Raw genomic sequence first — 55,619 nt, 5'->3', positions numbered from 1 at the left:
TCGGCGACCGCTGGACCATGCTGATCCTGCGCAACGCGTTCCTCGGCTGCCGCCGCTTCGATGCGTTCCAGGCGCAGCTCGGGCTGACCCGCCACGTGCTGGCCGAACGTCTCGCCCGCCTCGTCGACGAAGGTGTCTTCGTCAAGCGCGCATATCAGGAGCGCCCGCCGCGCTTCGAATACCGGCTGACCGAGAAAGGCCGCGACCTCTACCCCGCGCTGCTCGCGCTGATGGCGTGGGGCGACCGCTGGAAGGACGATGGTCAGGGAGCACCGCTGCAGCTGCGCCATCGCACCTGCGGTCACCTGATGCACGCGGTCGCGGTGTGCTCGGCGTGCGGCGAACCGCTCGATCCGCGCGACGTGCAGCCCGAGGCAGGCCCGGGATGGGTCGGGTCGGTCGCATCGGAGGCGTCGGGCGCGCCGCGCGAGTAACGTGTTCGCTTGAAAAACCGATCGGCATCGTGTGTCGCACGACGACACGACCGCCAGCAGCCCCTGCACACGATCGATGATCGCCGACTGTCGAACGGCGATCAAGCTGGCCGGACGGCCAACGATTCCCGGCCCTCACGCGCGCGGCGCGGTGACGACGTGCGGCGCCGATTCGCTCAATGAAGCCCGCCCGCTTGTCCGGCGGCGGCGTTGGTCCGCGACACCAGCAACGCGCAGTCGCGCTGGCTCTGCTGCGCGCCGCTCGCCGGATGCCCGCCCGGACCGGCTGCATCGATCATTGCGACGCTGCGAACGCAGGTCGCGTCGGCTGCGAGGAAAGTCTGAACCATCGGATAGAGGATGTAGAGCGCCAGAGCGAGATACCCGGCGTACAGAAATCGAACCATGTGGCGTTGTCGTGGACAGATCAATTCGCCCTGTTTACGGCACCGCGACGCGCGACTTGAGGCCACGCTCAAAGCACGCGCACGAGTGCGATGCACGCGCCCGAGCCTGCATGCGCCGCCCGCGTGCGCGCCGCCGGCCTCCCGCAGCCGCATGATGCCGCGGCGCGGAATGCGCGATATGTTCGCGCGCGATCCACGCCGCTCTTGCAAGACCGCTCAGCCGCCGCACCCCGGCGCGCTCGCCATCGCTTCGGCAATCTGTTCCGGCGTCAGGTCGCGCTGGTGCGTCGCGAGCGACCAGCGATGCCCGAACGGATCCTCGACCTGACCATAGCGATCGCCCCAGAACATGTCCGCCGCCGGCATCTTGAGCGTCGCGCCGGCCGCGACTGCCTGCGCGATCGCCGCGTCGACGTCCGGCACGAACAGATGAAGCACGACCGGCGTGCCTTTCAGCACCTTCGGCCCGAGCGCGCCATGCTCGGGCATCTCGTCGACGAGCATCAGCGCCGAATCGCCGATGGTCAGGCAAGCGTGCGCGAGCATCCCGTTCGGAACCTGCAGCCGGAACAGCTCGACGGCGTTGAACGCGCGCTTGTAGAACTCGATCGCATCGGCGGCGCCGGCGCAGATCAGATGAGGGGTCAGTGTACGCATCCCTTCGGGGATCGGTTTGACGGACGTGGACATGAGCATCGCTCCTTCGGTCGGTTGTCGGTTTGTAAGGCGAGGCGTGGCGCACGACGCGTACGCCTCCGACGATACGACGGACGAGCGGATGCGGAATCGACATGTCGGGCCAAAGATTTTTTGACCGACGCGACGGAAAGCGAATCGACGTCATGCACCATCACGCGAGGCGGCGTTGCGCCGCGTCCCTTCTTGCGCTCTGTCGGAATGTTGTTCTGATTCTCGTTTCGACGATGCGTCGCGCACCGTTCAGATCTGCGGAAGATCCCTGAGCGTGCGAGCCTCTCTCGTTGCATCCACATCGAGCTCGATGCCTTCAGTGGCGTCGCGATAGACGACGCGCTTCAATTTCGGTCCCACCGCATGATTTCCCGACGCGTCGAAGATCACATTGACATCGTCGCCTCCGACGACGGCACGCACCACCTCCGCGACCGGCGCTTCACGAGGCGCTGCGACCCACGCATGGCCCGCGGCATTCACCTGCCCCCATCGCACGTGGGTCACGCGTCCAGTGCGTGGATCGATTCTGACGCCATTCACTGCGAACACCGACATCGGGACCTCCCTGAACTCGTTTGCGGGCGATACGCGTGGATCGATCATCTCCGAATCCCGGCGCGCTTGTCCAGCGCGAATCCGCACGGGTGCGCGCAGCAGTGACTCGCTCGGCCACGCACCCGGCGCTATCGAGCTGCCGTGCTGGCTCGGCGGGAGTGCCGGCCGTCTGCAAAAAAAATCCCGACAGCACGAGATGCGCTGTCGGGACCAAGGCATTGCCGACACGACATCGACAATGGGCCTAAGTACAAGCCTAGGCACGAGGATCGTTACGCACACATGTTATGCGAATGAAAGAATGTTTCGGAATGGCACAATCCGCCAAACACCTGTTCGAATCGGTCAAGACGGCCGGTGAGACGGCCATGCGCCCGTTCGCGATTCGCGAGTCAGACACGATGCGATCGGCAGGCGGCGCGCATCATCGTGCGGCACGCTGTCGAACGAGAATGCCGATTCGTGTACGAATGGGTGAACGACGACCACCACGCTTGCCGTGGCACCCGATATGGCCGTATCCGACAGCATCTTGGTACTGGCGCTCGCCCATCGCATACCTTAGTCTATGGATTCCTTCGGCAAGCGTCAGCAAGCACAATGAGCATCTCGGGTCCGAGTCTCACCACAGCGATCGTATGCCGGGATTCATGCATATGGTTCTCCGCTTACCAATTCGGATGGGGCTATGGGGCCTACGCCTTACCAAGCACGATCATTTGCAGCGTGCTTGGCGCCGCCGACACCACCCCACCGCAATTGCTATTGGCGTTTGAACTGGGCAAGCAAAAAATCCTGCGCGCCGTCACGCGTCGCGGACCGGCCGCACGCGGCGAGCGCGTGTATCTCGACGTCTGCGATTTTCGCTTCGAGCGAACCGGCTCACCTGGCTCGATAGCCGAGGTTGCAATCTCGTCTGCCGGATAGCGCGCGAGCATCGCGCAGGCCGCGTCGACGTCGTTCGTGTCATGAACCGACCAATCACCTTGCAGGCCGCATCTTCGGCCGACATGCCGTTTCTCCTGAACCTTCGCAAGCTCACGATGACCGTGCATTTGCTGCGTGTCGGCCTGCCTGTCGACGACGAAGCACACGACCAGCGCATCCGGTCGCACTTCGAAGACGCGAGGATCATCTGCGAAGGAACTGAACGTATCGGGCTTCTTAAACTGAGTCGCGCCATTGACGAATGGCACTTGCACCAGATTCAGATACTGCCCGATCATCAAGGAAAAGGCGTTGGGAGACTCGTGCTATGCACCGTCCTCGAGGAGGCAAGACTCGAACGCGTGCCTGTCTCCCTGAGCGTCGTTCGTGGAAATCCGGCGCGGCGCCTCTATGAGCAACTTGGCTTCCGCCCCGTCGCCGAGACATCGATCGATGCGAAGCTGATGTGGCATCCGTGAAGGTGCCTGACGTGCAAGCTTGCCTGGGCGTTGATCGGGAAATTCAACCAACCCGTTTCAGGGCGCTGTTGTCAGCGTCTGATTGCGACAGACGGATGGGGCTTGCTATACGCCCTCCAACATGCCCGGCCAGACCTCGGCGGTCTCGTCGAACGTGCCGTATTCGTGATTGCCGCTGACGCCAAACCAACCGTTTTTGATGGCGTGGCTGATTGCCCTTCGGCAGATTTCCTCGAGTCCGTCACTTTTCGCGCGGGTCCAGAGTTTCCCAGGCAACGGAATGCTGAACCAGGTATCACTGAAATCGTCGAATGCGCTGAATTGAATATTGGTCGGAAAGCAATCGTCTCTACATACGACACCGACATGGAATCCACGCGCATAGCCGTTGACGTCCACTTCGAAGAGATAACCTGGTGCGAAGAGTTCGATCATCATTCTGGTCACCTGTATTCACGTCGTGGTGATCGTAGCAGCAGGGATCAGCATACTTTTATCAAAAGCTAGTCCGCAGACGCCAACCTCTATGTCATCAAGCAGCAGCCAGGTGGCCGCCCCCACTCGTTTACGCGCGCCTCAGCACACCAGGCCAACACTCGGCGATCTCGTTGAACACGACGTCGTACTCACGATGGCCGCTGACGTCGAACCAACCATTGCGGAGGGCTTGGCTGATTGCCTTGCGGGAGACAACCTCCAGGCCGCCCTCTTTCGCGGGACGCCAGAGTTCGGCGGGCAAATGGATACCGAACGAGGTTCGACGAATGCCGCTGCTATCGGCAAACTCGTTGAAGTGAATGCTGGTGGGATATGAATCGTGCCGACACACGACGTCGACATGAAACTTTCGCGGGTCGCCGTCGATGTCAATTTCGCAAACGTAACCCGCAGCAACGAGTTTGGTCGTCACCCTGCTCCCCTTCATTCCAGTCGAGGCGATCGTAGCATTGGAGAACGAGTAATATGTCTCAAAAGCTAGTCGGGTTAAGCCATCGTTGGTGGCGGCCGACACTACCTCGTTGCCCGGATAGCACCCTTCCTTGAACGCAGTCACGCTGGCGAAGATCTATCTGGCTGCCATGTATTTCGGAATGCATATAAACTGCAATGCTCGTCGATGTCGTGACATTCAATGCAATTGGGTTACTTGATAGGGGAACCCAGTTCGTACACGAATTGACAAGCAGCGTGTGGACGGCTTGTATGGCGCCCGCATTTTTTGATTTGAGGATACGATCGGCGATCGATCAAAAAAACCCGGCAGCCGGAGCCGCCGGGACAATCACCCGCTGTCTGTCGCCGTCCTAGCGGGAGGGTCATAGCACGAAATCCGCGCCAGAGGACGCTGAGAGGTTGAGATCGATGCTATCGCCGAAGAAATGGTGCGATCCGCCAAGCTTGTGGTCATTTCAGCCATCGTGGCCTTTTGACAGACAACCTGGATCATGACTGACCAGAACGAAAAAAGCCCGCTCTCAGGGGGTGAGAGCGGGCAAGTGTTTGGCACACCTCTGGCACGAGCTGTGTCAAAAGAAGATAACGGCATCCCCGCGGACAACCTTAGCCTCGGGAAAACCCGCACTCCCGAACAGGATGGTCGGGTCGCAGCAGACAGAAGCACCGCCCGCTGGTACTCGGGCGGTTTCGAATTCCGCTGCAACGACGGTGCCCCCTTGCACGCCGTCTTCGCGACGAACTGCTACGACCGGGAGGCCATTGGCTAAGCCGTGACCGCCGGTGGTTACAGCGGCGACATGGTGCGCAGCGTGATGCTTCAGACGGTCGAAACCCCTTACACCGCGCGTGGCGAACTGACGGCGAAATCGAGCGGCTGAGCGACAATGGTTCCTGCTGCATTGCCGACCAGACGCTAACGTTCTCGCAGCAAACTTTTCCGAAGCCGGTCACGAAATCCGCCAGGAATCGAAATGAACAGGATTGCTAAGCGCCTCGTCAAAACGATGAAGCCTGACTTCGCTTCCCGGACGCCTGTCAAGACAGCGCGCGTACAGCGCTTACGAACATCAAGCATTGGCACGGGACGCTCCGGCATGCTCCCGTCGGACGGTCGACCATGCGAAACGTCCTCCCGAAGCCTTTGACCGCATGCGTGCATACTGTTCCTGCCGTACTGCAGCGAAGCTACCGTGGCTGAATGAGCCGTCACCGATGATGATGCAGAGACAAATATGCCTAACTCACTCGTTCCTGAACTAGCCGTTTCCGATTGGCGCGTATCTCGGCGCTTCTATTGCGACATCGTCGGCTTCACTGTCGACTATGAACGAGCCGACGAAGGATTCTCTTATCTTCGTCTGGGTGAAGCCGAACTGATGATCGATCAAATTGGCCAAGGAAGGGACTTTGATGGTGGGCATCTGCCCGAAGCCTACCCCTTTGGCCGCGGCATGAACTTGCAAATCAGGGTCGCGGACGTGAGGGCCATAGAGGCATCGCTGAAAGCGAACGGTGCCCGATTCCTTCTTCCGATGGAAGAACGCTGGTATCGAGTGAACGATAGTGAATCTGGCAACAGGCAGTTTGTTGTCGCGGATCCAGATGGCTACCTCCTGCGCTTCTTCGAGAGCCTCGGAGTCCGTCGCCTTTGACCCGATCGATAGCGTTCGACCGCATCGTCGACATGCGTGGCCCATCACCTTTGATAAGCCTCGCACGGCGCCCCGCTACTCGGGCGCTGTGACAGCGCGCACCCAACGCAGACAACGTCGGGACACCAAAACAGCCAGATCAACTCCGGGTATGGAAACGAAAAAGCCCGCTTGCTTTCGCAGAGCGGGCTTCGATGTTGGTTGCGGGGATAGGATTTGAACCTATGACCTTCGGGTTATGAGCCCGACGAGCTGCCAGACTGCTCCACCCCGCGAACGAGAGTATATGGGTTTGGGCTCGTCAACGCAAGTATAAATACCGGCTTGCTTTCGCTTGAGGCTTGGCTTTCTGCCGACGCTCGCCTCCTCACGGAAAGATGTCTCATATTTGAGCGGCATCGATAATCCGGCAAGAACTGCACATCACCAGGTCACGGCTTGCACACACTCAAGCAACAGTCACGTTCTATCGCAAGGAATCGGAGACGATCACCCCTCGCTCGTGGCAATCGTCTGTGGGTGCGCGAGACGACTCTCGATGGCGAACATGTTCCTCGATATCTCCGGCGTGCACGTCGAGCGCCTGCAGGACATCAGCGAGGCGGACGCGCACGCCGAAGGCATGCGCGCATGGCGCACAACTGGCAGAGACGGCTACGACCATGACGGGGAGACCGCCCTCGAGCAATTTGCCGATCGGTGGAGCGACCTCAACTCTGTGCGCGGCTACGGATGGAACACGAATTCGTGGGTCTGGGTCATTGAGTTCGCAACGGTATACCCATGCTAAAGGTCACCCTCATCGATCTGGATCACGAACGCGTCGGCGACCTCAACAGGCCCGAGCGAGTTGTAGTGTCCGATACGATTCGCGACGATTTCTCGGACCCGCCCCTCGATCCGAGTCTGCTCGCTCGCATTGCTGTTTTCGTAACGATCGATTGCATCGGCATCAATCACGATTATCACGGGCGCGTTACGTCGCGGCGCGTCGTCGGGGCCAACAACCTCCCACTCGACGATAACGTGGTTGCTCCTGCTTCCCTCCTGAAATTCCACATCGGGCGGAAAGTCGTCATGCAGCACAAACTCCAACCATTCGGACTCGCGAGACATGTCAGCCTCCAGGAGGGCTTTTCGGGAATCCTAGCATGAGCGACTACCTCACCGCCCACGAACTGACCGACCTCATCGGCTGCAAACCGAACTGATGCTAACCAAGCACCCCGACTTTTTCTCGTTGCAGGACATTCGTCCCGCCTCGATGACGACGAAGCTCACGAAACGCGATGTCCACGCATACGATTTCGCGGCCCACGCGAATCCAGGCACAACGCATCGGCACTACGATCGACGGAAGGTGAAAGCCGCGGACGCGACAGAGTGAATTCCGAAATTGCGATTTCCGTTCCGAAATTCAGATCATGAAAAGCAAAACAGGCGCCGATGCGCCTGTTTTGTTTGAGAATTTTGGGGTGGCTGATGGGACTCGAACCCACGACGACAGGAATCACAATCCTGGACTCTACCAACTGAGCTACAGCCACCACTGTTACTGCGTCTTCTTCGCTGCGTTGCTTGCTCATCAGCAGCGGAGAAATGAGATTATATGGGGTCTCTTTATTCTTGCCAAGCGTTTTTTTCAAAAATTTCTTCGGCAGCGAAAAGATGCGCGCGCGCCTCGTCGAACACGGCCAGATCGGCGCGTGCGAGCTTCTTGTTGTCGGACAGCACACGCCGCCAGCCGCGCGCACCCGGCGCACCACGATACAACCCGAGCGCATGACGCACGATCGCACCGAGGTAGGTGCCACGCTTGAGTTCCGCCGCACAGTACTCGATCAACCGCGCTTCCGCTTCCTCGCGCGTCGGCGCCACGTCGCACGCGCCATAGAACCGCGCGTCGACGCCCGCGAGCAGATAGGGATTGTGATACGCCTCGCGGCCGAGCATCACGCCGTCGACATGTTCGAGATGCTGCGCGACCTCGTCGAGCGTCTTGATGCCACCGTTGATGACGATCTCCAGCGACGGAAAATCGCGCTTCAGCTGATACGCATAGTCGTACTTGAGCGGCGGGATCTCGCGATTCTCCTTCGGCGACAGCCCCTTCAGGATCGCGTTGCGCGCGTGCACAACGAACACCTCGCAGCCCGCTTCGGCCACCGTACCGACAAAGTCCCGCACGAATGCGTAGTCCTCGACCGAGTCGACGCCGATTCGATGCTTGACGGTCACCGGCACCGACACCACGTCGCGCATCGCCTTCACGCAATCGGCGACGAGTTGCGGCTCGTTCATCAGGCACGCGCCGAACGCGCCCCGCTGCACCCGCTCCGACGGACAGCCGCAGTTCAGGTTGATTTCGTCATAGCCCCATTGCTCGCCGAGCTTCGCCGCACGCGCGAGATCGTCCGGCTCGCTGCCGCCGAGCTGCAGCGCAACCGGCGATTCGCTCGGTGTGAATGCGAGATGCCGCTGCGCGTCGCCGAACAGCAGCGCGCCGGTCGTAATCATCTCCGTGTAAAGCCATGTATTGCGCGTGAGCGTGCGATGGAACGACCGGCAATGACGGTCGGTCCAGTCGAGCATGGGCGCCACGGACACGCGGCGAGGCGGAAGCGAAGACGAAACGGGCATGGAATTCGGGCAGCGAACGACGCAGAAACAACCCGGCATTCTACCGCAACGAGCGCCCTGCCTGCCCGACGCTACGCGTCGGCACCGCCAGCCAGCTCCTCGTCGACCGCGCGCCGCGCCGCGTCGAGCACGCGTTCGACGACCCGCCGCTCGGTCAGCACCAGCCCGTCGACCTTCACGAGCCGCCAGTCGATCCTCACCGCGTCGCCTTGCAGCACGCGGTAATGGACGTGCTCGCCGTCCCAGACCTGTTCGGTCTTCACTTCGATTTCGAAGCCGCGGTACGGCTCGCTGTAGTCGCCGAGGTCGCTACCCTTCAATTCCATCGCGCGCTCCGCCGAAATGCGACGCCCGGCGCACACCGCCACGCCTGCGCCGGGCACTCAGTCGTATTCATCCGACAAAATGGTCTTGCCTTCGGCGGTGAGATCGACCCGGTCTTCGGCCGTCTGATAGATCAGCCCTTCGTTCAGCAACACATAGACGATGTCGCCGAACGCCGCCGGCACCGGCCGGCTGTCGCCGAACTGGTCGATCCACTTCAGTGCTTCGATGGCTTCGGGAGAAAGGATGGGGGTCATGCGCTACCTCCGGCATCGGTGTCGTTCCATCCTAGCACTTCGTCCGTGTGGCGAATACCGTTGCCTGCCCGCAGCCCGCGGACGCCGGCGGCCATCCCCGGGCAACTGCCCACCGGCGACACTCCGGCCGGATCGACTCCGCTCAGAGCCGCGCGATCGACACCTCGGTCGACTTCACGAGCGCGACGACTTCGGCGCCGACCTTCAGTTCGAGTTCATCGACCGAGCGGGTCGTGATGACCGACGTGACGATGCCGAACGGCGTTTCCACGTCCACCTCGGACACCACCGGCCCGCGGATGATTTCCTTAACCTTGCCCTTGAACTGGTTTCGCACGTTGATTGCAGTAATGCTCATCGGGTTGATCGCTCCGAAGAAAAAGTCTCAAAGCGGGCGGCCTGCGCCGCCCGAAGGTCAAACGGCCCCGCGAATCCGCCCGGCCGGCCACACGCCTTGCGCCGCGACGGCGCCATGCGCGTCATGCGTAGCCGCGCCAGGGCCGCCCGCGAGCACGCGCTGCAGCACCCGATCCTCGAGCGCCGCGAATGCGGCCGACGCGCGAGCACGCGGCCGGTCAAGCGGCACCGGCTGGTCGAGCGCCACGCGCCCCTGCTCGATCAGCAGGATCCGGTCGCCGAGCGCGACGGCCTCCTGCACGTCGTGCGTGACGAGCAGCGCAGTGAACCGGTGCTCGCGCCACAGCCGCTCGATCAGCGCGTGCATTTCGATCCGGGTCAGCGCGTCGAGCGCGCCGAGCGGTTCGTCGAGCAGCAGCAGTTGCGGCCGGTGCACGAGCGCCCGCGCGAGCGCGACCCGCTGGCGCTGGCCGCCCGACAGTTGCGCAGGCCAGTCGTCTGCCCGTTCGAGCAGCCCCACTTCGTCGAGCACCGCACGTGCGTCGTCGCGCGCGCCGCGCCCGAGACCGAGCAGCACGTTCTGCAGCACGGTCTTCCACGGCAGCAGGCGCGCATCCTGGTACATGATCCGGGTGTCGAGCGCGCCGCCGCCCTCGCCGCGCGTGACGAGCGCGCCGGTGCTCGGCTGCTCGAGGCCCGCGACGAGCCGCAGCAGCGTCGACTTGCCGCAGCCGCTGCGGCCGACGATCGCGACGAAGCTGCCGCGCGCGATCTCGAGATTGACGTCGTCGAGCACGGTGCGCGCGCCGAAGCGCTTGGTGACGTGGCTCAGCGTGACCGCGTCGTCCGGCGCGGGGCTGTCTGCGCCAGCCCGATGGTGGTGCGCGAGCGGCACGATCGCCGCGCCGCCGTCGCGATCGACGATCGCGGCGTCGCGGGCATTGCCGTCCACGACGCGCGCCTGCGTGAATTCCGCCTCGAGGTCCGCAGCGGCGAGCGGCCCGAATCCGGCCGCCGAAGTCGTCGCATTCATGCCTGTGCTCCTGGTTGATAGGCGGGGTGCCAGCGCAGCGTCACGCGCTCGAGCCATTTCGCGAGCACGTCAGCCAGCTTGCCGAGCACCGCGTACAGCAGGATGCCGACCACCACCACGTCGGTCTGCAGGAATTCGCGCGCGTTCATCGTCATGTAGCCGATGCCCGACTGCGCGGAGATCGTTTCCGCGACGATCAGCATCACCCACATCAGCCCGAGCGCGAACCGCACGCCGACGAGGATCGACGGCAGCGCGCCAGGCAGGATCACGTCGCGATAAAGCGCGAAGCCGCGCACGCCGTAGCTCTTCGCCATCTCGATCAGGTTCGCGTCGACCGAGCGGATCCCGTGATAGGTGTTGATGTAGACGGGAAAGAACACGCCCAGCGCGACAAGGAACAGCTTCGCCTTCTCGTCGATACCGAACCACAGGATCACGAGCGGGATCATCGCGAGCGCGGGAATGTTGCGGACCATCTGGATCGTCGAGTCGAGCGCGACCTCGGCGGCTTTCGACAGGCCGGTCGCCAGCCCGAGCGCGAGCCCGACTCCGCCACCGAGCACAAAGCCGAACAGCGCGCGCCATGTGCTGACCTTCACGTTCGCCCACATCTCGCCGGACGCCACGAGCGACCACGCGGCTCGCACGACGGCGACCGGCTCCGGCAGCACGCGGGTCGACAGCCAGCCGATGCGCGCACCGGCTTCCCAGACGAGCAACAGCGCGAGCGGCAGGAGCCACGGCGCCGCGGCGCGCCACGCACGGGCGGCCGCGCCGCCCGATGCAGACGGTTTCGTCGTCATCGCAAGCCTCCCGTCGCTTAACTCTGGCTCGCCTTCGGCAGATAGCTGTTGCCAACGATCTCGCCGAACGGCCCGGACAGCGGACCGGCCGCCTTCGCCGCGCCGCGCCCCTTGATCAGCGGGAACACGAGCTCGGCGAAGCGGTACGACTCCTCGAGGTGCGGATAGCCGGACAGGATGAACGTTTCGATGCCGAGTTCGGCGTATTCGCGCATCCGCGCCGCGACCTGCTCAGGATTGCCGACGAGCGCGGTGCCGGCGCCGCCGCGCACGAGACCGACGCCTGCCCACAGGTTCGGATACACCTCGAGCGTCTCGCGGCCGCCGCGCTTGCCGCCGTGCAGCGCGGCCATCCGGCGCTGCCCCTCCGAATCCATGTTCGCGAATGCCTGCTGCGCGCGTGCGATCGTCGCGTCGTCGAGCCGGCTGATCAGGCGCTCGGCATCGCGCCACGCTTCGTCCTCGGTCTCGCGCACGATCACGTGCAGACGGATGCCGAAGCGGATCTCGCGGCCGCGCGCCGCCGCATGCGCGCGCACGTCGGCGATCTTCTTCGCGACGGCCTCGGGCGGCTCGCCCCAGGTCAGGTAGGTGTCGATGTGATCGGCAGCGATCGCATGCGCGGCCGGCGACGAGCCGCCGAACCACAGCGGCGGATGCGGACGCTGCACCGGCGGATAAAGCGCCTTGCCGCCCTTCGACTGCAGATGCTTGCCGATATAGTCGAAGCCGCCGTTGTCGTGCGACGCGGACAGCAGCCCGCGCCAGATATGGAGAAAGTCGTCGGTAATCTCGTAGCGCGTATCGTGATCGGCAAACAGGCCGTCGCCTTCGAGTTCGGCGGCGTCGCCGCCCGTCACGACGTTGATCAGCAAGCGCCCGCCGGACAGCCGGTCGAACGTTGCGGCCATGCGCGCCGCGAGCCCCGGCGACGCGATGCCGGGACGCACCGCGACGAGGAACTTCAGGCGCTGCGTCGCCGGAATCAGGCTCGACGCGACGACCCACGCGTCCTCGCAGGAACGGCCGGTCGGCAACAGCACGCCCTCATAGCCGAGCGTGTCGGCCGCGACCGCGATCTGCTTGAAATAGTCGTAATCCGCGGCGCGCGCGCCTTCTGCGGTGCCGAGATAGCGGCTGTCGCCGTGCGTGGGAATAAACCAGAACACATTCATCTGCTGCTCCTGCGTGACTGTCCTTGCCAGAATTGGGATAAAACGCGCCCCTGCTCGCGCCGCGGGCGCGCGGCGCATGCATGGTGCGGGTTCGAATCGGGATGTGCTGCCGGTCGGCCGCGCGGCGGGCAAATACGCGAAAAACGCGGCTGTTTCTGGGAAATCAGTCTAGGGACAGGGGGTGGGCTTTGGAACGATTTTTTTGAGCTTAGGTTTTCCGCTTTCGTGCTTAGCACGACGCTGGAGCGAATGTCGGGTCGAGCGCGCCCTATAATGACGCACCATTCCGAACAATTCCGCGCGGACGGCCCCGGCCACGCGCGTTTGCGGTGCACTCATCGATGCAGAAAGTCATCCTGCCGTTCCTGTCCGGCTTCCTGGCCGCCCTTTTCTTTCGCGAAGCGACGCTCGCGCTGTTGCATACCGCCGACCTGATCGCCGCGGCCGGCTTCTCGACCACACCGTTCGCGCCGCTCGGCATTCCTGAATTTGTCGCGAACGCGCTGATCAGCGCATGCTGCGCGATTCCGATGGCGTGGCTGCTGCGCGTGTCGCCGGAACGCGAAGCGCCGTGGATCGGCGCGCTGGTGTTTGGCGGGATGGTCCTGACCGCCGCGCGCGTGTTCGCAATCGATCCGCTGCGCGGCACTTGGCCGTCGGGCAACATGCTGCCCGTGCTCGCGGTCGGCTTCGCGGCGAACGCGATGTGGGGCTGGGGCGCGCTCGTGTTCATGCGCGCGTTCATGTCCGACGACGCGGGCGGTGATTGACTGGCGTCCGTCAGTCCTTCAGTCAGTCCTTCAGATTCCGCAGCGGATGCGTATCGGGCGTCCACGGGCTGTCGAACATCGCCAGCACGTCCGCACGATCGACCTCGTCGATCGACTTGAAGCGCCAGACCGGCCGCTGGTCCTTGTCGACGATCAGCGCACGCACGCCTTCGATCACGTCGCCGCGCGCGAACGTCGAACGCGTCAGGTCGAGATCGCGCCGCAGACAGTCGGCCATCGTTGCGCCGCGCGCGCGCTCGACGAGTTCGAGCGACACGGCCATCGACAGCGGCGACAACTGGCTGCGCATCGCATGTGTCGCCTTCTCGACCCACGCGTCGACGGCCGCGCAATCCTGTTCCGCGTCGAGCGACGCGAGAATCGCGACGAGATCGGGCTGCGCGAAATGCCGGTCGATGCCGACGCGCGCGGTGGCGAGCGCCGACGTATCGACGGTCGGCACGACCTTGTGCGCGGCGGCAGCCGCCGCGACACACTCGACCGCTTGCGCACCGCTGTCGAAGCGCTCGTGACGCAGCGCGTCGAGCAGCGCCGGCAGCGCGGCGTCGGGCACGTAGACGTCGGCGAGCTGCGCGTACAGCGCCCCCGCGGCGTCTAGCGTCGCGCCGGTCACCGCGAGGTAGCGGCCGATCGCACCGGGCGTGCGCGCAAGGAACCAGCTCATCCCGACGTCGGGGAACAGGCCGATGCGCGTCTCCGGCATCGCCATCTTCGTCGAATCGGTGACGACCCGCAGCCCGCCCGTATGCCGCGCCGCCTGCGAGATGCCCATGCCCCCACCCATCACGACACCCTGCATCAGCGCGATGTAAGGCTTCGGATAGGAGAAGATCGCATGGTTCAGCGTGTATTCCTCGATGAAGAACGTATCGACCGCATCGCGGTCGCCTCGCTGCCACGCTTCGTGAAAGTAGCGCACGTCGCCGCCCGCGCAGAACGCACGCGTGTGCGGGCTGTATACGACGACCGCGACGACTTCCGGATCGTCGCGCCAGGCGTCGAGTGCCGCATGCATCGTGCGGATCATCGCGACCGACAGCGCGTTGAGCGCCTTCGGCCGGTTCAGCTCGAGAAAGCCGATGCGGTTCGCGACGAACGCGCGCACATCGGGCTGGGTGGAATCGACGAGGGTGGATTCGGTCATGGGAGCCATCCGGCGGGTTGCGGACGCACGGTCAGTGCGCCTGCATCTTCGAGAACAGGTTCAGGACGACGACGCCCGCGACGATCAGCGACAGGCCGATCACCGCCGGCAGATCCGGCACCTGACGATACAGCAGCATCGCGACGAGCGTGATCAGCACGATGCCGGCGCCCGACCAGACCGCATAGATGATGCCGACCGGCATCGTCTTCAGGGTCAGCGACAGGCAATAGAACGCGGTGGCGTAGCCCGCCACGACGAGCAGCGACGGCCACAGGCGCGTGAAGCCGTCCGCCGCGCGCAGCGCGGACGTGCCGATCACCTCCGCGACGATCGCGATCGCGAGCCATGCATAACCTGGAATCTGCATCGCTCAGCTCCTTGCGAGCGCCAGCGCCGCATAGTCGAGGCCGAGTTCCGCGCACAGCACCTCGACGACGAATTCGTGATCCGCGCGTTGCGGCAGCCCGGAAACCGTCACCGTGCCGATCACGCCAGCGCCCGCGACGGTCAACGGAAACGCGCCGCCGTGCGGCGAATATTCGGCCAGCGGCAGCCCGTGCTTGTCTGCGAGCGTCGCGCCTGCCTGCTGCATCCGCAGTCCGATCGCATACGAGCTGCGACGAAAATGCGCGACGACATTGCGCTTGCGGCGCACCCAGTCCGCGTTGTCCGGCGTCGCGCCGTTCAGCGCCGCGAAGAACAGCGTCTGCCCGAAGGTGCCGACGTCGATCGCCACCGCGTGGCCGCGCGAAGCAGCGAGTGCGTACAGCCGGTTGCCGAGCGTCCAGGCGCGGCCGGCATCGAATTGGGGAAAGACGAGCGCCTGTTCCTGCGCGCCGATCGATTGCAGATCGAGAGCGATATCCATGAATCCGTCAGAGCGAAAAGTGGACGCAGCCGCTATCGCTGCGATCGCGCGCAGCCGTGCTGCATGAATGACGACACAAACCGCTCGATTCTAGCGCACGCCCTGCCGTACCGGCCCCACAAGCCTGTTGTCAGAAAGTGCTTGCACGCGTTCGGGTATGTCCTTATAATTCATCTCTTCGACGGACGCGGGGTGGAGCAGTCTGGCAGCTCGTCGGGCTCATAACCCGAAGGTCGTAGGTTCAAATCCTACCCCCGCAACCAAGCGTCCCGATTCATGCAGAAAGCCCGGCCCAAGCGCCGGGCTTTTTGTTTTTCACGCGCGCTTCGCCGCTTTTATCGCGCCTTTCGTCTCCGCCTCCTCCGCTCCGCCGCGCACGCATGCACCGTCGCATCACGCGACGCCGCCGTTCGAGAATGCTCGTCGCGGGTGATACACTCGCAACACCTCGTCCCTTCCATTCGACATGAAATTCTGCTCCGTCTGCGGTCACGAAGTCATTGCGCGCATCCCGCCGGGCGACAACCGCGAGCGCTTCGTCTGCGATCACTGCGGCACGATCCATTACCAGAACCCGCGCAATGTCGTCGGCACGGTCCCCGTGTGGGGCGAGCAGGTGCTGCTGTGCCGCCGTGCGATCGAGCCGCGCTATGGCTTCTGGACCCTGCCGGCGGGCTTCATGGAGATGGGCGAGACGACGGCCGAGGCCGCCGCGCGCGAGACGCTCGAGGAGGCCGGTGCGCGCGTCGAGGTGCAGAGCCTGTTTACGCTGCTCAACGTGCCGCACGTGCACCAGGTGCATCTGTTCTACCTGGCACGGCTCACCGACCCCGCGTTCGAGGCCGGCGAGGAAAGCCTCGAGGTCAAGCTCTTCGACGAGTCCGACATCCCGTGGGACGAGATCGCGTTCCCGACCGTCAGCCAGACCCTGCGATTCTTCTTTGCCGATCGTGCCGCCGGCGACTATGGCGTGCACACCGGCGACATCTTCCGCTCGCTGCGCAACGGCTGAACCGCGGCCCATGGTCCCCTGGCTCGGTCCGGACGATCCGTTTCCGCCCGTCGAGCGCGCGCTCGGCCCCGCGACCGGCGCGCCCGGCCTCCTGGCCGCCAGCGCGGACCTGCTGCCGTCGCGCCTCATCGACGCGTACCAGCGCGGCATCTTCCCGTGGTATTCAGACGGCCAACCCGTGCTGTGGTGGAGCCCCGACCCGCGGATGATCCTCGTGCCGGCCGAATTCAAGGTATCGCCGTCGCTGAAGAAGACGCTGCGGCGCGTGCTGCGCGAGCCCGCGTGGGAAGTGCGCGTCGATCACGACTTCGCGGGCGTGATGCGCGCGTGCGCACAGGCGCCGCGCCGCGGGCAGCGCGGCACGTGGATCACCGCGGAGATCATCGACGCGTACACGTCGCTCCACCGCTCGGGCAACGCGCACAGTATCGAGACCTGGCGCGACGGACGGCGCATCGGCGGGCTTTACGGCGTCGCATTCGGAAGGATGTTCTTCGGCGAATCGATGTATGCGGACGAGACCGACGCGTCGAAGATCGCGCTGGCCGCGCTCGTCGCCCACCTTCGCGACTGCGGACTGGAGATGATCGATTGCCAGCAGAACACGTCGCATCTGGCGTCGCTCGGCGGCCGCGAGATTTCACGCAAGGCCTTCGTCGCTCACGTGCGTCGCGCGATCGCCGAACCGCCGATTTCGTGGCAGTTCGACAAGCGCGTGCTCGCCGCGCTGGCGGGCCGCAGCGAACCGGCGGCTCCGGCCGGCGACGGGCGCTAGCGCGGCAACTCATCAGCCTCCCGCGGTGCCTGCGGACACGCTCTTGTGGATGACTTCGACACGGCACTCGCCTGGCCATGCGACGCACACCTTGAAGTCGATGAATCCGAACGTGTGCAGCAGCATCAGCAGGACTGCAATGCCGCCGATCAGCGAAACCGTGGTGCTCGCGGTTTTCACGCCTGCCCGCCACTTGCGAGGATTGCCTCCTTGCACTGAAACGCCAGGTCGCCTTCCAGCCACGTGCGGCGGTCGAACGACATGCACATCTCCAGAACCGCACGCATCACGCCGCGCCAATCCGCGAACTCGCGTTCCGTCTTTCGGCTGGCAATATGAACGCGCGTGCCGTCATCGTCGACGAACGCCAAAATGTATTCCCACGTCGGCATGGCTGCATGCGAAACACTGTATGAATGTACAGCATATCACGACCGCCGCCTGATCGATCCCCTTTGGACCGGCAGTCGCGTGTGTCGAATGCAAAAATCGTTGCCAAGGCGCCGAAATCGATCGCCGAATCCGGACGGCAATCCGCTCAATCCCGATCCGTCGCCGCTCGGCAGAAACGTGTCCCCCTTATTCTTGGCTGGTCGCGCCCGTTCGATGAGCCTATTGTTGAGGCTAGACATGATGCATTTAGCCCCGTTTTCATGTTAATTTTCCTGTAGCCGGGTGCGTTGCCACCCGGCGTAAAATGTGCCGGAAGTCGAAACGCACGATATTGATTTATAACGGTTTTTGCGGGAAGTCGATGCTGAGCTGCCTGCAGAACACGTCGCATCTAGCGCCGCTCGGCGTCCGCGAGATCGCACGCAAGGCCTTCGTCGCTCACGTGCGCCGCGCGGTTGCCGAACCGCCGATTCTCGCAGTTCGACATGCGCGCGCTCGCCGCGCTGGCGGGCCGCAGCGAACCGGCGGCCCCAACCGGGTGCAGGCGCTAGCGCGGCACTCCATTCCTGCATCGAGAGCTGCCCATGACTCACCCGACTGAGCTGCCGCTTTCACCGCTTTCGGCGCTGCAATTCTATGCAACGGCGCCCTACCCGTGCAGCTATCTGGACGGCCGCATCGCGCGCTCGCAGGTCGCGACGCCGAGCCACCTGATCAACTCCGACATCTACACAGAACTCGTCAAGGCAGGCTTCCGCCGCTCCGGCGTGTTCACCTACCGGCCGTATTGCGACGGCTGCCGTGCGTGCGTGCCGGTGCGTGTGCCGGTCGCGGCATTCGAGCCGAACCGCACGCAGCGGCGCATGTGGAAACGGCACCGCGCGCTCGTCGCGACGGTGTCTCCGCTGCATTACGACGAAGAGCACTACGCGCTCTACATGCGCTACCAGTCCGCCCGCCACGCGGGCGGCGGGATGGACCGCGACAGCCGCGACCAGTACGAACAGTTCCTGCTGCAGAGCCGGATCAATTCGCGCCTCGTCGAATTCCGCGACCTCGATACGCCGGGCGGTGAGCCAGGCAAGCTGCGCATGATCAGCATGATCGACATCCTCGGTGACGGGCTGTCGTCCGTCTACACGTTCTTCGAGCCGGACGATCCGCACACGAGCTACGGTACCTACAACATCCTCTGGCAGATCGAGCAGGCGAGAAGCCTCGGCCTGCCGTACGTGTATCTCGGCTACTGGATCCGCGAAAGCCCGAAGATGGCGTACAAGGCGAACTTCCATCCGCTCGAAGGCCTGATCGACGGCCGCTGGAAGGTGCTCGATCCGGAACGCGTCGACCTGCCTCCCGTCGATGCGGCGCTCGCACGCGCGCCGCTGCCTGGCGGTCATTCCGGCACGTCCTGACGCGCGCGCGCCACGCGGCATCACGCGCATACGCGCCGGCCGCACCCCCGGCCTGCCCGCGCTCAAAGCGAAGCGAGCCTCTGCCGCGCAACTCCCGGTAAAATAGCGGGTTGTCATCATTCTGGCTTTCCGCCCACTCGCCGTGTTCAGTTCCCTCTATCCGCTCGCCCGCGCATCCCTGTTCAAGATGGATGCGGAAGACGCTCACCACCTCACGCTGCGCGCACTCGGCGCGGCCGGCCGCACGGGCCTCGCCTGCGCGCTGTCGGCCCGCGTGCCCGACGCGCCGCGCACCGTGATGGGGCTCACGTTTCGCAACCCGGTCGGCCTCGCGGCCGGTCTCGACAAGGACGGCGCAGCGATCGACGGCCTCGCGGCGCTCGGCTTCGGCTTCATCGAGGTCGGCACCGTCACGCCGCGCCCGCAGCCCGGCAACCCGCGCCCGCGCATGTTCCGGCTGCCGCAGGCCGACGCGCTGATCAACCGGATGGGCTTCAACAACAGCGGCGTCGACCAGTTCGTGAAGAACGTCCAGGCCGCCCGCTACCGCGGCATCCTCGGCCTGAACATCGGCAAGAACGCCGACACGCCGATCGAGCGCGCCGCCGACGATTACCTGTACTGCCTCGAGCGCGTCTATCCGTTCGCGAGCTACGTGACGATCAACATCTCGTCGCCGAACACGAAGAACCTGCGCCAGCTGCAGGGCGCAGGCGAGCTCGACGCCCTGCTCGCGGCGCTGAAGGACAAGCAGCAGCGTCTCGCCGACCTGCACGGCAAGCTCGTGCCGCTCGCGCTGAAGATCGCGCCGGATCTCGACGACGAGCAGGTCAAGGAAATCGCCAACACGCTGCTGCGCCACAAGATCGAAGCGGTGATCGCGACCAACACGACGCTGTCGCGCGCCGCGGTGCAGGGCCTGCCGCACGCGGACGAGGCCGGCGGCCTGTCCGGACGGCCGGTGTTCGAGGCGTCGAACGAGGTGATCCGCAAGCTGCATGCCGAAGTCGGCAGCGCGGTGCCGATCATAGGCGTCGGCGGCATCTTCTCCGGCGAGGATGCTCAGGCGAAGCTCGCGGCCGGCGCGTCGCTCGTCCAGCTGTACACGGGATTCATCTACCGCGGCCCGGCCCTCGTCGCCGAATGCGTGAAGGCCGTCGCCCGCCAGTGCGCATCGTAATATAGGAATAAACAAACGATATTTAGAGGTCGATTGCATTTTTGCTATTATCGACCCGAATTCGGAATCGTTCGCCCGAACCGGGCAAGGAAATACACAATGAAAACTACGCTGCTGAAGAAACTGCTGGTCGCCGGGGTGATCGGCGCATCGTTTGCCGCGGCAACCGCGCACGCGGCCGACCTCCTCGACCAGGTGAAGCAACGCGGCACGCTGCGAATCGGCCTCGAGGGCACGTTCCCGCCGTTCAATTCGAAGAACCCGCAGGGTGACCTGGTCGGCTTCGACGTCGATATCGCGAAAGCCATCGCGGCCAAGCTTGGCGTGAAACCCGAATTCGTCACGACCGAATGGAGCGGCATCATCGCCGGCCTGCAGGCAAGCAAGTTCGACGTGATCGTGAACCAGGTCGGCATTACCGACAAGCGCAAGGAAACGCTCGACTTCTCGCCGGCGTACACGTACTCGTCCGCGCAACTGATCCAGCGCAAGGACGACACGCGCGAGTTCAAGTCGCTCGAGGATCTGAAGGGCAAGAAGCTCGGCGTCGCGCTCGGCACGAACTACATGGACATGGCGAAGTCGGTGCCGGGCATCGACGTGAAGACCTATCCGGGCGCGCCCGAATACCTGCGCGATCTCGCGGCCGGCCGTCTCGACGCGGCGCTCAACGATCGCCTGATGCTCGCGTACCTGACGAAGAATTCGCAGCTGCCGCTGCGCCCGGGCGCGAACGTCGGCTCGGCGAACCCGTCGGGCATTCCGTTCAAGAAGGGCAATCCGAAGTTCCAGAAGGCGATCGACGACGCGATGACGCAACTCGAGGCCGACGGCACCTTCACGAAGATCTCGGACAGGTGGTTCGGCATCGACGTGACGAAACCGCTCAAGTAAGCACGCCAGCATCGCCCGCCGAGCGCGGGCCGGAAAGGGCGGCATCCGTAACGATGCCGCCCTTTGTTTTATTCGTCCGGTTTATGATTGCGCTTTCGCGCACGCATCCGATTCGCACTTCATGTCGACCACTTCCCTGCTCGTCCAATCATTGCCGGTGCTCGCCCAGGGCGCCGTGCTGACCGTCAAGTTCGCTGTCCTGTCGATGGTGTTCGGCCTCGTCGGCGCCGTCATGCTGGCCATGATGGGGATCCGGCAGAACGACGGGCTCGAAGGCTTCGAGCGCTTCGTCGTGAACGCATTCGCGGCGCTCGCGCGCGCCTACGTCAGCATCATGCGCGGCACGCCGCTGCTCGTCCAGATCTTCGTCATCTATTACGGCCTGCCTAGCCTCGGCATTTCGCTCGACCCGACGCCTGCGGGCGTCATCGCGCTGTCCGCGAACGTCGCGGCTTACATGTCCGAAAGCATGCGCGGCGCAATCAACGGCATCCACCGCGGCCAGTGGCTTGCGTCGTACAGCCTCGGGTTGTCGTGGGGGCAAACGCTGCGCTACGTGATCGGCCCGCAGGCGCTGCGCATCGCGGTGCCGAGCCTGTCGAACAGCCTGATCAGCCTGATCAAGGACACGTCGCTCGTGTCGGTGATCACCGTGACCGAGCTGTTGCGCAGCGCGCAGGAAATGATCGCGTCGACCTACCAGCCGCTGCCGTTGTATCTCGCCGCGGCGGCCGTGTACTGGGTGCTGTGCCAGGTTCTCGAATGGGTACAGCGCTGGTACGAGAAACGGCTGTCGCTGCCGGCGCGGCACTGACGTTTCAGGTGCCGGGTTGCGGCGCGCAGCCCGGTACTCGGCCGGCCCGCTTCATTCCCCCGGATACCGCACGCCGAGCGCTGCACGCGCCGCATCCGTCATCGCGATCATCCGCCGCGAATGATCGTGCGTCATCACCGGGCTTTCGACCTCTCCCGCGCGCAGCAGCTCGCAGAAATGCGCGGTCTCGTAGTTGAGGCCGCCGCCGTCGAACGGCTCGTCGAGTTCGACCACGCGCCCGTCCGCATAGCAGATCGTCGCGCGCGCGGGGTTCCACCACTTCTCGTGTATCGTCACGTGCCCGCCCGCCGCGGCGAGCAGCGCGTCGCCCCGCCCCATCACGTCGAGCCCGCAGAAAAGCTGCGCGATGCCGCCGTCCGCGTGGCGGCTGTTCAGGCTCGAAAACACGTCGACGCCCGTCGCGCCGACGCGGCCGAGCGTCTGCACGTCGAGCGGCGCGCCGAGCCAGTCGACTGCGAGAAACGTCTCGTAGATGCCGATGTCGAGCAGCGCGCCGCCCGCCTGTTCGAGGCGGTACACCGGATGGTCGGCGGGCACGCCCGACGACGCGCAGCCGGCACGCACGAGCCGGATCTCGCCAATCGGATCGTCGCGCAGGTGTGCGCGCAACTTCCGGTACAGCGGATAGAACGGCGGCTTCATGGCCTCCATGAACAGCCGGCCGGCGTCGCGCGCGGCACGCAGCACGGTCTCGAGCTGCGCGGCATTGAGCGTCGCGGGCTTTTCGCACAGCACGGCCTTGCCGGCCGCAAGCGCCGCCAGCGTGAATGTCGCGTGACTGTCATGAAGCGTCGCGATGTAGATCGCGTCGATGTCGCTCGCGAGCAGCGCGTCGAGCGCGGCGAACGGCGTGCCGCCGTGGTCGGCGCAGAACGCCGCCGCAGCGTCCGCGCGGCGCGCCCAGACGCCCGCGAGCGCGGCGCCGGGCACATGCGCGAGACTCTGCGCGAAGCGGCGCGCAATGCTGCCCGCGCCGACGATGCCGAAGCGCACCGGCCGTGTTTCGAGGTCGTTCATCCGGATCATCCGTGTCGGTGTGGTGACGATGGCCGGCACCTTGCCGGCCGGCCGTCATGATAAACGGCAAGCCGGCGACCGGACGAGCGGACGAGCGGACCGCGCGCGATCAGGCGCGATCAGGCACGCATCGGCACGTCGACGGAGAAATCCCGGGAGATCTCGTCGGAGCTGTAGTTGATCAGCGCGAGCGAGGCGGCCTCGGCCTCGCGCGGATCGCGGCGTTCGATCGCCTCGACGACGCGCGCATGCGCCTTGACCGCGACCTCGTGCGCGCCTTCCTTCTGCACGACGCGCGGGTTCACGAGCCGCACCGCGCCGCGCACGATCGCCGCCATCTGCTGGAAGAACTGATTGCCGCTCGCATGCACGATCCGTGTATGCAGCAGCTCGTCGGCCGCATCGTAGCCCGTATCGCCCGGCTGTAGCCCCTTGAATGCCTCGAACGCTTCGCGGATGCCCGCCACGTCCGCCGCGCTCGCGCGCAACGCCGCCTGCGCGGTCGCGCGCGGCTCGATCAGCATCCGGAATTCGATCACGTCGCGCATGAACTGCGGGTCGGGTTTCGCCCGGAACCGCCAGCTCACGACGTCCTCGTCGATCATGCGCCAGTCGCGCATCGGCCGGACACGCGTGCCGACTTTCGGACGGACGTCGAGCATGTCGCGCGCGAGCAACATCGACAATGCTTCGCGCATCACCGTGCGGCTCACGTCGAACTCCTTCGACAGCACATCCTGCGGCGGCAGGATGCCACCGTACTTGTCCTCGACGATGCCTGCGACGAGTCCATCCATCACTTTCGCGACCAGTGACCGGTCTTTGCCCTGCTCCATGACACCTCCCCGTGCGTCTATTTGCGAATACCTGCTCCGCAGTTCCGCCGGCCCTGGTTACGACTGTTCTTATGATCTATAAGTTGATGAGTTTCGGGCCCATTCCGCTATCTGGTAAACACCTGACAGGGTTATCCCTCTTCTTGTACAGGGGATTCATGACGCTTCAAAAAAAGCCCGGCAAGCGCTTTGCGCTTGCCGGGCCGAGATCCATGAGATTCGGACACGCAGTGCAGCAGTGCCGCCGCGCCACCGTGCATTACGCAGCACTGCTTTTCAATTCTTTCAGCGGGCGGGATAAACGATCGTCTCGACGCCGCTCTCCGTGCCGAGCAGGCACAGGTTCGCACCACGCTGCGCGAACAGGCCGACCGTCACGACGCCCGGCCATGCGTTCACCTGCGCCTCGAAGCCACGCGGATCGGCGATCTGCAGCCCCTTCACGTCGATGATCTCGTTGCCGTTGTCGGTGATGTACGGCGCGCCATCCTTCGTCACGCGCAGCACCGGCACGCCACCCGCCGCCGTCACGCGGCGGCCGATCGCGGTGCGCGCCATCGGCACCACTTCGATCGGCAACGGGAATGCGCCGAGCACCGGCACGCGCTTGCTCGCGTCCGCGATGCAGACGAACGTGTCGGCCACCGACGCGACGATCTTCTCGCGCGTCAGCGCGCCGCCACCGCCCTTGATCATCGCGCCGCTCGCGTCGATTTCGTCGGCGCCGTCGACGTATACCTGCAGCGACTCGACGTCGTTCAGGTCGAAGACCGTGATGCCGTGCGACTTCAGGCGCTCGGTCGTCGCGATCGAGCTGGACACCGCGCCGCGATAGCGCGACTTGACGGCGGCGAGCGCGTCGATGAAGCAGTTGGCGGTCGAGCCGGTGCCGACGCCAATCACCGCGCCTTCCGGCACGTTCTGGATCACGTAGTCGGCCGCCGCCTGGCCGACGAGGCGTTTGAGTTCGTCTTGAGTCATGAGAGGGTGATGCTGTGCGATTGCGGAAAACCGACAGTTTACCGGAGTCGGGCGACGATCAGCGCGTTTCCGGGATAGGTCGCGGCCGCGATGTGCTCACGGCGCGCCGCCGGGCGCCCCGTCGGCCGCCGGCGCCTGTCCGGGGAAGTACTTGTCCAGCAGTGCCTGCGCGATCGCGTCGGTTTCCGCGTCTGGATTGCCCGCGCAGTCGGACGGCCGGAAGTGCATCTGGAAGGCCGCGAACACACGGCGCGTGCGCGCGTCGAGCGTGCCGTCCGTCGGCACGTCGTAGCCGTAGCGCGCGAGCTTGAGCTGCAGCGCGCGCACGTCGGCGCTCGCGTGCGGATCGCGTCCGGCGAGGCGCGCGGCGACCGTCGCGTCGTCGGGCCACGCGCCGACGCCGGCCTGCGCGAGCGCACGCCACGGGAACAGCGGCCCCGGATCGATCTTGCGTTGCGGTGCGATGTCGCTGTGCCCGACGACGCGCGTCGGCGGGATCTGGTAACGCTCGACGATATCCTTCGACAGGCGGATCAGCGCATCGACCTGCCCCGGCGGATAAGGCTGCCAGGTACGGCCTTGCGGCGTGTCGATCGGGCCGCCATTGACGTTCTCGATGCCGATCGACGCCGCATTCAGCTCCGTTGCGCCCTGCCACGAACTGACGCCCGCATGCCACGCGCGCTGCGCTTCCGGCAAGAGCTGATAGACGATCGGCTTGCCCCACTCGATCGGCGGCTGCGCCGGCACGAGGTAATGCGCGCTGACTGCGTCGCCCGTCAGCGTGCGCAGCGATTGCGCTTCGCCGCTTTCGGTGTAGTGCATCACGAGAAAGCGGATCCGCGAGTCGGCGCCCGGTGCACGGTGGCTCGTGTCGGCATAGTAGGCGCCGCGCCCGACGAGCGACGGGGACGTGCACGCGGCCAGCAGGCACAGGCCGGCGCATAGCGCGCCGCGATAGAACAGGCTCATCGATCGATATCCGGACGGGTTGTGCGACGGTACCGCCCCGCCATTCTAGCCAGTCCGCCGCGCACGCGGCCGTGCTGCAGGCCGAGTTGCGTCGACATGCACCGCTGCCCTCCGTGGCCTAGCCGGCGCCCGGCCCGCAAAATCCTTGTGTAAAGCAAGTCATCCCGCGACAATCGGCCCCCGTTGCCGGGCGTGGAAGCAATCCGACATGAGCAAACGTTCGTTTTCCGACATCAACTGCCCGATTGCGCAGACGCTGGACCAGGTTGGCGAATGGTGGACGTTCCTGATCCTGCGCAACGCGTTCTGCGGGATGACGCGCTTTCACGAATTCCAGCATCATCTCGGCATCAGCACCAACGTGCTGGCGCAGCGCCTCGACAAGCTGACGGCGAGCGGCGTGTTCGAGCGCCGCGTCGCACCGGACGACGGCCGTTCGTTCGAGTACCGCCTGACGGACAAAGGCCACGCGCTCTATCCGATCCTCGCGGCGATGATCGAGTGGGGCGAGAAATGGGCCGCCCATCCTGACGGCCCGCGGTTGCGTCTCGTCGAGCGCGCGACGCGGCGCCCGATTGCCGGCGTGAGCATCCGCTCGGCCGACGACGAAGCGCTGCAGCCGGCCGACATCGACACGATCTCCGGGCCGGGCGCCGACGAGAAGACCCATGAAATGATGCGCGTGAGAGCCGCGCCACCGAGAGAACCATAATGGCCAATTGCATGATTCGGGCGCCGAAGCGATCGTCGTGCTCGAGAACTTCGCGACGACGCTGCAGCAGGTGATCGAACGAACCTCGGTAAAGCATGTCGTCGTCGCGTCGCTCGGCGACCTGCTCGGCGCGATCCGGGGCACGGTCGTCAATTTCGTCGCACGCCGCGTGAAGAAGCTCGTGCCGGCCTACCGGCTGCCGGGCGCGACGCCGTTCCGCGCGGCCCTTCGCGACGGCACGAAGCACGCGTTTCGTCCCGCCACACTCGATCACCACGACATCGCATTCCTGCAATACACGGGCGGCACGACAGGCATCTCGAAAGGCGCGATGCTCACGCATCGCAACGTGATTGCAAACATTCTGCAGAACGACGCATGGAGCCAGCCGGCGTTGCGCCAGGATCCGCCGATCGATGCGCTCGTGACCGTCTGCGCGCTGCCCCTTTATCACATCCTCGCGCTCAACGCGTGCATGCTGATGGGCGCGCGTTGGGGCGCGATGAACCTGCTGATTCCGAACCCGCGCGACGTGGCCGGATTCGTGAAGACGCTGTCGCTTCATCGCGTAAATTTCTTCCCGGGCGTCAATACGCTGTTCAACGCGCTGCTCAATCAGCCAGTCAATCCGGACGACCAAGACAAAGGGCGGCATCGTTGCCGATGCCGCCCGCTTCCGGATCACGTTCTGGCTCGCGTTCCGTCGCGTCGACCGGCGGCCGACGCGAAGGTATCAGTGCGTCACGCCTTCACGCGCCGCTGCCGCACCGCTTCATACAGGCACACGCCGGACGCGACCGACACGTTCAGGCTTTCGACGCTGCCGGCCATCGGAATGCTCATCACTTCGTCGCAGGTATCGCGCGTGAGCCGGCGCATGCCCTCGCCTTCCGCGCCCATCACGAGCGCCACCGGACCGTCGAGCTTCGTGTCGTAGAGCGTCGCCGACGCTTCGTCCGACGTGCCGATGATCCACACGCCCGCCTCCTTCAGCTCGCGCAGTGCGCGCGCGAGGTTCGTGACCGTGATGTACGGCACCGTGTCGGCCGCGCCGCTCGCGACCTTCGCCGCCGTCGCATTCAGGCCCACCGCGCGGTCGCGCGGTGCGATCACCGCATGCGCGCCGGCCGCATCGGCCACGCGCAGGCACGCGCCGAGGTTGTGCGGATCGGTGACGCCGTCGAGCACCAGCAGCAGCGCCGGGCCCTGGATCCCGTCGAGCAGCTCGGACAGGTTCTGTGCGAGCGGAATGTCCTCGACGCGCGCGACGACGCCCTGGTGGCGCTCGGTGTGCGCAAGCCCCCAGAGACGCGTCTCGTCGGCCGCGATCAGCCGCACGCCCGCTTCCTTCGCGGCGTGCAGGAAATCCTGCATGCGGCGGTCGCGGCGCGTCTGGTCGTACAGCACCTCCGCAACCGTCGACGCATCGTGCCGCAAGCGTGCGGTCACCGCATGAAAACCGTAAAGAACCTTCAGACGTGACATGACTGGAACAACCTTCGATCAAACGGGCGACCGCGCTGGACAGGCGGCCGCCAACCATGGAAACGGAAAGCGCCGCGTTCCTGGCCGATGACCGGCAACGCGGCGTCTCTCGATACGACGGGGCACAGCGCATTCACGCCGCCCCCGATGCTCAGTACTTCTTGCGGGCGCGCGCCTTCTTCGCGGCCGGCTTCGCCGGCGCGCCCTTCTTCTTGGCCGCGACCCGCGCGGCACGTGCTTCCTTCACCTCGGCGCTCGGCGCGCTGGCGGCCTTCTTGCGGCGCACCACCGTCTCGTCGGCCGGCGGCAGCGCGCGCACGCGCGGACCACCGCGCTCGGCGCTCGGCGCGGCCTGCACCGCCGTCGGGCGCGGCGCCTTCACCGGCGTATCGCGCACGAGCCGGAAATCGATCTTGCGCGCATCGAGATCGACGCGACTCACCTGCACGCGCACACGATCCGACAGCCGGTAGCGGATGCCGGTGCGCTCGCCGCGCAGCTCATTCTTGATCTCGTCGTACTGGAAGTAGTCCGAGCCGAGCTCCGTAACGTGCACGAGGCCTTCGATGAACAGCGTGTCGAGCTGCACGAAGATGCCGAACGACGTGACGCCGTTGACCATCCCGCCGTACTCCTCGCCGAGCTTGTCGCGCATGAAGTAGCACTTGAGCCATGCCTCGACGTCGCGCGACGCTTCGTCCGCGCGCCGCTCGTTCGCCGAGCAGTGCAGCCCGAGCTCTTCCCAGATCGCGGTGTTCGACCGCGAGCGGTTGCGCGCTTCGTCGTCGGCCTGTTGCATCGCGCGGGCGCGCGGCGACAGCGCAGTATTCAGCGCAACGCCGTCCGGCGCCTTCGGCACGTACTTCTTGCCGGACAGGATCGCGTAGATCGCGCGGTGCGTGAGCAGGTCCGGGTAGCGGCGAATCGGGCTCGTGAAGTGCGCGTAGGCCTCGTACGCGAGACCGAAGTGGCCGATGTTGTCCGGGCTGTAGACAGCCTGCTGCATCGAGCGCAGCAGCATCGGCTGCAGCATCTGCGCGTCGGGCCGGTCGCGGATGTGCGCCATCAGCGCCGCGTAGTCGCTCGCGTGCGGCGTGTCGCCGCCGCCGAGCGTCAGGCCCATCCCGCGCAGGAAAGTGCGCAGGTTCTCGAGCTTTTCCGCGGTCGGGCCCGCGTGCACGCGGTACAGGCCCGGGTGCTTGTTGCGCTTCAGGAAGTCGGCCGCGCAGACGTTCGCGGCCAGCATGCATTCCTCGATCAGCCGGTGCGCGTCGTTGCGCTGGCGCGGCAGGATCTGCTCGATCTTGCCCTGCGCGTTGCAGACGATGTACGTCTCGGTCGTGTCAAAGTCGATCGCGCCGCGCTTCTGCCGCGCAGCGAATAGCGCCTTGTAGACGCCGTACAGGTTCTGCAGGTGCGGCAGCAGCTCGGCGCGCCGCGCGGCCTCCGGCCCCTTCGTATTCGCGAGCACCGCCGCGACTTCCGTGTACGTGAGGCGCGCGGCCGAATGGATCACGGCCGGGTAGAACTGGTAGGCCTTGATTTCGCCACGCGCGGTGATCACGATGTCGCACGCGAGCACGCAACGGTCGACCTGCGGATTCAGCGAGCACAACCCGTTCGACAGTTTCTCCGGCAGCATCGGGATCACGCGGCGCGGGAAGTAGACCGACGTGCTGCGCTCGACCGCGTCGCCGTCGAGCCCGCTGCCCGGCTGCACGTAGTGCGAAACGTCGGCGATCGCAACGATCAGCCGGAAGCCGTCGCCGCGGCCGACCTTGACTGGCTCGCAATACACCGCATCGTCGAAGTCGCGCGCGTCCTCGCCGTCGATCGTGACGAGCGGCACGTCGCGCAAGTCGACGCGGAACCGCAGGTCGGCCGGTCGCACCTTGTCGGGCAACGCGGCTGCATCGCCAAGCGCCGGCTGGCTGAATTCATGCGGCACGCCGTACTTGCGCACCGCGATCTCGATCTCCATGCCCGGATCGTCGATGTCGCCGAGCACCTCGACCACGCGGCCGAGCGGCTGCGAATGGCGGCTCGGGAAATCGGTCAGCTCGACGACGACGACCTGGCCGACCTTTGCCTTCTTCGCGTTCTGCGTGATCAGGATGTCGTGGCCGATGCGCTTGTCTTCGGGCGCGACGATCAATGCGCCGTTCTCGTTCAGCAGGCGGCCGATCACGCGCTTGTTCGCGCGGTCGGTGACTTCGACGACATGCCCTTCCGGCCGGCCGCGGCGATCGTAGCCGACGATCCGCGCGAGCACGCGGTCGTTGTGCATCACCTTCTGCATTTCGCCGTTCGGCAAGAACAGGTCGTCCTGGCCGTCATCGCGGATCACGAACCCATAGCCATCGCGATGGCCCTGCACGCGCCCGGCGACGAAGTTGGACGGATGGGTCAGCTGGTAATGGCCGCGTTTGTCGAGCCGGATCTGGCCGTCGCGCTCCATCGCGGCGACACGCCGGAAGAACCCCTCACGCTCCTGGCGCTTGATCGACAGAGCCTCGGCGATGTCGTTCGCGGCGAGAGGCGCGTCGCTCGTACGCAGCACGCCGAGAATCTCTTCGCGGCTCGGAATGGGGTACGGATATTTGCTCAAGGGCTTGTCGATGGTTGTTCTCGTTGCGTTGGCTGATGGTGCGCGGCATCAATACAAGCATGCCGATATAGACATGTCCATATTGTTGGCGGCCATTCTATCATCCGGCCGTGTCGACATTGACGAGGACGCGCGAGGTTCGCCGACTGCCCGGCGCGGATCGATGCATCGCAAAAAAGTGTTGACACGAATAAATGGGGCGCTATAATTGCGTTCTTTCGCGATGCAGCAACAAGCGAAACGTGCCCAGGTGGCGGAATTGGTAGACGCACTAGGTTCAGGTCCTAGCGGTGGCAACACCGTGGAGGTTCGAGTCCTCTCCTGGGCACCATCTGTTTTGAAAAGGTCGGCTTTATGCCGGCCTTTTTTCATTTTCGGCCTGGGAAGCGAAGCGCCCGCGCGGTTTGCGTGAGGCCTCGGAATGCTGCACTTGCAGTCACGGCTCGGTCGCGTGCCGGCCACCTTCCTCAGCATCGCAAGAAGCAGGTCGGCGCTCGACATCGCTTCCGCGCTTTCGAACACATCATTCCCGGCGACTAGCCGCCCCGTCGATTTTCCGCAGCGGCCAACCCGACCTCATCCGCACCACGCCGCCAGCAACCCACGACGCAGCAGCCGCCCACTGCTGCCTTCGCGCCTGCCGATGTCAAGCACCCTCGACCGCAATAAATTCGGTCAATCACTCTAACGCGACATTTCGCTTTCATCTGCACCCCAAATCAATTTCAACCTGAAGCCCTGCCCCTTACGAACCCGACGCATCCCCTCACCACTTCACTGCCCAGCCTTACACCGCATCCGGACGTACACGACAATGCGCAAACGGCAGCCGATTCCACCGACGAATGCCCTACATCCGTCCGTCACAAACGCTGCCGATACTCCGGCCCGATCGCGCGCCAACCCCGCTTTCATCGACCCACTGGCCGCCCGGAGATTAAACGTGTCCCGCTTCAACCGCCCATTCAGCCAACATCGCCGACGCCTGCTGCAAGGCGGCGTCGCACTCACTGCCACCGCCACGCTCGGCGCATGCGGCGGAACCAGCGACAGCAGCGGCGTCGCCGGCACCGCAAGCGCCCTCGCCGCGCAAAGCGCCGCACGGCCATCATTGCCAGTACCGTCCGCGACCGGCATCGACCACGTCGTGCTCGTCGTGATGGAAAACCGCTCGTTCGACCATTACCTCGGCTGGGTGCCGGGCGCGAACGGCCGTCAGGCCGGGCTGCAGTTCAAGGATGCGTTCGGCCAGACGCAAAGCACGTTTCCGCTCGCGACGACCCCCGGCTATGGCTACCAGGCATGCAGCAAGGCCGATCCGGACCACAGCTACGACGGCGGACGCATCCAGCTCGACGGCGGCAAGATGGACGGTTGGCTGATGACGCCTGACACCAGCAAGACGCAAGGCGACCTGTTCCCGATCGGCTACTACACGGCGGCCGACCTGCCGTTCTTCGCCGGCTGCGCGCAGAACTGGACGATCTGCGACAGCTACCACTGCGGGATTCTCGCGGAAACCTACCCGAACCGCCTCTATCTGATGTCCGGCGAAACGGACCGCCTCGTCAACGATTCGACGACCTGCCAGTTGCCGACGATCTTCGACCGCTTCAACGCGAAGGGCATTCCGTCGACGTACTACTACAGTGACGTGCCGTTCACCGCACTGTACGGCGCGCGCAACCTCGGCAATTCGCAGCCGTTCGCGGCGTTTCTCGCGGAAGCTGCCACGGGCGCGCTACCGGCGTTCTCGATGATCGATCCGCGATTCGCCGGCGAATCGCAGGGCCTGTCCGGCGACGACCACCCGGTGTCCGACATCCGCAACGGCCAGGCCTTCCTCAACACGGTCTACACCGCAGTCCGCACGAGCCCGGCATGGAGCCGCACACTGCTGATCGTGACCTACGACGAATGGGGCGGCTTCTTCGATCACGTGCCGCCGTTCAAGCGGCCGATCTCGTACGCAGAATCCGAGCTCGGCAACGACGGCCTGCTCGGCTTTCGCGTACCGCTCGTGCTGATCGGACCGCGCGCGAAACGCGGTACGGTCAGCAGCCTCGCATTCGATCCGAGCTCGATCCACCAGTTCCTGATGTGGCGCTTCGGGCTCGACCCGCTCGGTGTGCGCAGCACGGCGAGCGATACGAACAACCTCGCGTACGCACTCGACTTCACGTCGCCGCTCGACACGAGCGGACCGCTGTTCGACGTGCCGCTCGGGCCGTTCGGCGGTGCCTGCACGGGCGCCGTCACGAGCGGCATTCCCGGCATTGACCAGCTCGCGACGCTGGCTACGTCGCTCGGCTTCCCCAAACCGTAACGTCCAGTCGCCCCCGACACGCATCGAGAACCCCATCATGAATCTCCGCAACATCATTGCGAGCGCACTGTTCGCGCTCGCCACGCTGCTGCTCGCAGCCTGCTCCGGCAACGGCCCGGACGCGACCAACACGGCCAGCGCGCTTGCCGGCGACCGCTCGGACGCGCCGAAACTGCCGAAGCACATCTTCGTCATCGCGCTCGAGAACGAGGGCTACGACACGACCTTCGGGCCGACGTCCGCCGCGCCCTACCTCGCCCGCACGCTGCCCGCGCAGGGCGCGCTGCTCACCGAGTACTACGGGATCGGCCACAACAGCCTCGACAATTACATTGCGATGGTGAGCGGCCAGGCGCCGAATCCGCAGACGCAGGCCGACTGCCAGATTTACACGGACTGGCTCGGCAGTACGGCGCTCGACGGCAATGGGCAGGTCGCTGGCCTCGGTTGCGTGCTGCCGCCCAACGTGTTCACGATCGGCAACCAGCTGCAGGCCGCGGGCCTCGTGTGGAAGGGCTACATGGAAGACATGGGCAACGATCCCGCACGCGACGGCGGCACCGTCTGCGCCCATCCGGCGCTGAACGCGCAGGACCCGACTCAGAAGGCGACGGCCGCGGACAGCTATGCGGTGCGCCACGATCCGTTCATGTACTTCCACGCGGTGATCGACGATCCGGCGGGCTGCGGCAGCCACGTCGTCAACCTGTCGCAGCTCGACACGGACCTGCAGAGTGTGTCGACGACGCCGAGCTACGCGTTCATCACGCCGAATCTCTGCCACGACGGGCACGACAACCCGTGCGCGGACGGCAGCGTGGGCGGCCTCGCATCGGTCAACCAGTTCCTGCAGACGTTGATCCCGAAGATCATGAATTCGCCGGCCTACAAGCAGGACGGCCTGATCGTCATCACGTTCGACGAGGCCGGCACCAACGACACCACCGCGTGCTGTGGCGAGACGCCGGGGCCGAATTCGCTGTTGCCGGGCATTCTCGGCCCGGGCGGCGGCCGGACCGGCGCGGTGCTGCTGTCGCCGGCGATCAAGCCCGGCACGGTCAGCAACACGCCGTACAACCACTACGCGATGCTGCGCAGTGTCGAGGATCTGCTTGGTGTGCCGCATCTCGGTTTCGCGAATGCGAGCGGGCTGCAGACGTTCGGCAGCGACGTGTTCAGTGCGACGTCGGATTGAGATGGCGCGCGCCGCAAATGTGGCGGCGCGACGAACGCGGCTTGCCGATCGCTTTGGCGGGTCGGCTGCCTGAGCGCTTTCGCTTGCGACGGTCGGTCGCAAAAAAGCTGTTGACATGCGTTCCGGACACGCTATAATTGCGTTCTTTCGCGATGCAGCAACAAGCGAAACGTGCCCAGGTGGCGGAATTGGTAGACGCACTAGGTTCAGGTCCTAGCGGTGGCAACATCGTGGAGGTTCGAGTCCTCTCCTGGGCACCATCTGTTTTAAAAAGGTCGGCTTTATGCCGGCCTTTTTTCATTTTCGGCCTGGGAAGCGAAGCGCCCGCGCGCTTTGCGTGGGGACTCGAAAGACTGCCTCGCAAGCGTAGCCGGGGTCGCGCTCGTGTGACCGAGTCATCTCCTAGGCACCACTTGTATATCCAGAAACTTCCACGAAGGTCTTCTGAGACCTCGGTGAAGGCCGCCGCTCCAGAGCAATGCAGATAATGTCGCCGGTGTCGCGCGTGGCGCCATCGTTGACAACGATGCGTTGGCCTGTGGCGTTCATGCCGGCCCCTTCACTGAGACAGGCCCCCCGGCACTGTATCCGTCAGCTGGCCTGTCAAGTCCTCTAGCGTGAGTACGAGCGGAGCAACCGTTGTCGGACTTGCCCCGATGTCATCAGCGCATGCAAATGTGTCGGGTGTTTGCTCCATGGTCACGCGTTGGCTCCTTGCCGACCGGCCCGTAACGCTTGGTCAGTCGGCCACAATCAATCTCGTCGGTGGTGATACGCTTGCCAACGGTGTCGTTGCGGTCAATGCGCTGCTGTAGGCAGCGGCCTGCCGGCCTACCGACGCATCACGCCCCGAAAAGTTAAGGAAAACGACATGGCGACTACTTCGCTGCCACAGTTGCGTGCTCGGGCCGCGCCGACAGCAGCGTGCGTGGCAAGACGAACCCCTTGAACAGCGGCTGCATGAAGGGATTGTTGGCTTTCTCCGCAGTGATCCGGTAGCGCATGCCGCCATCGCTGGCAAGAAAACTCAAGTCCACACTGCTTGCGGTGGCGCCATTGAGCCGAGCCTGACTGAGCAAGCGGAACATCGACCACGAACCTCGGAACACGAGACTGCTGCTATTACCGACGCCGTTGATGAGCGTCAGGCGGCTTTCATTGCTCTCGGCCAACGTGTTCGGCCAGATAAGGTTCGTGCTCAGCGTGGGCCCGTGACTGTAAGTGATCAGTTGCCCTTCGATGCTGAGCGAGCTGCTACGCCGAGTGGGCGTCAGCCCCAGCGGCTCGACAACGAACTGCACGCCGAGGGCCCCGCGAGCGTTGAAGAACGCATCGCTGATTCGATCCGCCGCCTCCAGCTGGGTCAACACGTCGGTCTTGATCAGATAGCCACCGCGACGTTCCGAATAGAGCATCTCCAGATTGTCGTCGAGGAACGGCTTCAGATATTGCTCTCGGAACTGCTGCAGTCGCCCTTGGGGGCCGAAGAACGCCGTGAAATCATCCAGCGACGCGTCCTGCATACTGGCGGGATTGAAGGGATAACGCTGTGCCAGGCGCTCGTAGTAGAAGCGATAGATGTCCGCATCCCAGCGGCGCTCCACCTCGCCGAGAGCTTCGATCAGCACCACCTGCGCGGCTTCGTTCGCCAGTTTAGACACTTGATGATTGAGCGGTTCCGGCAGACCGGCGGCCACCCTTTGCAGGTTGCCGAAAGGATCGGGACCCTTCATGGCAAAGCGGTCGAGTACTACGGTCAACGCCGCCTTACTCTGGTTCGGGCTGTCCTGAACGCGCTTGACCGTCTCATAAACAGCCCCGATTGAGAGCATCGTTTCGTCCAGATAGGCCGGCCTATCCCCTTTGGCTAGCAGCAATTGGGTCAGTGGTGCGAAGGCATGAGTGATGTCGGCGATGGATGTCGGAACCGGCTTCTGGGACAGGACTTCCTTCGCTTCTGCCGTTGCGACGCCATCCGCTGTAGACAAGTTCACGGCGCCGCGTTGCTCGCCGCCGAACCCGCTGTTATCCCGTACCGTCTCTACGAGGCGCCGTAGCGGCGCGGCTGGGCTGGTGACAGCACCAAGCACACCGACGGCCTGGTTTAGATCGGCAAAATCGCGCACATCCAGTTGATTGATGCCGCGCTGCCAGGAGTCTATGTAATCTCGGCTGTAGATGGCGCGGATACGGTCGGCCAGCGCCTGCTTGTCGGCTTCCGAGTAATCGATGTTGCTACGCTCCCCGAGCGCCCACTGATCAATCATCGCCAGTTCGGTGACATCCTTGCTGTGCGGTGCGAAGTAGTTCGTATAGCCCTTGGCCGTCAGCAGCGCATCGATACGTGCGCTGGCACCAGCGCGAGCGTTGTCCGCCGCGCTCGCCGCCTCCGGCAGATAGACGATGTCGAAGGCCGGGCCAATCTCGTTGCGCAGATCGAGTGGCGTGCCCAGCGTCTCACCGGCCTGATGACGCATTGTCATATAGACACGTTGTGGCATCGGCACCAGGCGCAGGTCGCGCTGCACAACCGATAGTTGATTCTTGTACTGGGGAAGCCGGGTGTCGGCAAATCGCATGGCGTAGTCGAGATGGCTCATCAATGCTCGCTGAACGCCGTCCTGCCCCGAGAAGGCGGCCTGCCACTGCTTGCCCATCCAGTCTTCAACGATGGGAGGCCGGCGATTGGCACGATCCTCGATCATCCGATACACCCGCAGTGCGGCCAGTTTTGTATCGTCCGGAGTCTCTGGAGCAGTCATCTTCGTCATCAGGCCACCTGCAAGCGCCGGCAAGAAGCGCTGAGACAGCAGCGCGAGATAGGCCTCATCAACCTTGGGACCGATCTTGCGCCCTTGGTACAAGCCGAAATCGGCAAGTACGGGCCACGCGTGGCGGTAGTCTTCGTACACCGCCACGGCGCTACGAATCTGGTCGAGCGGCTGCAGAAGGTTGCGGCCGGTCGGATCGGCCTCCCGGTCGATGGCGTACGTGCTGTAGGCCCGACTGCGCTCCAGCACCATCGCGGCCTTGTCCCGATTGATACCGTAGTAGTGGTACCAAGTGCCAATAGTGACCACGCAACCCAGCGACGCAACGCCGAAGCTGAGCGCCAATGCGCGCCGCTTATTCGCCAGGACTTTGAGATTGTCGCCAGCCAAGCCGGATTCGGGGTAAATCACGCGCTGGAACAACTGCTGGGCAAAGTAGACCGTGGACCGGCCACTGGGGTGCGCCGAGGAGGTCAACTCCCCCACGCCATACGCGTTCGACGCCGAGTTGATGAACGTATTGTTCAGCAAGCCCTGCTGATGAACGGAGGAAAAGTACACGCCACGCGGCAATGCCGGCGTCGCATAGCGATCGCTGGCCATGATATCCGCCAGGAAGCCGAGTAGTACCGGCCGCATGCCGGAAAGCTGACGGGCCAACGAATACAAAGCCTCGCGCTGCCGCAACTCGACCGGCTCGCTGAGCGAATCGAAGATCTGGTCATTGAGTCGGGCGATGAATCCGTCGTAGCGTTCCTCCAGTTCGGCAAGCCAAGCGTCGTAATTCTGCACCGAGTCCAATGTGAAGGTGAAACCGAAAATGTCCTCGCGCATCGAACGCTGCATCCGCGCGAACATGGCTTCGAAACCGTCCATCAGATCGAACTTGCTGAGCACCACATAGAGTGGCGGGCGTGTTCCCAGTTGCTGGCTGAGTTCTATCAGTCGGGTACGCAACAGAATGGCCAGCGCTTTCCGGTCGCTCGGCTGCTGGTTCAGCAGCGTAACTACGTCCACCATAAGCACCACGCCATTGAGGGGGCGACGGCTCCGATTGCGCCCCAACCAGCCGACCAGGCTATCCCAGAGCCGGGTGTGCAGATTCTCAGGAAGCTCGCGCCCGGAGGCCGCGAAAGCGGTGGTTACTTTGCCGGTTTTGGCCGCAATGGCCGGCTCGGTTTGTTCGCCTTCATGCGAAATACCGGCCTCACGCACATGGCTGATCAGCTCACCAGGCGGATCAATCAGCACCGCCTGATCGCCCATCCACCAGTCGATGGCGTACACCAGATCGGGATCGTCTAGCAGCCCGCGGCTGCCCGCCTTAACCTCGCCCGTCAGGGTAAAGCTCTGACTGGAACGATTGACGAAGCTGGTCTTGCCTGATTTCTCCTGGCCCAAGACCAGATACCAAGGCAACTGATAGAGCTTGTTGCGCCCTTCGAGGCTTGTCTGCAAGATCGCCAGACTCCGATCCAGGGCGCGCTCCTGGGCCTGCACATAGACCAAGCAAGGGTCCTCCTGTCGACTGATCTCCTGCGCGCGCTCAGCCTCCAGGCGGCGGTTTCGCGAACGCAGGGACAGTGCCCACACAAGCAGGGGCAGTATCAACAACACGACGGTGGCCAGTATCCTCATCGCAAGGCTGGCCAACGGCTCACGCTCGACGATCGTCCACCGCGGGCCCAGCCACCAAATCGCGACCAACAGGAACACCAAACCGACCAGCAGCAACAGCGGCGTTCCTTGCTTTGCCCACTTCCGCACGGGGTAAGCGTAGCGTTGGAAATTGGACCATACCTTCCACATAGTGATGCTCCTTTCTTGTTTCCTGCGTCCTGACACAGCAGCGTGCTACGGGGTCGTCTGCGTAGCGAGATGGTTAAAGAGTTCCGGCTCCCACCGCTCGAGTGCCGTGGTTTCGAGGATCCGTTGAGCGGCAGCGTAGAGATTCGTGGCCAGCCACGAAAGGCCGCGCGCGTGCAGCAGGTCGGCTGCAATCGTCATGGTGTGGCAGTGCTCGCGCATGGATGAGGGGGGCTGCGATTGCATCTGCTCCAACCGTTGCAAGAAGGCCTCGATTCCGCCTTCCAGGCGTTCCGACAGTTCCTCGCGCAGCGCGGAAAAATCGCTTGCGACCACGCTCAAGCCGCCAGCAGCGTGGTCAGCGCCGCTGACCCACGCCTGCACTTCGCTATCGACGAATGGCCTGCCGTCACTGAACTGCAGGTCCAGCAACATCGGAAGACGCAGCAGAAAGTGTTCTGTGCGATGTCGGATTGCCCCCGCCACGTGCGGCATTTCCAATCGGTCGGCGATCGTGGCAGACAAGAAGCTGCCGCGTATCCAGTACGGTGACGAGGTCACGCTCTTTTCCACGCGCTGCAGCAGGACGGGATTGAGCGCGTTGGAAGATAGCGCTTCCTGATACCCGTCCACGATATCGGCGGGCACGGCCATCAGCTCGGTTCGATGGTCTTTGTGCGCCGTCGGAGCGGAATTCAAGTGCGCCCACAAAGCGAAGCGACGCAGCAGATAGCCAGTGGGATCGTAGGCATCCTGGCGGTTGATGATCTCCGCAATGGCCAGGAGCGAGCGACGACTCTCGCGCTCATTGCTCTGGCTCCCGTGCGCCATGTCGAAGAATTCCTCGCAGATCGCCTCTCGCTCCTGCTTGATGTCAACCGGTGCAGACGCCCGCCCCTGATCGGGGAAACGCGTTTCCTCCACGCGCCGGCTGAACTGCCCTTCCAGCCGCGTCAGCGTCGGCACATCCAGCTTGGCCACGCTGGCATTGGCCTGCAGGCTATCCAGGGCTTGCTGGGCTGCATCCCGCCATTGCTGCGCAAAGCTGGCCGGCTCCAATCCCGCAAGAGCGTCTCCCAGCCGATCCAGCTGCAAAACGACCTGCTTCCTCTTGGCTGGCAGCCCGGTCGGCCCGGGCTTGGGATAGCCACTCTCCCAGAATCGTTCGATCATGCCAGCCAGCAACGCCGCGGCGTCCGCCCACCCACTCCACGTGCGGCTGCGCAGACGCGCCACGATCAGATACCCGGCTATCCGGAAGTGCTTGCTCTGGCTGCAGAGATAATGGCGGGAGGCCTCGTCGACATAGTTCCAGTCGATCGTCGGTGCGTGCAGGCTGCCGAGCTTGATCATTTCGTGTTCGATTGACTGAAAGGTCTCGTCTTCCTCGTCGAAGATGCCCGCCGGCTGTCTGGCATCCAGAGGTATGAGCAGCGTATCGATATCAAGCGGAGTCGGGTTGTTCACCAGTGACATGCCTCGCGTTGCTGTTTCATCAAGGCGTGCAGATCCGTGGCGTCGAAAACCTGGCCGGAGAATGGTGGATAGTTACTCTCCACCTGCAGGCGACTGGCAGCACTTACCAGATAGCGCAGCTGCTCGATGGCGACCAGGCCACGCCCCGCATCCACCACGGTGCCATCTTCCAACACCTGCCATGGCACGGACGAAGAAATGGGCTTACCATCCAATAGCAGACGGATATCCATCCGGTTCGGGCCAACAGGATGGCTCATCAGCAGTTGCAGGCGGGAAATGTTGGACAAGCAACTGATCGCCAGTATTGGCGCCGCCGCGGCGCCACCCATGGCTGGCGCGGAAATTACCACGCGCCAGCGTCCAGGAAGTTCATCTTCGTCGCGCGACAGACGGAATCCGGTTGCTCCGGCTGGGCGTGCGGCCTCGTTGCGGCGCACGAGGTCGACGATCTCCGGTGGCTTCACCAGCGCCTTGCCGCTGTCCGGCGAAAGCGTGTCGACCTGCTCAGGCATCCGGATCGTCTGCGCCGGCGGCGTTCCGGTTGCGGCGTCGAAGCAGGCCAGGCGCTCCACCGCCGAAACGATGCCGGTGCATGCTTTCCCAGTGGCGCCGGATGCGGCAGGTGTGCGGTTGGTGTCGGCCTGCTTGCCGGCATCGCAACCGGTCACGACCACCGCGAGCATCAGTGCCAAGCTGATTGATCTCATGACGTTGAATCCTCCCTGTCCAGATTCCATTTCAGGCATTTGCGGGCCAATGTGCGTTTAGGTATTCCCAGGCTCAAGGCCGCGAGCGTGCGCGAACCGTTCGCGAGTCGCAGGCGCTCGTCGATCAAATGGCTCTCGAACGCCGCCAGGGCTCCAGGCAGATCGTCGGTGTGCCAGAGGTCATGCAGGAGATGCCCAGGTTCCGCAGGCATGTCGCTGCGACCTTGCCCCGGCTGGAGTCCTCGCAGCGCCTCAGGCTTGATCGGCTGGCCAGCCTTCGTGCGTTCGGCAGCGACCAGCACCAGAGTTCGCAGTTCGCGCACATTGCCTGGAAAGGAATGCGCCTGAAACAGCCTCAGCGCGCTCGCGCTGAACCCAGGGATGTGCACTTGACACTCGCGGTTGTATTGCAGCAACGTGTGCTCGGCCAGAACGGCGATATCCTCCGGACGCTCGCGCAACGCGGGGACATGCAAGGTCTGCTGGCGGATGCGAAAGTACAAATCTTCCCTGAACCTTCCTTCGGCGATGCGCTGCGGCAGCGGCTGGTGGGTAGCGCAGATCAGACGGAAATCGGAGCGGCGTTCCTGGTTCGCACCCACCGGGCGGTACTTCTTCTCGTTGAGCACGCGCAGCAGTCGCCCCTGCAACTCCATCGGCATATCGCCGATCTCATCCAGGAATAGCGTGCCGCCGTCGGCCTCTGCTACCAAGCCCTTGCGCGCATGGCCGGCCCCGGTGAAGGCGCCGCGCTCATTGCCGAACAGCTCGGCCTCGATCAGGTCCTTGGGGATCGCCGCACAATTCACTGGCACGAACTTGCCGCCGCGGCTACTTGCCTGATGGATCAGCCAGGCCGCGTGGTCCTTGCCTACCCCTGTCTCTCCGGTGATCAGGATCGCCAGCGCCGAATCCAGCATGCTTAGCATGTCGCTGCGTAACTGGCGTGCGGCAGGGCTGGTTCCAACGAACTCGGCGGCAAGCAACCGCGCGGCGCGTTCGCGCACACGTGCGTTTGTGTGTGCTTGGTCAACCCTGGCATGTCGTGCTTGGATCTCATCGCCAAGATGCTTGTACAGCCTGGCGAACAAACGCTCGTGGATCTGCATCAGCGTCTGCCAGAGGGGGGCATGGTGCATATCACGCAAAGCGCCGAGCTCGCCGAACAAGGCCATCACCGCGAACGCACGGCGATTCGTATCGCGCAGAGGCAGGACCAGCGCACCCTGGTGGAGCGGCAAGCGCTCGCACAACTTCTCAAACGTCGCCCCGACATTCACCAGCGCGTCGATACGCTCTACCGTGCAAGGCTGTCCGCCGACCAGGCCGTAGACCAGCGGATTGTCCAACTCGGTCATCGCCTGATCGGGTAGTCCGGACGCATCGTTCGGAAAACTCGCCACGGGCTGCAGTTGGTCACCCGTACTGTTCAGGCAGTAACAGATTCCCCGACTCAGCCCGCAGGCCTCGACTGCCGTCTGAAGCAGTGGCAACGCCAGGTCCGCCGGGTCCGTCGCCCACGTCAGATCCCGCGCAATGCCAGCGACCGTGAGCGAGTCCAGATGCATGGCGTGGGTCATTCCAGGGCGGCCTCGAAGGCACTGCCGTTCCACGACAGTTCGGCGCGGCGGAACGCCACGCCTTCGGCGAGCCGCTGCAGCACGGACAGCGACAACGGTGGCAACAGCTCGCCATCCAGGCTCGCATCCAGCATTCGTGCACCGTTCTGATGACGCATGCACCGCGCCCTGAGTTCATCACTGGCGCTAAGCGCCACGGTCAGGGCCGCGTCGTAACGCTGGGCGAATTGACGTTGCAGTCGCTGCAGACGACTCTCCACAATCTCGCTAAGCACGGCATCGTCCAGATAGCGATACGGCACCACCTGCATCCGCGCCAGCAGAGCCGGCTTGAAGAACTGCGTGAGGCGATCGCGAAGTGCAGCCTCATCCAGATCGATCAGGCTGGCATCCTGCTGGTCGAAGCCGAGGTTGGAGGTCAGGAAGAACAGCACGTTCTTGCAGTCGATCAAGCGGCCCTCGCCATCGGCCAACTCGCCCTTGTCGAACGCCTGGTAGAAGAGGTTCAGGACGTCGGAGTGGGCCTTCTCGACTTCGTCGAGCAGTACCACCGAGTAGGGCTGCTTGCGAATGGCCTCGGTCAGCACGCCGCCTTCGCCGTAGCCAACGTAGCCGGGTGGAGATCCGAGCAGGCGTGACACCGTATGCTTCTCCTGAAACTCGGACATGTTGATCGTGGTGAGGAACTGCTTGCCACCGAACAACGAGTCGGCCAGGGCCAGCGCGGTTTCCGTCTTGCCCACGCCGCTCGGACCAACCAGCAGGAATGCCCCCATCGGTGTGCCGGGTCGCCGCAAATCGGCCACTGCGGTCAGAAGGTGCTTGTGAATGCGCTCGATTGCGGTGTCCTGCCCCTTGACCCGTTCGCGCAACACCTCCGGCAACGACGTCAGGCGCGCCATCTGGTCGCTGTCGATAGTCGTCGCAGGGATACCGGTCCAATCGGCGATAACCTGTGCGATCTGCTCGCGTCCCACCTCGGCGTGCAGCAGCGCGCCAGCGTGCTGTAACACCGCAAGCTCCGCGATTTTCACGGACAGTTGTTCAGAGGATGGCATGTCCAGAGCCCCGTCGTTTGGTGTCGTTGAAGCGTTCAATGGAGCGCGCAACGTCTGAATCTCGTCGACCAGCGGCTTCTGTACAGACCATGAGGCCAGGAGACACGCGATCTTGTCCTGCACTTCGCGACGGATGCTCGCCAAGGCATCCAGGCGCCGCGTATCTCCGTCACGGCACAAGCCCACTTGCATATCGCGCAGTAGCAGCGCTGACTCGGCATCGATCTGCGACAACTCATGTTCCAGGGCACGCAGCCGGCGTGGAGGCTCGGCAAGCGCCGTCGCCACACGGGCGCAAGCGGTGTCCAAGACATCGATGGCCTTATCGGGCAGTTGCCGGCCCGAGAGGTAGCGCGCCGAAAGCGTTGCCGCAGCACGCAAGGCGTCGTCGCTGATGTAGACGCCATGGGCGCGTTCGTAGGTATCGCGCAACCCACGCAGGATGTGAGTCGCTGTTTCGGGAGACGGCTCGTCGAGCTTGACCAACTGGAAGCGTCGGCTCAGCGCGGCATCTTTCTCGAAGAACTTCTTGTATTCCGACCAGGTAGTCGCGGCGATGGTGCGCAACTCGCCGCGCGCCAGTGCCGGCTTCAGCAGGTTGGCGCCATCGCTGCCGCCAGCCGCGTTGCCGGCACCAATAAGCGTGTGCGCCTCATCGATGAACAGAATGACCGGTGTGGCCGAACCCTTGACCTCGTCGATTACCGCCTTCAAGCGCTTTTCGAACTCGCCCTTGACCGACGCCCCGGCCTGCAAGGCGCCCAGGTCGAGTCCCCACAGGGTGACCGAGCGCAACGACTCAGGAACATGTCCAGCGACGATTCGCAACGCCAGTCCCTCGATCACCGCGCTCTTGCCCACGCCGGGGTCGCCCACCACGATCGGGTTGTTCTTGCGGCGGCGCGAGAGGATGTCGATCATCAGGTCGATCTCGCCATCGCGGCACAGCACCGGATCCAGTTTTCCGGCACGCGCCTGGGCAGTGAAATCATGGCCGTACCGACCAAGCGCCAAGTTGCCCGTATCGGACGTAGGCTGCGGGACGCCGTTGGCGGTGGGTTGCGGCGTTTCGGCGGACTGCGCCAGTAGCGTAGGGAAGTCCTTGCGCCATGCTTCCCGATTCACGCCCTCGAACAGACGGATGGCGGGCATTGGCAGATAACGCCCCGCATTGAGTAGCGCGGCCAGCAGCAGGCTGCCGCCACGGATCGCTTCTTGTCCCCACTCGAGCGAACCGAGCAGCCAGGCCTCCTGGAGCAATTCGACGAGCAGCGGGGAAAACGACGGATATTGGCCGCTAGCCGCTTCCTGGATAGGGAACCCGGTCGACAACGCCTGCCGTACCGCATCGAGCTCCAGCCCCGCCTGGCGAAGCAGCGATCGGACGTCGCCCAGCGGTTGGTCAATCAGCTTGAAAAGCACATGCGGCACCGTTAGTTCGGCGCCGTGTTGGCTGATGCACAGACTGGCGGCCTCCTCCACAGCTTGGCGGGTGACGGAGTTCAAGCGCTCAAACACTGCTGCAAGTTCGATTCGGATCATGAGATGCAGCCCATCAATTGATGCAAGTAAATGGAGTGATCAATGCGATTGGTTGTACCCAATGCGCAAGCGACTCTTTGCGAAGTTGCGAAAGTCGCCAGCCCATTAAGGGAACACGATATCGAGAGTTAGTAAACAAGACATTTACTATTTTTATTTGAAAAAGCATCCTGAATAGTAAAAAGAACTTGTCCGAACAATAAATCCACTTGATTCGTACTTGTACTATCGACAGTTATTTGGTGACGGTGTTAACTCGACACCTGGCTGTTACGCAATGCTCCGTTGCAGTTCGCTGAAGACTGCCGAGTGATCTTTGGGAAATTTCTCACTTGAATGCGAGACGATTCAGCATAGCGTCGCGCCTGTTTCCACAGCGCCTAAATTCTGCAATTCAGTCACATTAACAAGCGCACTAATCAACACCTTTACCAGGAGTCGTTATGGCGAAAAGACCGGGAACTGTTGCTCCGAAGGAACGTATCAATATCACCTACGTACCAGCAACTGGCGATCAGCAGGCGGAAATCGAGTTACCGCTGAAGTTGCTGGTTATTGGCGATTTCAAGGGCCACGAAGAGGACAAAGCGCTGGAGGACCGGCCAGTGGTGAATGTCAACAAAGACAACTTCAATGATGTGCTTAGCAAAGCCGGCGTGGCCCTGAAAACCACCGTCCCCCTGAGGCTAGGCGAAGCGAAGTCCGACGACACCCTGAGCGTCGAACTGGACTTCAGGCACATCAAGGACTTCGGCCCAGACGCTGTGGCTCAGCAAGTACCGGAGTTGCGCAAGTTGCTGGAACTGCGCGAGGCGCTTGTCGCGGTCAAGGGCCCCATGGGCAACATCCCGGCCTTCCGCAAACAGATCCAAGCCCTGCTGGGGGACGAGGCTGCACGGGACAAACTCGCTAAGGAGTTGAGCCTGGCGTTGGACGGTTCGGCCTCCTGACGGTCATCGCACGTCACCTCATACCACTGGTTTCAAGGACAAGAAAATGCAGAGAGAAAGCGCAGTCGCCAAGGCTGAAGCGGCTCAACCACAAGGTCTGCTGGAGCAGATCATGGCGCAGACCCGTATTGAACCCACGCACGAGGGATATGCCGTCGCCGAGCGGGGTGTGGCGGCGTTCATTGCCGAGGCGCTCAAGTCGGAAAATCACAATGCACCCGTCAACAAGATGCTGGTCGATCAGATGATCGAACGGATCGACGCGCAGCTGACTGCTCAGGTTGACGAGATTCTCCATTGCGAGGAATTCCAGAACCTGGAAGCGCGATGGGGAGAACTCAAGAACCTGGTCGACAATACCGACACTCGCCAGAACATCAAGATCGGCATGATGCACGTCACCAAGCCCGAACTGCTCGACGATCTCGAAAGCGCGGCTGACATCACCCGTAGCGGGCTGTTCAAGCATGTCTACACGGCGGGGTACGGCCAGTTTGGCGGCGAGCCGGTAGGCTGCATCGTCAGCAGCTATACCTTCGGCCCCTCGGCGGCAGACATCAAACTGCTCGGCTATGTCGCCGCCATCGGCGCGATGTCGCATGCGCCGTTCCTCGCTGCGGCAGGCCCAGAGTTTCTCAACGTCGAGAACTTCCAGGAGCTGCCCAACCTGAAGGAAATCAGCGATATCTTCGAGGGTCCGCGCTTTGCCAAATGGCGTAGCCTGCGCGAATCCGAAGACTCTCGTTACCTCGGGTTGACGCTGCCGCGTTTTCTGCTGCGTCAGCCCTACGACCCGCTGGACAATCCGACCCGTACATTCGTGTATCGCGAGGGCATCAACGGTGACCATAAAAACTACCTGTGGGGCAATACTGCGTTCCTGCTCGCCAACCGCATTACGGACAGCTTCGCCAAATACCGCTGGTGCCCGAATATCATTGGCCCGCTCTCCGGCGGCGCCGTTGACGACCTGCCGGTGCATCTCTACGAATCCCTCGGGCAGTTGCAGGCCAAGATCCCGACCGAAGTCCTGGTGTCCGACCGCCGCGAGTTCGAATTGTCCGAGGCCGGCTTCATTCCGCTGACGATGCGCAAGGACAGCGACAACGCGGCTTTCTTCTCCGCCAACTCGATCCAGAAGCCCAAGCTTTTCCCCAAGACTGAAGAGGGTCAGGCGGCACAGACCAATTACAAGCTCGGCACGCAGTTGCCGTACATGTTTATCGTCAACCGCCTGGCGCACTACCTGAAAGTCCTGCAGCGCGAGCAGATCGGTAGCTGGAAGGAACGCTCGGACCTTGAGCGCGAGCTCAACAACTGGCTCAAGCAATATATCGCCGACCAGGAAAACCCCTCGTCCGATGTGCGTAGCCGGCGGCCGCTGCGCGCGGCTCGAGTCATCGTCCAGGACGTGGCCGGCGATCCGGGCTGGTACCAGGTCTCGCTCGCCGTACGTCCGCATTTCAAATACATGGGCGCCAACTTCGAATTGTCCCTGGTCGGTCGGCTGGACAAGGACTAAGAGGAGTCGATGGGATGCCAAGAACGCCAGGACAAGGCAGCTTGTTCGAGCGACTCGATCCCGCTGTCCCGCCGCGACGTGCACGGTCGCGGCGGGATCTGGCTGCCGAGCGCATTCAGGCTATCAAGCAGCACCTCTCCTGGCTCCTCAACACGCGCCGGGGCTGCTCCCTGAGCAGCCCCGGCCTGGGGCTTCAGGAATTCAATGACGCGACCTCGAACAGCATCGACCTGCGATTTCGAATTTGCGAGGACATCTGCGCGACCGTCGAGGCTTTCGAGCCTCGGGTCAAGGCGGTCGAGGTGAAGCCGATCGCAAGGAACGACCTCCAGTTGCAGTTTCGGCTTCAGTGCCTGGTGTCGCTCAACAACATCGAAGAAAGGCTCGAAATCGACCTCATCGTTTCGCGCCAGGGTCAAACGACCGTAACCACGTAGGCGTTAGCCCAGGGGAAAGAAATGCCACTGAAACGAAAGTTTCTTGAGGAGATGGACTACTTGAGTCGGCTGCGTCGCGTCTTTACACGCGACAACCCGCAACTGGCACGCTTTCTGGGCGAGGAAGCCAACGACCCGGACGTGGAGCGGCTGATCGAAGCTTTGGCCTTTCTCACAGCCAAGCTGCGGCTGAAGATCGACGACGACCTGCCGGAATTGACCCACGCCATGCTGCAGTTGCTGTGGCCCAACTATCTCCGGCCGCTGCCCAGCGCCGTGATCATTCGTTTTGAACCCTTGCCGCAAGCCGTCACCAGCAAAAAGCGCATTGCCAAGGGTACCGAGGTCGGTGCCCGGCCGGTCGATAATATCCGCTGCAGGTTTCGGACATGCACCGAGGTCGATGTTTTCCCCTTCGTCATCCACGAAGTCAGCGATGCGCATACCCGTGAGAAGTCCATTCTACGCATCGATCTCGCGTTGCCTGGCACCAATGCGCCAAGCACCTTCGATTGCGACGCACTGGAGTTTCACCTCAGCGGCAGCGACCAGACGGCGCTCACGCTGTACCTGTGGCTTGCCCAGTATGTCGGCGAATTCCGCATGGAGTGCGGCGGCACCATGCGCCGCCTTTCGACGGATCAAATCGTCTTCCCTGGATTCTCTCCCAGCGAGGCGCTGCTGCCCTATCCGAAGAACGCCTTCGACGGTTACCGCATTCTCCAGGAATACTTCATATTCCCCAAGCGCTTCCAGTTCTTCAGGCTAACAGGCCTGCAAAAATTCTGGCCAGGCGAGGCAGTCGAACACATACGTTTTGAACTCCATTTCAGGCGACCGATGCCGCCAGACATCCGCGTGCGAACGGAGGATCTGGCGCTGTACTGCACGCCCGCGGTGAATCTGTTCAAGCACGATGCCGAACCGATCAGCCTGGATGGAACGGCTGTCGACCAGCGGGTGGTTCCAAGCGGCCACCGGCCGGACGCCTACGAGATATTCAGCATCGACGAGGTCAACAGCACGCACAACCACGAGCTGGGACAGTACGGAAAGCGGCAGCGCACCTATCAGTCTTTCGAGTCGCTACAACACGAGATCGAGCATGCGCATGGGCACGCGGCACTGTATTACCGCGCACGTATCGAGCCCGCCCTGGAAGAGGAAGGGGTTCATCACCGCATTTCCTTCGTACGCGGCGACGAAACCGAGTTCGTCGGCAAGAACGAGACTGTCTCGCTGTCGCTGACCTGCACTAATCGTGATCTGCCACTAGCACTCGCTGCGGGCGATATTTGTGTGAAAACGCAAACGACGCCCGACTTCGCGACCTACCACAACCTAGGAGAGCCCACGCCGTCTTACCGCCCCGTGCTCAATGGTCAGCTTCAATGGCGGTTGATCTCCAACCTGTCGCTCAACTACCTGTCACTCCAGTCGGCGGATCCTCTCAAGGCGATCTTGGCCGCCTATGACTTTGCCGCCCTACACGACATTCGGCGCGCGCGGACCACCCGCAAGCGCCTGGATGCCATTGGTGACGCGGTGACCAAGCCTATCGATCGATTGGTACACGGCTTACCGGTACGCGGGATGAAGACCGTGCTTCGAATGGACCCCAACGGCTTTCTTTGCGAGGGCGACATGTACCTGTTCGGCACGGCACTCAGCCACTTCTTTTCCCTGTATTCGAGCATCAACTCGTTTCACCTGCTCGAAATCGTCAACACCAGCAATCAGGAGCGCTACACATGGTCCATGCGAATCGGCCAGCAGCCGCTGATGTAGCCGACTGGGCGCTGGCGAACGGGAAGAACTACAACTTTTTCGGCTTGCTGGAACTGCTGTCGAGCCTCCACGGTGATGATCTGGAGTCGGAGGATGGTTTCGACGCCGCCCAGCGACGCATACGGTTGAGTGTCTCACCAGCCATCGGCTTCCCGGCCTCCGACGTGTCGCTGGCCGAGCGGACGGAGATGACTCCGCATGCGTATCACGTGCAGGCGACATTCTTCGGTCTGCACGGGACGGATTCGCCCCTTCCAGGCTATTACCTCGATCGGCTCGCCTACGAGTACGGGCAGGACGAAGGCATTCGCACCGAGTTCCTCGATTTCTTCAACCACCGGTTGCTGATGCTGCTGCACCAGGTGTGGCGCAAGTACCGGTACTACATCCGCTTCCAGAGCGGAGCCCGAGACCAGTTCTCGCCCTACGTGTTCGCCCTGATCGGTCTGGGCGACGCCGAAATGCGCGGCACAACACCGCTTCCCTGGAGCCGGCTGCTGAGCTTCGCCGGGATGGTGGCGTTGCGCGGTCGCCCAGCAACCATGGTGACAGGGATCATCGCGCACTGCTTCGACCTCGATAAGGTCGAAGTCCGCGAATTCGAGTTTCGCTACGCAGAGCTCGACGACTGCGACCGGGTCGCGGTCGGGCAGCGCAACGGCAACCTCGGCCGGAGCTTCGTGGTGGGCCGCCGCGTGCGCACACGCCACAGCAAATTCACCATTGTCATACCTGACCTCACCCGGGACCGCTTCTACGGTTTCCTGCCAACAGGAAACGATTTCCCGCGCCTGCGCACTTTAATCGACTTCCTGCTGCGCGACCCTACAGCCTATGACCTTGAACTCGGGCTGCGCGACGATCAGGTATCCCCTTTTAACCTCCAACGTGTGGGCGACACCCAGCTCGGTTGGACCAGTTTCCTGGGGCGACACCACCTGCGCCCGGTACGCATCAAGGTACGCCTATGAACGACCTGGCTCCCATCAGCCGGCTATCGCTGGTAATAACCAATCCGCAAGCCTTGCAGAAGGGCAGCTTGCCTCGCCATATATTCGACGCCGGCGGCGGCACGATCGGCTCGGCCAGCGCAAGTTGGGTACTCTCCGACCGTGAACACCGCGTCCGGCCGCTGCACTGTCGAATCATCTTTGAAGATGGCGCTTTTGTGGTGGTGGATACCTGCGGTCTCACGCGCATCAACGACCACCGCGAGCCTATCGGCAGCAACGCCTGCGTAGCACTGAGCGAGGGTGACCAGTTGCACATCGGTCCGTACCTGCTCGCGGTGAATCTGCATGACGGTTCGCACAGCCTGCCCGACGGCGACCTTCACCTGGCGCAATACGAGCTGGATGAACTGCTGAGCACCTCCGATGCGCACCTGAACGATGGGCCAACGCAGTCGGTGCAGCCGATCGACAATCCCAGCGTGATCGAGGGCATGGCCGAGTTTCAGGCGCTTGCTGCTCCGGAACGCCCGGACGCCGCGCTCGACCCGCTGGCGGCACTGGAAGCTGCCGAACAGCAGCGACAACACGCGAACCACGACGCCCTCGGCGTGCTTGACACGCGGCACTATGGCCTCTCGCCATCCCCACCCCAGGCCGACTTCACCGCTACTCGATTTGAAGCCGTATTCGGCACCCCCAAGCGTTCCACTGGAGATTCCTCGATGTCCCAACAAGATGCGCGGGCCACGGCCGCCCAGTCCTGGCTGCACGGCCAACCCTTGGGTGAACAAAACCCGACCCAACTGGTATCGCCGCTGATCCAGGGCCTGGATGCACCGTTAGGTCAACTGGATGGGCCCGGCGTCTATCGCGTCCAGTTGGAGGCTGGCCAGGCCCTGCAGGCCCTCATCAAGGGGCTGGCTGCCCTGCATGATCAACAACAAGCTGGCGAGGAGCGCCGCATGTCCGTGCGTGGACGAACACTGCAGCCCATCGAGGACAACCCATTGCTCCTCGGCCAGGGCTATCCGGAGACCGTGCGCGCGCTATTCTCCAATGAGCGCAGCGTGGTTCATCTCTCCCCCGCCGCGGCCGTCGAAGAGAGCCTGGAGCAGCTTCGACAGCAGCGCAATGCCATGCTGAAAGCCATCGAAGCTGGCCTGGACGCCTTGTTGCAGGCGTTTTCCCCCACGCAATTGCAACAGCGCTTCCAGCGATACCTGTCCAGCGATGTCGAGCAGCAAGGAGAAGGCGACTGGGCCTGGCGAATGTTCGTTAGCTATTACGGTGAACTGACTTCGGCACGCCAGCAGGGTTTTCACAAGCTGTTCTGGGAGGTCTTCGACCAGCACTATGACCGGTGTTTGCGTGCGGAGCCGCAATGAAGCGAACGGCCTCCCTGTTGCTGCTAACCGTGGTGCTTGCCGGGTGCAGCACTGTGGGCAACGTTCTCAGGAAGACCGGCCAAGTGCTGATGGACCCATCCATCCAGGTCGGCTCAGCCGAGAATCAGCCCACGCAGATCGCGCTGAGCCTCTACGCCGATCCGCTCGTCAACCCCAACCCGGCCATCGAAGGCGGCAACGATGAGGCCAAACCGGAACAAGTAGCTGACTCCCCTGCCGTGCGCAACGCCGCCGGGCAGTATGCCGTCCAACTGCAGAGTTCCACCCGCACGGGTCTGATCGAGGCGCTCGAAGCCTTGCTCGGCCAGTTGGAGACAGGAGATGCGCCGCGTCCCGGTGGGCCAGGTGCCGCCGTCGCGGCGGACGGCCCTTGGCCACCGTTGCCGGTCGGTCTCCCGCGTCAGAGCGAGCGCGTTCTCGCCAAGGACAAAGGTGCCACGGCTGCTCCCGGTCCGCTACCGCGCACAGGCGACCTGGGCCAGTACCGCGATGGTCAGGCCATCCCCGACGCCCCGCCGCTAACACGCGTCGAACGCTACGTGTCCACCCCAGTGCCGTTCAAGATCGTGCAACTCAAGGACGACTCGGTGCTGCTCAATGCCGACCCGTCCCTGCTGCGCGACAACCTGAAAAAGACACTCGGCAGCACCTACCTGAACGCCGACGACTATCTGCTGGCGCCGGGGCAGTTCAAGTTCATCAACTACGCCGATATCGACAAAGACACCCGCTTCATCGCGGTCGTTGCCGATTTCCACGACGCCAACCCGGAAGCGATCAAGCAGGTGTTCCGCGTCGAACCACGCGGTCGCAAGTATGCGCTGTTGATCACCTTGGGCAACACGCGCGCCGCCATCACGGACGAGAGCCTTCCGACACCGCAAGTCTTGGGCGCAAATTCACCCAACCCGGACAAAAAACCATGACCAGCAAGCGATCCGTCATCTGGGAAGAAGGCCTGTTCGTCAAGCCACAGCACTTCCAGCAGCAAGCCCGCGCCCTGGAGCACCACGCCAGCCAGCGTGTGAACAGCGTCAGCCAGCACCTCTACGGCTTCACCGAGCTGGAGATTAACCAGGAGTTCCTCGCCTTCGGCAAGATCGCCATCATTCGGGCCCGCGGCGTCATGCAGGACGGCACCGTGTTCGACATTCCGGCCGACCATGCACCGCCCGAGCCGCTGGCCATCACCGACACCGACGTGATCAGCCAGACCGTCTATCTCACGCTGCCCCTGAGGTCCGAAGGTGGCCTGGAAGTCCGCTGGCCAAACACCTATGGCAATGCCCGGTACACCCACGGGCTCGAAGAGATCCGCGACACCCATAGCGAAGAGGGCGACTACACCCCTGTCGCCCTGGCCGGGCTGAATTTACAACTGGCGCTGGAACGCGACGATCGCAGCGCCTATACCGGTCTGGCGCTGACGCGGATCCTGAATCGACTGCCCGACGGCAGCCTCGTGCTGGACCAGGACTTCATGCCCACCGGCCTGTCGACCCAGGCCATGGCGCCCCTGGCACGCTTCCTTGACGAAGCGACATCGCTCATGCGCGAGCGCGCCAAAAGCATCGCCGAACGTATCGCCTCGCCCGGCCAGTCCGGGGTGGCCGACGTCACCGACTTCAACCTTCTGCAAACGCTCAACCGCCTGTACCCGCTGTTCCGGCATCTCTCACAAACGCGCCAGACTCACCCGGAACAACTGTACATCGCCTTCAGCCAGGCCTGCGGCGAACTGGTCACTTTCATCGACGAAGCCCGGCTGCCCGACGAGTATCCAGCCTATCGGCACGACCAGCCTCGCGAATCGTTCCGTCAGTTGCAGGAGACTCTGCGCCGTGTGCTGAGCACAGTGCTGCAACCCCGTGCCGTGCAGCTGCCACTTGTGCCGCATAAGTACGGCGTGCAAACGGCGGCCGTGCCCGATATGCGCCTGTACGACAGCGCCGACTTCATTCTCGCCGTGCGCGCGCAGATGCCGGTCGAGCAACTCCAGCAGCAGTTCCTCCAGCAGGTCAAGGTCGCGTCCATCGGCAAGGTGGACGAGTTCGTTCGCCTGCAGTTGCCCGGCATACCGATGATCCCGCAGCCGGTCGCGCCGCGGCACCTGCCCTACCACTCCGGCTTCAGCTACTTCCAGCTCGACCGCAGCCACGCCAGTTGGCAAATGATGACAGGCGCGCCGGGGTTCGGCTTCCACGTCGCCGGCAACTACCCAGGACTGGAAATGCAGTTCTGGGCGATCAGGAATTGACACCATGACGACCGAAGTCACCATCGGCAACGACCGCCACGCACTGAAACGCGTTTCCACACCGCCTGAGGTCCACGGCAAGCAGGATCTCGCCTACGAACACGTCACCCAGCTCGACCAGGACGAAGACCTCGGCTTCGCGCTGCGCGGGCACAGTTTCAATCCGCTGATCGATGCGGCCCAGCCCCTGCTCGGCCTCGTCATACGGCTGCGCCGGCTGCACGACTTCAGCAACGTGGAGAGTCTCTACGAAACCGTGCGCGACCAGATCACCGGCCTCAGCGACGAAGTCCGCCAGCACGGCTACGACAACGCGACGCTGCTTGCCTACCGCTACGCGCTGTGCGCGCACATCGACGAAGCGGTGATGGCCACGCCCTGGGGGAACGCGGTCTGGTCGCAACGCTCGCTGATCAGCTACCACCACAACGAAACCTGGGGCGGCGAGAAGTTCTTCACCGTGCTCGCGCGCATGCAACTGGATCCGGAAAAATACCGTGACGTGCTGGAGTTCAAATACTTGTGCTTGTGCCTGGGCTTCAAAGGCAAGTACGCACAGCAGCATAACCACCCCGACACCCTCAATGCCATCATCGCCAAGCTGCACAAGGTGCTGCGCTCGCTGCGCGGGGACACGGCCGAGCGGCTGACAGATGCGCACGTCAACGTTGCACACCAGCGCCAACGGCTCGGCCGCTCGCTCCCCTTGTGGGCGCCTTGGGCATTGGCGTTTGTCGTGCTGGCCGGCGCTTACACCGTCTTCGAAGTGAAGCTGGCCCGGTCCACAGACCTGGTCCTGCAATCGCTGAACAACATCCTCAAGCCCTGAAGTATTTCAGGCCAGCACGGAGCACGCCATGCCACATCAATCCGACCTGCGCTTCACCTTCCAGATCGTGGGCGGGATGGACTTCGAGGTCATCGAGTTCACCCTGGACGAAGGACTGTCCGAAACCTATCGCCTCGAGCTGGACCTCGCCTGCACCGACCCCGCCGTCGATTTCGGCCAGGTGCTCGACCGCCCCGCGCTCTTCACCCTATGGCAAGGCGAACTGCCCGTGCGCTATGTCCACGGGCTGGTCAGCACCCTGGAACAAGGCGAAACCGGCTTTCGCCGCACGCGCTACCGCGCGGTGGTCGAACCCGAACTGGCCCGGCTCAAGCTGTGCTCGGACTGGCGCGTGTTCCAGACCCAGAGCGTGCCGGAGATCCTGCAGAGCGTGCT

The 55,619-nt window shown here is 63.6% G+C and carries 54 protein-coding genes, 5 tRNA genes and 2 pseudogenes (1 of these 61 running past the window's edge); 30 read left to right on the top strand and 31 right to left on the bottom strand.

Features of this window, described 5'->3' with window-relative positions:
• On the top strand, positions 1-434 hold the 3' portion of the coding sequence (locus DID96_RS03630; RefSeq protein WP_124597892.1) for a helix-turn-helix domain-containing protein. Its footprint begins 58 nt before the window's first position; only the last 434 of its 492 coding nucleotides appear in the window; its start codon lies off the left edge, out of view; the stop codon is at positions 432-434.
• Between the two features lie 176 nt (positions 435-610).
• Here the strand turns inward: DID96_RS03630 and DID96_RS03625 are convergent, their stop codons facing one another.
• The 3 genes from DID96_RS03625 to DID96_RS03615 all read right to left on the bottom strand — a co-directional run bounded on the left by DID96_RS03625 (position 611) and on the right by DID96_RS03615 (position 2,089).
• On the bottom strand, positions 611-841 hold the full coding sequence (locus tag DID96_RS03625) for a hypothetical protein (protein ID WP_124597891.1): 231 nt from the start codon (positions 839-841) through the stop codon (positions 611-613).
• 216 nt (positions 842-1,057) lie between these two features.
• Positions 1,058-1,531, bottom strand: coding sequence for a VOC family protein (locus tag DID96_RS03620; RefSeq protein ID WP_124597890.1), 474 nt, complete (start codon positions 1,529-1,531; stop codon positions 1,058-1,060).
• A gap of 249 nt (positions 1,532-1,780) precedes the next feature.
• Positions 1,781-2,089, bottom strand: a complete 309-nt coding sequence (locus tag DID96_RS03615; protein WP_124598041.1) for a phosphatidylserine/phosphatidylglycerophosphate/cardiolipin synthase — start codon at positions 2,087-2,089, stop codon at positions 1,781-1,783.
• Positions 2,090-2,815: 726 nt separating this feature from the next.
• Between DID96_RS03615 and DID96_RS38790 the strand changes: the two genes are divergently transcribed.
• Both DID96_RS38790 and DID96_RS03605 read left to right on the top strand, forming a co-directional pair.
• Entirely contained in the window at positions 2,816-3,016 is a 201-nt protein-coding gene (locus DID96_RS38790) for a hypothetical protein (RefSeq protein ID WP_260463793.1), read from the top strand.
• A 41-nt stretch (positions 3,017-3,057) separates the two neighbouring features.
• Complete coding sequence (locus tag DID96_RS03605; RefSeq protein ID WP_124597888.1) at positions 3,058-3,495, top strand: N-acetyltransferase; 438 nt, start codon at positions 3,058-3,060, stop codon at positions 3,493-3,495.
• 105 nt (positions 3,496-3,600) lie between these two features.
• Here the strand turns inward: DID96_RS03605 and DID96_RS03600 are convergent, their stop codons facing one another.
• Both DID96_RS03600 and DID96_RS03595 read right to left on the bottom strand, forming a co-directional pair.
• Complete coding sequence (locus DID96_RS03600) at positions 3,601-3,933, bottom strand: hypothetical protein (protein WP_124597887.1); 333 nt, start codon at positions 3,931-3,933, stop codon at positions 3,601-3,603.
• A 127-nt stretch (positions 3,934-4,060) separates the two neighbouring features.
• Positions 4,061-4,405: a hypothetical protein gene (locus DID96_RS03595; RefSeq protein ID WP_124597886.1), complete on the bottom strand. Its 345-nt coding sequence runs from the start codon at positions 4,403-4,405 to the stop codon at positions 4,061-4,063.
• 1,279 nt (positions 4,406-5,684) lie between these two features.
• Here DID96_RS03595 and DID96_RS03590 point away from each other — a divergent pair.
• Positions 5,685-6,104 (top strand): VOC family protein, encoded by a 420-nt coding sequence (locus DID96_RS03590; RefSeq protein ID WP_124597885.1) that lies wholly within the window; start codon positions 5,685-5,687, stop codon positions 6,102-6,104.
• 198 nt (positions 6,105-6,302) lie between these two features.
• On the opposite strand, the gene DID96_RS03585 is transcribed toward DID96_RS03590, so the two are convergent.
• Positions 6,303-6,379, bottom strand: a tRNA-Met gene (locus DID96_RS03585).
• Between the two features lie 263 nt (positions 6,380-6,642).
• Between DID96_RS03585 and DID96_RS03580 the strand changes: the two genes are divergently transcribed.
• Positions 6,643-6,894, top strand: coding sequence for a hypothetical protein (locus DID96_RS03580; RefSeq protein ID WP_124597884.1), 252 nt, complete (start codon positions 6,643-6,645; stop codon positions 6,892-6,894).
• Here the strand turns inward: DID96_RS03580 and DID96_RS03575 are convergent.
• The 9 genes from DID96_RS03575 to ssuD all read right to left on the bottom strand — a co-directional run bounded on the left by DID96_RS03575 (position 6,891) and on the right by ssuD (position 12,696).
• Positions 6,891-7,220, bottom strand: a complete 330-nt coding sequence (locus DID96_RS03575) for a hypothetical protein (RefSeq protein ID WP_124597883.1) — start codon at positions 7,218-7,220, stop codon at positions 6,891-6,893. The two genes, DID96_RS03580 and DID96_RS03575, sit on opposite strands and share 4 nt — an antisense overlap.
• A gap of 355 nt (positions 7,221-7,575) precedes the next feature.
• Positions 7,576-7,651: transfer RNA gene (locus tag DID96_RS03570), tRNA-His, on the bottom strand.
• A 73-nt stretch (positions 7,652-7,724) separates the two neighbouring features.
• A complete protein-coding gene (gene dusA, locus DID96_RS03565; RefSeq protein WP_124597882.1) occupies positions 7,725-8,744 on the bottom strand; it encodes a tRNA dihydrouridine(20/20a) synthase DusA in 1,020 nt (339 codons plus the stop codon).
• 71 nt (positions 8,745-8,815) lie between these two features.
• Positions 8,816-9,070 carry a hypothetical protein gene (locus DID96_RS03560; RefSeq protein WP_124597881.1) on the bottom strand — a complete coding sequence of 85 codons (255 nt, stop codon included), beginning with the start codon at positions 9,068-9,070 and terminating at the stop codon, positions 8,816-8,818.
• A 57-nt stretch (positions 9,071-9,127) separates the two neighbouring features.
• Positions 9,128-9,325 (bottom strand): hypothetical protein, encoded by a 198-nt coding sequence (locus DID96_RS03555; protein WP_124597880.1) that lies wholly within the window; start codon positions 9,323-9,325, stop codon positions 9,128-9,130.
• Between the two features lie 142 nt (positions 9,326-9,467).
• Positions 9,468-9,683, bottom strand: coding sequence for a molybdopterin-binding protein (locus DID96_RS03550; protein WP_006400187.1), 216 nt, complete (start codon positions 9,681-9,683; stop codon positions 9,468-9,470).
• Positions 9,684-9,740: 57 nt separating this feature from the next.
• On the bottom strand, positions 9,741-10,715 hold the full coding sequence (locus tag DID96_RS03545) for an ATP-binding cassette domain-containing protein (protein ID WP_124597879.1): 975 nt from the start codon (positions 10,713-10,715) through the stop codon (positions 9,741-9,743).
• Positions 10,712-11,521 carry an aliphatic sulfonate ABC transporter permease SsuC gene (gene ssuC / locus DID96_RS03540; RefSeq protein ID WP_124597878.1) on the bottom strand — a complete coding sequence of 270 codons (810 nt, stop codon included), beginning with the start codon at positions 11,519-11,521 and terminating at the stop codon, positions 10,712-10,714. Before ssuC ends, DID96_RS03545 begins: the two co-directional genes overlap by 4 nt.
• Before the next feature lie 17 nt (positions 11,522-11,538).
• Positions 11,539-12,696, bottom strand: coding sequence for an FMNH2-dependent alkanesulfonate monooxygenase (gene ssuD / locus DID96_RS03535; protein ID WP_124597877.1), 1,158 nt, complete (start codon positions 12,694-12,696; stop codon positions 11,539-11,541).
• 341 nt (positions 12,697-13,037) lie between these two features.
• Between ssuD and DID96_RS03530 the strand changes: the two genes are divergently transcribed.
• Positions 13,038-13,466, top strand: a complete 429-nt coding sequence (locus DID96_RS03530; RefSeq protein ID WP_124597876.1) for a hypothetical protein — start codon at positions 13,038-13,040, stop codon at positions 13,464-13,466.
• A gap of 22 nt (positions 13,467-13,488) precedes the next feature.
• Here DID96_RS03530 and DID96_RS03525 read toward each other — a convergent pair whose 3' ends face one another.
• The 3 genes from DID96_RS03525 to DID96_RS03515 are packed head-to-tail and all read right to left on the bottom strand — an operon-like array spanning position 13,489 to position 15,502.
• Positions 13,489-14,631 carry an enoyl-CoA hydratase/isomerase family protein gene (locus DID96_RS03525; RefSeq protein ID WP_124597875.1) on the bottom strand — a complete coding sequence of 381 codons (1,143 nt, stop codon included), beginning with the start codon at positions 14,629-14,631 and terminating at the stop codon, positions 13,489-13,491.
• Between the two features lie 31 nt (positions 14,632-14,662).
• Positions 14,663-15,001 (bottom strand): multidrug efflux SMR transporter, encoded by a 339-nt coding sequence (locus tag DID96_RS03520; RefSeq protein ID WP_124597874.1) that lies wholly within the window; start codon positions 14,999-15,001, stop codon positions 14,663-14,665.
• 3 nt (positions 15,002-15,004) lie between these two features.
• The gene (locus tag DID96_RS03515) at positions 15,005-15,502 is read right to left on the bottom strand and encodes a heme-degrading domain-containing protein (protein WP_124597873.1); all 498 of its coding nucleotides are present in this window, start codon (positions 15,500-15,502) and stop codon (positions 15,005-15,007) included.
• 186 nt (positions 15,503-15,688) lie between these two features.
• Between DID96_RS03515 and DID96_RS03510 the strand changes: the two genes are divergently transcribed.
• The 3 genes from DID96_RS03510 to aat all read left to right on the top strand — a co-directional run bounded on the left by DID96_RS03510 (position 15,689) and on the right by aat (position 17,289).
• Positions 15,689-15,765, top strand: a tRNA-Met gene (locus DID96_RS03510).
• Between the two features lie 203 nt (positions 15,766-15,968).
• Positions 15,969-16,514 (top strand): NUDIX hydrolase, encoded by a 546-nt coding sequence (locus tag DID96_RS03505; RefSeq protein ID WP_124597872.1) that lies wholly within the window; start codon positions 15,969-15,971, stop codon positions 16,512-16,514.
• A 10-nt stretch (positions 16,515-16,524) separates the two neighbouring features.
• Positions 16,525-17,289, top strand: coding sequence for a leucyl/phenylalanyl-tRNA--protein transferase (gene aat / locus DID96_RS03500; RefSeq protein WP_124597871.1), 765 nt, complete (start codon positions 16,525-16,527; stop codon positions 17,287-17,289).
• Positions 17,290-17,301: 12 nt separating this feature from the next.
• On the opposite strand, the gene DID96_RS38195 is transcribed toward aat, so the two are convergent.
• Both DID96_RS38195 and DID96_RS03495 read right to left on the bottom strand, forming a co-directional pair.
• The gene (locus DID96_RS38195; protein ID WP_185732163.1) at positions 17,302-17,469 is read right to left on the bottom strand and encodes a hypothetical protein; all 168 of its coding nucleotides are present in this window, start codon (positions 17,467-17,469) and stop codon (positions 17,302-17,304) included.
• Positions 17,466-17,681 (bottom strand): hypothetical protein, encoded by a 216-nt coding sequence (locus tag DID96_RS03495; RefSeq protein WP_124597870.1) that lies wholly within the window; start codon positions 17,679-17,681, stop codon positions 17,466-17,468. The genes DID96_RS38195 and DID96_RS03495 overlap by 4 nt, the downstream gene beginning before the upstream one ends.
• Positions 17,682-18,049: 368 nt before the next feature.
• Between DID96_RS03495 and DID96_RS03490 the strand changes: the two are divergent.
• The 5 genes and pseudogenes from DID96_RS03490 to DID96_RS03470 form a co-directional block, all read left to right on the top strand.
• Positions 18,050-18,233, top strand: a pseudogene (locus DID96_RS03490) (leucyl/phenylalanyl-tRNA--protein transferase); the annotation flags it as partial.
• 33 nt (positions 18,234-18,266) lie between these two features.
• Positions 18,267-19,097 carry an arginyltransferase gene (locus tag DID96_RS03485; protein ID WP_124597869.1) on the top strand — a complete coding sequence of 277 codons (831 nt, stop codon included), beginning with the start codon at positions 18,267-18,269 and terminating at the stop codon, positions 19,095-19,097.
• 142 nt (positions 19,098-19,239) lie between these two features.
• The gene (locus tag DID96_RS03480; RefSeq protein ID WP_124597868.1) at positions 19,240-20,277 is read left to right on the top strand and encodes a quinone-dependent dihydroorotate dehydrogenase; all 1,038 of its coding nucleotides are present in this window, start codon (positions 19,240-19,242) and stop codon (positions 20,275-20,277) included.
• Positions 20,278-20,376: 99 nt separating this feature from the next.
• Entirely contained in the window at positions 20,377-21,171 is a 795-nt protein-coding gene (locus DID96_RS03475) for a cystine ABC transporter substrate-binding protein (protein ID WP_124597867.1), read from the top strand.
• Positions 21,172-21,292: 121 nt separating this feature from the next.
• Positions 21,293-21,985, top strand: a complete 693-nt coding sequence (locus DID96_RS03470) for an amino acid ABC transporter permease (RefSeq protein ID WP_124597866.1) — start codon at positions 21,293-21,295, stop codon at positions 21,983-21,985.
• Positions 21,986-22,036: 51 nt separating this feature from the next.
• Here the strand turns inward: DID96_RS03470 and DID96_RS03465 are convergent, their stop codons facing one another.
• From DID96_RS03465 to DID96_RS03450, 4 genes are all read right to left on the bottom strand, one after another.
• Entirely contained in the window at positions 22,037-23,023 is a 987-nt protein-coding gene (locus DID96_RS03465; RefSeq protein ID WP_124597865.1) for a Gfo/Idh/MocA family protein, read from the bottom strand.
• Between the two features lie 119 nt (positions 23,024-23,142).
• On the bottom strand, positions 23,143-23,859 hold the full coding sequence (locus DID96_RS03460) for a FadR/GntR family transcriptional regulator (protein ID WP_124597864.1): 717 nt from the start codon (positions 23,857-23,859) through the stop codon (positions 23,143-23,145).
• Positions 23,860-24,144: 285 nt separating this feature from the next.
• Complete coding sequence (rpiA, locus tag DID96_RS03455) at positions 24,145-24,840, bottom strand: ribose-5-phosphate isomerase RpiA (RefSeq protein WP_124597863.1); 696 nt, start codon at positions 24,838-24,840, stop codon at positions 24,145-24,147.
• Positions 24,841-24,936: 96 nt separating this feature from the next.
• A complete protein-coding gene (locus tag DID96_RS03450) occupies positions 24,937-25,812 on the bottom strand; it encodes an N-acetylmuramoyl-L-alanine amidase (RefSeq protein WP_124597862.1) in 876 nt (291 codons plus the stop codon).
• A 208-nt stretch (positions 25,813-26,020) separates the two neighbouring features.
• Here DID96_RS03450 and DID96_RS03445 point away from each other — a divergent pair, with 208 nt between their 5' ends.
• Both DID96_RS03445 and DID96_RS03440 read left to right on the top strand, forming a co-directional pair.
• Positions 26,021-26,524, top strand: coding sequence for a helix-turn-helix domain-containing protein (locus DID96_RS03445; protein WP_124597861.1), 504 nt, complete (start codon positions 26,021-26,023; stop codon positions 26,522-26,524).
• A gap of 4 nt (positions 26,525-26,528) precedes the next feature.
• Positions 26,529-27,161 (top strand): annotated as a pseudogene (locus tag DID96_RS03440) (AMP-binding protein); the annotation flags it as partial.
• Between the two features lie 104 nt (positions 27,162-27,265).
• Here the strand turns inward: DID96_RS03440 and rlmB are convergent.
• Entirely contained in the window at positions 27,266-28,009 is a 744-nt protein-coding gene (rlmB, locus tag DID96_RS03435) for a 23S rRNA (guanosine(2251)-2'-O)-methyltransferase RlmB (RefSeq protein ID WP_010098287.1), read from the bottom strand.
• A 151-nt stretch (positions 28,010-28,160) separates the two neighbouring features.
• Positions 28,161-30,617 (bottom strand): ribonuclease R, encoded by a 2,457-nt coding sequence (gene rnr / locus DID96_RS03430; RefSeq protein ID WP_124597860.1) that lies wholly within the window; start codon positions 30,615-30,617, stop codon positions 28,161-28,163.
• A 244-nt stretch (positions 30,618-30,861) separates the two neighbouring features.
• Here rnr and DID96_RS03425 point away from each other — a divergent pair.
• The 4 genes from DID96_RS03425 (at position 30,862) to DID96_RS03410 (ending at position 34,398) form a co-directional block, all read left to right on the top strand.
• A tRNA-Leu gene (locus DID96_RS03425) sits at positions 30,862-30,948 on the top strand.
• 612 nt (positions 30,949-31,560) lie between these two features.
• On the top strand, positions 31,561-32,943 hold the full coding sequence (locus DID96_RS03420; protein WP_260463792.1) for an alkaline phosphatase family protein: 1,383 nt from the start codon (positions 31,561-31,563) through the stop codon (positions 32,941-32,943).
• A 37-nt stretch (positions 32,944-32,980) separates the two neighbouring features.
• Positions 32,981-34,138, top strand: coding sequence for an alkaline phosphatase family protein (locus DID96_RS03415; RefSeq protein WP_124597858.1), 1,158 nt, complete (start codon positions 32,981-32,983; stop codon positions 34,136-34,138).
• Positions 34,139-34,311: 173 nt separating this feature from the next.
• A tRNA-Leu gene (locus tag DID96_RS03410) sits at positions 34,312-34,398 on the top strand.
• Between the two features lie 618 nt (positions 34,399-35,016).
• Here the strand turns inward: DID96_RS03410 and tssM are convergent.
• The 5 genes from tssM to tssH are packed head-to-tail and all read right to left on the bottom strand — an operon-like array spanning position 35,017 to position 45,081.
• Positions 35,017-38,718 (bottom strand): type VI secretion system membrane subunit TssM, encoded by a 3,702-nt coding sequence (gene tssM / locus DID96_RS03405; protein ID WP_124597857.1) that lies wholly within the window; start codon positions 38,716-38,718, stop codon positions 35,017-35,019.
• Between the two features lie 45 nt (positions 38,719-38,763).
• Positions 38,764-40,191, bottom strand: coding sequence for a type VI secretion system protein TssA (gene tssA / locus DID96_RS03400; protein ID WP_124597856.1), 1,428 nt, complete (start codon positions 40,189-40,191; stop codon positions 38,764-38,766).
• Positions 40,179-40,901 (bottom strand): type VI secretion system-associated protein VasI, encoded by a 723-nt coding sequence (gene vasI, locus DID96_RS03395; RefSeq protein ID WP_221624569.1) that lies wholly within the window; start codon positions 40,899-40,901, stop codon positions 40,179-40,181. Before vasI ends, tssA begins: the two co-directional genes overlap by 13 nt.
• Complete coding sequence (locus DID96_RS03390; protein ID WP_124597855.1) at positions 40,898-42,481, bottom strand: sigma 54-interacting transcriptional regulator; 1,584 nt, start codon at positions 42,479-42,481, stop codon at positions 40,898-40,900. Before DID96_RS03390 ends, vasI begins: the two co-directional genes overlap by 4 nt.
• On the bottom strand, positions 42,478-45,081 hold the full coding sequence (gene tssH, locus DID96_RS03385) for a type VI secretion system ATPase TssH (protein ID WP_124597854.1): 2,604 nt from the start codon (positions 45,079-45,081) through the stop codon (positions 42,478-42,480). The genes DID96_RS03390 and tssH overlap by 4 nt, the downstream gene beginning before the upstream one ends.
• A gap of 443 nt (positions 45,082-45,524) precedes the next feature.
• Between tssH and tssB the strand changes: the two genes are divergently transcribed.
• From tssB to DID96_RS03335, 10 genes are all read left to right on the top strand, one after another.
• Positions 45,525-46,031, top strand: coding sequence for a type VI secretion system contractile sheath small subunit (tssB, locus tag DID96_RS03380; protein ID WP_124597853.1), 507 nt, complete (start codon positions 45,525-45,527; stop codon positions 46,029-46,031).
• 46 nt (positions 46,032-46,077) lie between these two features.
• Positions 46,078-47,553 carry a type VI secretion system contractile sheath large subunit gene (tssC, locus tag DID96_RS03375; RefSeq protein WP_124597852.1) on the top strand — a complete coding sequence of 492 codons (1,476 nt, stop codon included), beginning with the start codon at positions 46,078-46,080 and terminating at the stop codon, positions 47,551-47,553.
• Positions 47,554-47,594: 41 nt separating this feature from the next.
• Complete coding sequence (gene tssE / locus DID96_RS03370) at positions 47,595-47,990, top strand: type VI secretion system baseplate subunit TssE (RefSeq protein WP_221624568.1); 396 nt, start codon at positions 47,595-47,597, stop codon at positions 47,988-47,990.
• A 21-nt stretch (positions 47,991-48,011) separates the two neighbouring features.
• Entirely contained in the window at positions 48,012-49,778 is a 1,767-nt protein-coding gene (gene tssF, locus DID96_RS03365; protein ID WP_124597850.1) for a type VI secretion system baseplate subunit TssF, read from the top strand.
• Positions 49,742-50,749, top strand: coding sequence for a type VI secretion system baseplate subunit TssG (tssG, locus tag DID96_RS03360; protein ID WP_124597849.1), 1,008 nt, complete (start codon positions 49,742-49,744; stop codon positions 50,747-50,749). The genes tssF and tssG overlap by 37 nt, the downstream gene beginning before the upstream one ends.
• Complete coding sequence (gene tagH / locus DID96_RS03355; protein ID WP_124597848.1) at positions 50,746-52,116, top strand: type VI secretion system-associated FHA domain protein TagH; 1,371 nt, start codon at positions 50,746-50,748, stop codon at positions 52,114-52,116. Before tssG ends, tagH begins: the two co-directional genes overlap by 4 nt.
• Positions 52,113-53,063: a type VI secretion system lipoprotein TssJ gene (gene tssJ, locus DID96_RS03350; protein WP_124597847.1), complete on the top strand. Its 951-nt coding sequence runs from the start codon at positions 52,113-52,115 to the stop codon at positions 53,061-53,063. Before tagH ends, tssJ begins: the two co-directional genes overlap by 4 nt.
• Positions 53,060-54,394: a type VI secretion system baseplate subunit TssK gene (gene tssK / locus DID96_RS03345; RefSeq protein ID WP_124597846.1), complete on the top strand. Its 1,335-nt coding sequence runs from the start codon at positions 53,060-53,062 to the stop codon at positions 54,392-54,394. The genes tssJ and tssK overlap by 4 nt, the downstream gene beginning before the upstream one ends.
• 4 nt (positions 54,395-54,398) lie before the next feature.
• Positions 54,399-55,223, top strand: coding sequence for a type IVB secretion system protein IcmH/DotU (gene icmH / locus DID96_RS03340; RefSeq protein WP_124597845.1), 825 nt, complete (start codon positions 54,399-54,401; stop codon positions 55,221-55,223).
• A gap of 28 nt (positions 55,224-55,251) precedes the next feature.
• On the top strand, positions 55,252-55,619 hold a 368-nt coding region (locus DID96_RS03335), incomplete at its 3' end, for a contractile injection system protein, VgrG/Pvc8 family (RefSeq protein WP_260463791.1).

The sequence above is a fragment of the Burkholderia sp. Bp8963 genome (genome assembly GCF_003854275.1).
Taxonomy (GTDB): domain Bacteria; phylum Pseudomonadota; class Gammaproteobacteria; order Burkholderiales; family Burkholderiaceae; genus Burkholderia.
This window is presented reverse-complemented; position numbering and strand designations above follow the sequence as displayed.

What these genes read in the sequence shown, in the direction of transcription:
- DID96_RS03625 (WP_124597891.1), bottom strand. Translation starts at nt 841, where the DNA reads ATGGTTCGATTTCTGTACGCCGGGTATCTCGCTCTGGCGCTCTACATC.
- DID96_RS03620 (WP_124597890.1), bottom strand. Translation starts at nt 1,531, where the DNA reads ATGTCCACGTCCGTCAAACCGATCCCCGAAGGGATGCGTACACTGACC.
- DID96_RS03615 (WP_124598041.1), bottom strand. Translation starts at nt 2,089, where the DNA reads ATGTCGGTGTTCGCAGTGAATGGCGTCAGAATCGATCCACGCACTGGA.
- DID96_RS03605 (WP_124597888.1), top strand. Translation starts at nt 3,058, where the DNA reads ATGAACCGACCAATCACCTTGCAGGCCGCATCTTCGGCCGACATGCCG.
- DID96_RS03600 (WP_124597887.1), bottom strand. Translation starts at nt 3,933, where the DNA reads ATGATGATCGAACTCTTCGCACCAGGTTATCTCTTCGAAGTGGACGTC.
- DID96_RS03590 (WP_124597885.1), top strand. Translation starts at nt 5,685, where the DNA reads ATGCCTAACTCACTCGTTCCTGAACTAGCCGTTTCCGATTGGCGCGTA.
- DID96_RS03580 (WP_124597884.1), top strand. Translation starts at nt 6,643, where the DNA reads ATGGCGAACATGTTCCTCGATATCTCCGGCGTGCACGTCGAGCGCCTG.
- DID96_RS03575 (WP_124597883.1), bottom strand. Translation starts at nt 7,220, where the DNA reads ATGTCTCGCGAGTCCGAATGGTTGGAGTTTGTGCTGCATGACGACTTT.
- dusA (WP_124597882.1), bottom strand. Translation starts at nt 8,744, where the DNA reads ATGCCCGTTTCGTCTTCGCTTCCGCCTCGCCGCGTGTCCGTGGCGCCC.
- DID96_RS03560 (WP_124597881.1), bottom strand. Translation starts at nt 9,070, where the DNA reads ATGGAATTGAAGGGTAGCGACCTCGGCGACTACAGCGAGCCGTACCGC.
- DID96_RS03555 (WP_124597880.1), bottom strand. Translation starts at nt 9,325, where the DNA reads ATGACCCCCATCCTTTCTCCCGAAGCCATCGAAGCACTGAAGTGGATC.
- DID96_RS03550 (WP_006400187.1), bottom strand. Translation starts at nt 9,683, where the DNA reads ATGAGCATTACTGCAATCAACGTGCGAAACCAGTTCAAGGGCAAGGTT.
- DID96_RS03545 (WP_124597879.1), bottom strand. Translation starts at nt 10,715, where the DNA reads ATGAATGCGACGACTTCGGCGGCCGGATTCGGGCCGCTCGCCGCTGCG.
- ssuC (WP_124597878.1), bottom strand. Translation starts at nt 11,521, where the DNA reads ATGACGACGAAACCGTCTGCATCGGGCGGCGCGGCCGCCCGTGCGTGG.
- ssuD (WP_124597877.1), bottom strand. Translation starts at nt 12,696, where the DNA reads ATGAATGTGTTCTGGTTTATTCCCACGCACGGCGACAGCCGCTATCTC.
- DID96_RS03530 (WP_124597876.1), top strand. Translation starts at nt 13,038, where the DNA reads ATGCAGAAAGTCATCCTGCCGTTCCTGTCCGGCTTCCTGGCCGCCCTT.
- DID96_RS03525 (WP_124597875.1), bottom strand. Translation starts at nt 14,631, where the DNA reads ATGACCGAATCCACCCTCGTCGATTCCACCCAGCCCGATGTGCGCGCG.
- DID96_RS03520 (WP_124597874.1), bottom strand. Translation starts at nt 15,001, where the DNA reads ATGCAGATTCCAGGTTATGCATGGCTCGCGATCGCGATCGTCGCGGAG.
- DID96_RS03515 (WP_124597873.1), bottom strand. Translation starts at nt 15,502, where the DNA reads ATGGATATCGCTCTCGATCTGCAATCGATCGGCGCGCAGGAACAGGCG.
- DID96_RS03505 (WP_124597872.1), top strand. Translation starts at nt 15,969, where the DNA reads ATGAAATTCTGCTCCGTCTGCGGTCACGAAGTCATTGCGCGCATCCCG.
- aat (WP_124597871.1), top strand. Translation starts at nt 16,525, where the DNA reads ATGGTCCCCTGGCTCGGTCCGGACGATCCGTTTCCGCCCGTCGAGCGC.
- DID96_RS03495 (WP_124597870.1), bottom strand. Translation starts at nt 17,681, where the DNA reads ATGCCGACGTGGGAATACATTTTGGCGTTCGTCGACGATGACGGCACG.
- DID96_RS03485 (WP_124597869.1), top strand. Translation starts at nt 18,267, where the DNA reads ATGACTCACCCGACTGAGCTGCCGCTTTCACCGCTTTCGGCGCTGCAA.
- DID96_RS03475 (WP_124597867.1), top strand. Translation starts at nt 20,377, where the DNA reads ATGAAAACTACGCTGCTGAAGAAACTGCTGGTCGCCGGGGTGATCGGC.
- DID96_RS03470 (WP_124597866.1), top strand. Translation starts at nt 21,293, where the DNA reads ATGTCGACCACTTCCCTGCTCGTCCAATCATTGCCGGTGCTCGCCCAG.
- DID96_RS03465 (WP_124597865.1), bottom strand. Translation starts at nt 23,023, where the DNA reads ATGAACGACCTCGAAACACGGCCGGTGCGCTTCGGCATCGTCGGCGCG.
- DID96_RS03460 (WP_124597864.1), bottom strand. Translation starts at nt 23,859, where the DNA reads ATGGAGCAGGGCAAAGACCGGTCACTGGTCGCGAAAGTGATGGATGGA.
- rpiA (WP_124597863.1), bottom strand. Translation starts at nt 24,840, where the DNA reads ATGACTCAAGACGAACTCAAACGCCTCGTCGGCCAGGCGGCGGCCGAC.
- DID96_RS03450 (WP_124597862.1), bottom strand. Translation starts at nt 25,812, where the DNA reads ATGAGCCTGTTCTATCGCGGCGCGCTATGCGCCGGCCTGTGCCTGCTG.
- DID96_RS03445 (WP_124597861.1), top strand. Translation starts at nt 26,021, where the DNA reads ATGAGCAAACGTTCGTTTTCCGACATCAACTGCCCGATTGCGCAGACG.
- rlmB (WP_010098287.1), bottom strand. Translation starts at nt 28,009, where the DNA reads ATGTCACGTCTGAAGGTTCTTTACGGTTTTCATGCGGTGACCGCACGC.
- DID96_RS03415 (WP_124597858.1), top strand. Translation starts at nt 32,981, where the DNA reads ATGAATCTCCGCAACATCATTGCGAGCGCACTGTTCGCGCTCGCCACG.
- tssM (WP_124597857.1), bottom strand. Translation starts at nt 38,718, where the DNA reads ATGTGGAAGGTATGGTCCAATTTCCAACGCTACGCTTACCCCGTGCGG.
- tssA (WP_124597856.1), bottom strand. Translation starts at nt 40,191, where the DNA reads ATGTCACTGGTGAACAACCCGACTCCGCTTGATATCGATACGCTGCTC.
- vasI (WP_221624569.1), bottom strand. Translation starts at nt 40,901, where the DNA reads ATGAGATCAATCAGCTTGGCACTGATGCTCGCGGTGGTCGTGACCGGT.
- DID96_RS03390 (WP_124597855.1), bottom strand. Translation starts at nt 42,481, where the DNA reads ATGACCCACGCCATGCATCTGGACTCGCTCACGGTCGCTGGCATTGCG.
- tssH (WP_124597854.1), bottom strand. Translation starts at nt 45,081, where the DNA reads ATGATCCGAATCGAACTTGCAGCAGTGTTTGAGCGCTTGAACTCCGTC.
- tssB (WP_124597853.1), top strand. Translation starts at nt 45,525, where the DNA reads ATGGCGAAAAGACCGGGAACTGTTGCTCCGAAGGAACGTATCAATATC.
- tssC (WP_124597852.1), top strand. Translation starts at nt 46,078, where the DNA reads ATGCAGAGAGAAAGCGCAGTCGCCAAGGCTGAAGCGGCTCAACCACAA.
- tssF (WP_124597850.1), top strand. Translation starts at nt 48,012, where the DNA reads ATGCCACTGAAACGAAAGTTTCTTGAGGAGATGGACTACTTGAGTCGG.
- tssG (WP_124597849.1), top strand. Translation starts at nt 49,742, where the DNA reads ATGGTCCATGCGAATCGGCCAGCAGCCGCTGATGTAGCCGACTGGGCG.
- tagH (WP_124597848.1), top strand. Translation starts at nt 50,746, where the DNA reads ATGAACGACCTGGCTCCCATCAGCCGGCTATCGCTGGTAATAACCAAT.
- tssJ (WP_124597847.1), top strand. Translation starts at nt 52,113, where the DNA reads ATGAAGCGAACGGCCTCCCTGTTGCTGCTAACCGTGGTGCTTGCCGGG.
- tssK (WP_124597846.1), top strand. Translation starts at nt 53,060, where the DNA reads ATGACCAGCAAGCGATCCGTCATCTGGGAAGAAGGCCTGTTCGTCAAG.
- icmH (WP_124597845.1), top strand. Translation starts at nt 54,399, where the DNA reads ATGACGACCGAAGTCACCATCGGCAACGACCGCCACGCACTGAAACGC.